Source organism: Marinomonas sp. BSi20584, from assembly GCF_002792415.1.
In the GTDB taxonomy this organism is placed as follows: Bacteria; Pseudomonadota; Gammaproteobacteria; order Pseudomonadales; family Marinomonadaceae; genus Marinomonas; species Marinomonas polaris.
Map to the genome: position 1 here is coordinate 1 of NZ_KZ454875.1, position 57,671 is coordinate 57,671.

Annotated in this window: 50 protein-coding genes and 1 pseudogene (1 of these 51 running past the window's edge); 40 read left to right on the forward strand and 11 right to left on the reverse strand. The window is 42.5% G+C overall.

What is annotated here, in order from left to right; genetic code table 11:
- Positions 1–233: 233 nt before the first annotated feature.
- The gene (locus TY87_RS07945) at positions 234–1,193 is read right to left on the reverse strand and encodes a class 1 fructose-bisphosphatase (RefSeq protein WP_100186657.1); all 960 of its coding nucleotides are present in this window, start codon (positions 1,191–1,193) and stop codon (positions 234–236) included.
- A gap of 147 nt (positions 1,194–1,340) precedes the next feature.
- Here TY87_RS07945 and TY87_RS07950 point away from each other — a divergent pair, with 147 nt between their 5' ends.
- Positions 1,341–2,309, forward strand: coding sequence for a zinc transporter ZntB (locus TY87_RS07950; protein ID WP_157789877.1), 969 nt, complete (start codon positions 1,341–1,343; stop codon positions 2,307–2,309).
- Positions 2,310–2,351: 42 nt separating this feature from the next.
- Here TY87_RS07950 and rpiA read toward each other — a convergent pair whose 3' ends face one another.
- Positions 2,352–3,023 carry a ribose-5-phosphate isomerase RpiA gene (rpiA, locus tag TY87_RS07955; RefSeq protein ID WP_100186659.1) on the reverse strand — a complete coding sequence of 224 codons (672 nt, stop codon included), beginning with the start codon at positions 3,021–3,023 and terminating at the stop codon, positions 2,352–2,354.
- 298 nt (positions 3,024–3,321) lie between these two features.
- Here rpiA and ilvA point away from each other — a divergent pair, with 298 nt between their 5' ends.
- The 9 genes from ilvA (at position 3,322) to TY87_RS08000 (ending at position 13,637) form a co-directional block, all read left to right on the forward strand.
- A complete protein-coding gene (ilvA, locus tag TY87_RS07960) occupies positions 3,322–4,827 on the forward strand; it encodes a threonine ammonia-lyase, biosynthetic (protein ID WP_072842449.1) in 1,506 nt (501 codons plus the stop codon).
- A 134-nt stretch (positions 4,828–4,961) separates the two neighbouring features.
- Positions 4,962–6,695 (forward strand): arginine--tRNA ligase, encoded by a 1,734-nt coding sequence (gene argS, locus TY87_RS07965; RefSeq protein ID WP_100186660.1) that lies wholly within the window; start codon positions 4,962–4,964, stop codon positions 6,693–6,695.
- 113 nt (positions 6,696–6,808) lie between these two features.
- A complete protein-coding gene (locus tag TY87_RS07970; protein ID WP_100186661.1) occupies positions 6,809–7,804 on the forward strand; it encodes an asparaginase in 996 nt (331 codons plus the stop codon).
- A 57-nt stretch (positions 7,805–7,861) separates the two neighbouring features.
- Positions 7,862–8,725: a DMT family transporter gene (locus TY87_RS07975; RefSeq protein WP_100186662.1), complete on the forward strand. Its 864-nt coding sequence runs from the start codon at positions 7,862–7,864 to the stop codon at positions 8,723–8,725.
- A 351-nt stretch (positions 8,726–9,076) separates the two neighbouring features.
- Positions 9,077–9,838 carry an ETEC_3214 domain-containing protein gene (locus TY87_RS07980; RefSeq protein ID WP_100186663.1) on the forward strand — a complete coding sequence of 254 codons (762 nt, stop codon included), beginning with the start codon at positions 9,077–9,079 and terminating at the stop codon, positions 9,836–9,838.
- Positions 9,838–10,785 (forward strand): LPP20 family lipoprotein, encoded by a 948-nt coding sequence (locus tag TY87_RS07985; protein ID WP_100186664.1) that lies wholly within the window; start codon positions 9,838–9,840, stop codon positions 10,783–10,785. The genes TY87_RS07980 and TY87_RS07985 overlap by 1 nt, the downstream gene beginning before the upstream one ends.
- 14 nt (positions 10,786–10,799) lie before the next feature.
- Positions 10,800–11,846 carry a hypothetical protein gene (locus TY87_RS07990; RefSeq protein ID WP_100186665.1) on the forward strand — a complete coding sequence of 349 codons (1,047 nt, stop codon included), beginning with the start codon at positions 10,800–10,802 and terminating at the stop codon, positions 11,844–11,846.
- A 15-nt stretch (positions 11,847–11,861) separates the two neighbouring features.
- On the forward strand, positions 11,862–12,452 hold the full coding sequence (locus TY87_RS07995; RefSeq protein ID WP_072842457.1) for an LPP20 family lipoprotein: 591 nt from the start codon (positions 11,862–11,864) through the stop codon (positions 12,450–12,452).
- Positions 12,453–12,494: 42 nt separating this feature from the next.
- Positions 12,495–13,637, forward strand: a complete 1,143-nt coding sequence (locus TY87_RS08000; RefSeq protein WP_100186666.1) for a murein transglycosylase domain-containing protein — start codon at positions 12,495–12,497, stop codon at positions 13,635–13,637.
- A gap of 71 nt (positions 13,638–13,708) precedes the next feature.
- Here TY87_RS08000 and TY87_RS22600 read toward each other — a convergent pair whose 3' ends face one another.
- Complete coding sequence (locus TY87_RS22600; protein ID WP_198432057.1) at positions 13,709–13,900, reverse strand: hypothetical protein; 192 nt, start codon at positions 13,898–13,900, stop codon at positions 13,709–13,711.
- A gap of 216 nt (positions 13,901–14,116) precedes the next feature.
- On the opposite strand from TY87_RS22600, the gene TY87_RS08010 reads away from it, so the two are divergent.
- The 12 genes and pseudogenes from TY87_RS08010 (at position 14,117) to TY87_RS08055 (ending at position 25,400) form a co-directional block, all read left to right on the forward strand.
- A complete protein-coding gene (locus TY87_RS08010; protein ID WP_100186667.1) occupies positions 14,117–15,415 on the forward strand; it encodes an HlyD family secretion protein in 1,299 nt (432 codons plus the stop codon).
- Positions 15,416–15,434: 19 nt separating this feature from the next.
- Positions 15,435–15,626, forward strand: a complete 192-nt coding sequence (locus TY87_RS22990) for a response regulator transcription factor (protein WP_100186668.1) — start codon at positions 15,435–15,437, stop codon at positions 15,624–15,626.
- Positions 15,627–15,757: 131 nt separating this feature from the next.
- A complete protein-coding gene (locus TY87_RS08020) occupies positions 15,758–16,165 on the forward strand; it encodes a hypothetical protein (RefSeq protein WP_100186669.1) in 408 nt (135 codons plus the stop codon).
- Positions 16,162–16,257 (forward strand): annotated as a pseudogene (locus TY87_RS22995) (bacteriocin); the annotation flags it as partial. The gene TY87_RS08020 and the pseudogene TY87_RS22995, both read left to right, overlap by 4 nt.
- A gap of 58 nt (positions 16,258–16,315) precedes the next feature.
- The gene (locus tag TY87_RS22740) at positions 16,316–16,468 is read left to right on the forward strand and encodes a hypothetical protein (protein WP_232617094.1); all 153 of its coding nucleotides are present in this window, start codon (positions 16,316–16,318) and stop codon (positions 16,466–16,468) included.
- 438 nt (positions 16,469–16,906) lie between these two features.
- Entirely contained in the window at positions 16,907–17,035 is a 129-nt protein-coding gene (locus tag TY87_RS22905; RefSeq protein ID WP_269777504.1) for a hypothetical protein, read from the forward strand.
- 429 nt (positions 17,036–17,464) lie between these two features.
- On the forward strand, positions 17,465–17,701 hold the full coding sequence (locus TY87_RS08030) for a hypothetical protein (RefSeq protein WP_072840843.1): 237 nt from the start codon (positions 17,465–17,467) through the stop codon (positions 17,699–17,701).
- 600 nt (positions 17,702–18,301) lie between these two features.
- A complete protein-coding gene (locus tag TY87_RS08035; RefSeq protein ID WP_072840842.1) occupies positions 18,302–18,502 on the forward strand; it encodes a hypothetical protein in 201 nt (66 codons plus the stop codon).
- Between the two features lie 23 nt (positions 18,503–18,525).
- Positions 18,526–18,777: a hypothetical protein gene (locus TY87_RS08040; RefSeq protein WP_100186671.1), complete on the forward strand. Its 252-nt coding sequence runs from the start codon at positions 18,526–18,528 to the stop codon at positions 18,775–18,777.
- A gap of 581 nt (positions 18,778–19,358) precedes the next feature.
- Positions 19,359–20,552: a JmjC domain-containing protein gene (locus tag TY87_RS08045; RefSeq protein ID WP_232617095.1), complete on the forward strand. Its 1,194-nt coding sequence runs from the start codon at positions 19,359–19,361 to the stop codon at positions 20,550–20,552.
- Between the two features lie 4 nt (positions 20,553–20,556).
- A complete protein-coding gene (locus TY87_RS08050) occupies positions 20,557–22,641 on the forward strand; it encodes a peptidase domain-containing ABC transporter (protein WP_100186673.1) in 2,085 nt (694 codons plus the stop codon).
- A 20-nt stretch (positions 22,642–22,661) separates the two neighbouring features.
- Positions 22,662–25,400: a M16 family metallopeptidase gene (locus TY87_RS08055; protein WP_198432058.1), complete on the forward strand. Its 2,739-nt coding sequence runs from the start codon at positions 22,662–22,664 to the stop codon at positions 25,398–25,400.
- A 79-nt stretch (positions 25,401–25,479) separates the two neighbouring features.
- On the opposite strand, the gene TY87_RS08060 is transcribed toward TY87_RS08055, so the two are convergent.
- The 6 genes from TY87_RS08060 to TY87_RS08085 form a co-directional block, all read right to left on the reverse strand.
- Positions 25,480–26,103, reverse strand: a complete 624-nt coding sequence (locus TY87_RS08060) for a ubiquinone biosynthesis accessory factor UbiJ (protein WP_100186675.1) — start codon at positions 26,101–26,103, stop codon at positions 25,480–25,482.
- A 37-nt stretch (positions 26,104–26,140) separates the two neighbouring features.
- A complete protein-coding gene (locus TY87_RS08065; protein WP_100186676.1) occupies positions 26,141–26,524 on the reverse strand; it encodes a gamma-butyrobetaine hydroxylase family protein in 384 nt (127 codons plus the stop codon).
- Between the two features lie 77 nt (positions 26,525–26,601).
- Positions 26,602–27,924 carry an ATP-dependent protease ATPase subunit HslU gene (gene hslU / locus TY87_RS08070; RefSeq protein ID WP_072840835.1) on the reverse strand — a complete coding sequence of 441 codons (1,323 nt, stop codon included), beginning with the start codon at positions 27,922–27,924 and terminating at the stop codon, positions 26,602–26,604.
- Between the two features lie 88 nt (positions 27,925–28,012).
- Complete coding sequence (hslV, locus tag TY87_RS08075; RefSeq protein WP_072840834.1) at positions 28,013–28,564, reverse strand: ATP-dependent protease subunit HslV; 552 nt, start codon at positions 28,562–28,564, stop codon at positions 28,013–28,015.
- 122 nt (positions 28,565–28,686) lie between these two features.
- Positions 28,687–29,307, reverse strand: coding sequence for an SPOR domain-containing protein (locus tag TY87_RS08080; protein ID WP_100186677.1), 621 nt, complete (start codon positions 29,305–29,307; stop codon positions 28,687–28,689).
- Between the two features lie 76 nt (positions 29,308–29,383).
- A complete protein-coding gene (locus tag TY87_RS08085) occupies positions 29,384–31,615 on the reverse strand; it encodes a primosomal protein N' (RefSeq protein ID WP_100186678.1) in 2,232 nt (743 codons plus the stop codon).
- A 266-nt stretch (positions 31,616–31,881) separates the two neighbouring features.
- Here TY87_RS08085 and rpmE point away from each other — a divergent pair, with 266 nt between their 5' ends.
- The 4 genes from rpmE (at position 31,882) to TY87_RS08105 (ending at position 35,014) form a co-directional block, all read left to right on the forward strand.
- Positions 31,882–32,097: a 50S ribosomal protein L31 gene (gene rpmE, locus TY87_RS08090; protein ID WP_072840831.1), complete on the forward strand. Its 216-nt coding sequence runs from the start codon at positions 31,882–31,884 to the stop codon at positions 32,095–32,097.
- Between the two features lie 8 nt (positions 32,098–32,105).
- A complete protein-coding gene (locus tag TY87_RS08095) occupies positions 32,106–32,888 on the forward strand; it encodes a thermonuclease family protein (RefSeq protein WP_100186679.1) in 783 nt (260 codons plus the stop codon).
- Between the two features lie 170 nt (positions 32,889–33,058).
- Complete coding sequence (locus tag TY87_RS08100; protein WP_072840829.1) at positions 33,059–34,327, forward strand: malic enzyme-like NAD(P)-binding protein; 1,269 nt, start codon at positions 33,059–33,061, stop codon at positions 34,325–34,327.
- Positions 34,328–34,453: 126 nt separating this feature from the next.
- Positions 34,454–35,014 (forward strand): LOG family protein, encoded by a 561-nt coding sequence (locus tag TY87_RS08105; protein ID WP_100186680.1) that lies wholly within the window; start codon positions 34,454–34,456, stop codon positions 35,012–35,014.
- A 91-nt stretch (positions 35,015–35,105) separates the two neighbouring features.
- Here the strand turns inward: TY87_RS08105 and TY87_RS08110 are convergent, their stop codons facing one another.
- On the reverse strand, positions 35,106–37,550 hold the full coding sequence (locus TY87_RS08110) for a penicillin-binding protein 1A (protein WP_100186681.1): 2,445 nt from the start codon (positions 37,548–37,550) through the stop codon (positions 35,106–35,108).
- Between the two features lie 160 nt (positions 37,551–37,710).
- Between TY87_RS08110 and TY87_RS08115 the strand changes: the two genes are divergently transcribed.
- The 9 genes from TY87_RS08115 to TY87_RS22455 all read left to right on the forward strand — a co-directional run bounded on the left by TY87_RS08115 (position 37,711) and on the right by TY87_RS22455 (position 50,665).
- Positions 37,711–38,682, forward strand: coding sequence for a hypothetical protein (locus TY87_RS08115; RefSeq protein ID WP_100186682.1), 972 nt, complete (start codon positions 37,711–37,713; stop codon positions 38,680–38,682).
- The gene (locus tag TY87_RS08120) at positions 38,654–39,364 is read left to right on the forward strand and encodes a hypothetical protein (protein WP_100637035.1); all 711 of its coding nucleotides are present in this window, start codon (positions 38,654–38,656) and stop codon (positions 39,362–39,364) included. The genes TY87_RS08115 and TY87_RS08120 overlap by 29 nt, the downstream gene beginning before the upstream one ends.
- Positions 39,357–40,538: a type IV pilus secretin PilQ gene (locus TY87_RS08125; RefSeq protein WP_100186684.1), complete on the forward strand. Its 1,182-nt coding sequence runs from the start codon at positions 39,357–39,359 to the stop codon at positions 40,536–40,538. The genes TY87_RS08120 and TY87_RS08125 overlap by 8 nt, the downstream gene beginning before the upstream one ends.
- A 42-nt stretch (positions 40,539–40,580) precedes the next feature.
- Positions 40,581–41,129: a shikimate kinase gene (locus TY87_RS08130; protein ID WP_072840823.1), complete on the forward strand. Its 549-nt coding sequence runs from the start codon at positions 40,581–40,583 to the stop codon at positions 41,127–41,129.
- Complete coding sequence (gene aroB / locus TY87_RS08135) at positions 41,129–42,235, forward strand: 3-dehydroquinate synthase (RefSeq protein WP_100186685.1); 1,107 nt, start codon at positions 41,129–41,131, stop codon at positions 42,233–42,235. Before TY87_RS08130 ends, aroB begins: the two co-directional genes overlap by 1 nt.
- A gap of 32 nt (positions 42,236–42,267) precedes the next feature.
- Positions 42,268–43,827, forward strand: coding sequence for an SPOR domain-containing protein (locus TY87_RS08140; protein WP_100186686.1), 1,560 nt, complete (start codon positions 42,268–42,270; stop codon positions 43,825–43,827).
- A gap of 517 nt (positions 43,828–44,344) precedes the next feature.
- Positions 44,345–48,796: a glutamate synthase large subunit gene (gene gltB, locus TY87_RS08145; protein ID WP_100186687.1), complete on the forward strand. Its 4,452-nt coding sequence runs from the start codon at positions 44,345–44,347 to the stop codon at positions 48,794–48,796.
- Positions 48,797–48,914: 118 nt separating this feature from the next.
- Positions 48,915–50,336 carry an FAD-dependent oxidoreductase gene (locus TY87_RS08150; protein WP_072840819.1) on the forward strand — a complete coding sequence of 474 codons (1,422 nt, stop codon included), beginning with the start codon at positions 48,915–48,917 and terminating at the stop codon, positions 50,334–50,336.
- Positions 50,337–50,494: 158 nt separating this feature from the next.
- Positions 50,495–50,665: a DUF6435 family protein gene (locus tag TY87_RS22455; protein ID WP_139248905.1), complete on the forward strand. Its 171-nt coding sequence runs from the start codon at positions 50,495–50,497 to the stop codon at positions 50,663–50,665.
- A 92-nt stretch (positions 50,666–50,757) separates the two neighbouring features.
- Here the strand turns inward: TY87_RS22455 and TY87_RS08155 are convergent, their stop codons facing one another.
- Positions 50,758–52,344: a cation:proton antiporter family protein gene (locus TY87_RS08155; RefSeq protein WP_072840818.1), complete on the reverse strand. Its 1,587-nt coding sequence runs from the start codon at positions 52,342–52,344 to the stop codon at positions 50,758–50,760.
- Positions 52,345–52,634: 290 nt separating this feature from the next.
- Between TY87_RS08155 and chvE the strand changes: the two genes are divergently transcribed.
- From chvE to TY87_RS08180, 5 genes are all read left to right on the forward strand, one after another.
- Positions 52,635–53,696 carry a multiple monosaccharide ABC transporter substrate-binding protein gene (chvE, locus tag TY87_RS08160; RefSeq protein ID WP_072840817.1) on the forward strand — a complete coding sequence of 354 codons (1,062 nt, stop codon included), beginning with the start codon at positions 52,635–52,637 and terminating at the stop codon, positions 53,694–53,696.
- Between the two features lie 134 nt (positions 53,697–53,830).
- On the forward strand, positions 53,831–55,369 hold the full coding sequence (gene mmsA / locus TY87_RS08165) for a multiple monosaccharide ABC transporter ATP-binding protein (RefSeq protein ID WP_100186688.1): 1,539 nt from the start codon (positions 53,831–53,833) through the stop codon (positions 55,367–55,369).
- Between the two features lie 47 nt (positions 55,370–55,416).
- Positions 55,417–56,619 carry a multiple monosaccharide ABC transporter permease gene (mmsB, locus tag TY87_RS08170; RefSeq protein WP_100186689.1) on the forward strand — a complete coding sequence of 401 codons (1,203 nt, stop codon included), beginning with the start codon at positions 55,417–55,419 and terminating at the stop codon, positions 56,617–56,619.
- A gap of 23 nt (positions 56,620–56,642) precedes the next feature.
- Positions 56,643–57,611 (forward strand): AraD1 family protein, encoded by a 969-nt coding sequence (gene araD1, locus TY87_RS08175; protein WP_100186690.1) that lies wholly within the window; start codon positions 56,643–56,645, stop codon positions 57,609–57,611.
- Positions 57,608–57,671 carry the 5' portion of an SDR family NAD(P)-dependent oxidoreductase gene (locus tag TY87_RS08180; protein WP_100186691.1) on the forward strand. It continues 707 nt past the right edge of the window, so 64 of the gene's 771 nt are visible here — the first part of the coding sequence; it begins with the start codon at positions 57,608–57,610; its stop codon lies off the right edge, out of view. The genes araD1 and TY87_RS08180 overlap by 4 nt, the downstream gene beginning before the upstream one ends.

Consider the following 57,671-nt stretch of genomic DNA (forward strand, 5'->3'; position numbering starts at 1 on the left):
TCGCCTTACTATTAAATGAGCTTGCGCCTGTTTCGTACCTTAACGCGTCGACTCGAATAACAATGTGAATAGAATCTTGCATGAGGCTTCGGTCTTATAAGGACGCGCTACTTGGATTATTTCCGTAAAGTGTTAATCGAAGCATCGGACAATAAAAAAGGTCGCTAGGCGACCTTCTTGTTATTAACTTGTGATGTTATGCACTCAAAGCAAAATGAATTTTAACTTGAGTGTTAATAACTTAGGCACTTATCCACTTCGTTCGCAGCACCCAGTATGACGGCAACGCGTTGGTGAATAGCTTCTGGTTGAATGTCCAGAATGCGTTGAGTGTGCGTATGAGCTTTGCCACCGGCTTGTTCTAACAACATTGCCATCGGGTTGGCTTCATACATTAGACGTAGTTTGCCAGCTTTAGATGGGTCTTTGTTATCCCAAGGATAGATGAAGATACCACCGCGACAAAGTATACGGTGTACGTCACCCACCATAGCTGCTACCCAGCGCATGTTAAAGTTCTTTTCACGTGTCCCTTCTTTTCCTTTTACTAAATCATTCACATAATTTTGCATGTTAGCAGACCAGAAACGCTGATTAGACATGTTAATAGCGAACTCTTGAGTGTCCTTTGCCACTTGAACGTTTTCGTGCGTTAGTGTGAATACGTGCTTAGTAGGATCGTAGGTAAACATATTAACGCCATCGCCAGTGGTAAGAACCAACATGGTTGATGGGCCATAAAGAACATAACCTGCAGCAACTTGTTCTTTACCAGGAATCAAAAAGTCAGCTTCAGTTGCTGGTTTGTCACCTGTTTGACGATAGATTGAAAATATAGTACCAACCATAGCGTTGATATCGATGTTAGAAGAGCCGTCTAATGGATCAAAGGCAATGAGGTATTCGCCATCAGTGTTGGCTGGCACTATGTAATCTTCTTCTTCCGAAGCAATCGCTCTAACTGATGGGCAAGCAGATAGTGCTTCTTTTAGCATATCGTTAGAAATGACATCCAGTTTTTTCTGTTCTTCGCCTTGAACATTTTCATTGCCAGCCATGCCTAGAATACCTGCAAGCGAGCCTTGTTTTAGCGCATCAGAAATTGCGATGCAGGTATCAGTAGTGACCGCTAACACATCTTGTAATGTTTTCGGTGTCGCGCTGGATGCTAAAACATCAGGTAGATTTTGCATGATCTGGCATTTCCTTGTTATTTGAAGTTGCTTAAATTATGCCACTCTAGGCATTGAGTGTCAGCCAAGGTGGGAATATGAAGGCAAAATAAATAGGGAAAGCCAACGTTTTCAGATAATCTACGCAAAATGTTAAGAGGAATGAATATGTCTGTGTTTGTTGTACACAATTTAGAGCTTGATGGTCAAGGCGGCGCTACGTCGTTACCTGTTTCGGAGTTACCAAAAATCTTGCCCGATCAAGGTTGTCGCTGGGTGCATTTGGATGCTCTCCAAGAAGATGGCTATGATTGGTTATCTAGTTTAGAAGGTATACCTGAGACGGCTGTAGAAGCTTTATTTGCGGAAGAAACTCGCCCTCGTACGGTAAAAATGGGTAAGGGTTTATTACTAACTCTGCGTGGGGTGAATTTAAACCCAGAGTCTAATCCTTCTGACATGGTGTCTTTACGTCTTTGGGTAACGCCTCATTTTATTGTTTCTAGTCGTCGTCGTAAGTTGTTGTCTGTACAAGATGTCGTAAAGGATCTGGCTAATAACGAGGGTCCAACAAATACAGGGGATATTGTTGCAACGCTGACAGAAACCCTGACTGGTCGCATGGCGAAAATCATTACTGGCTTAGAAGATGAGCTAGCGGATTTAGAAGAAAGTATTGGTGAAGGCATAGAAGCTGGCCAGCGAGATTCACTTGTTCAGCGCCGTCTTGAAACCATTCGCCTAAGACGCTTCTTGGTTCCACAAAAAGAAGCCATTAATAAATTGTCGCAAGAATCTGTTACGTGGATGACACCGGAGCAAACAGCACAAGTACAAGAAGCTGCCAACGATATCACTCGTTATGTCGAAGGCTTGGAGTCGTTGCGCGAGCGTTGCTTGTTGATGCAAGAAGAGTTTGCAAATTTACAAGCTGAAAAAATGAATGCTCGAATGTATGTACTTTCGATTCTGTCAGGTATTTTTATGCCGTTGGGCTTCTTAACTGGCTTGTTTGGTATCAACATTGGCGGTATGCCTGGCACTGATAGCAGTGCTGCTTTTTGGTTGTTTTGCGTAGTTTTGGTGGTGTTAGGCGGTGGGCAATTTGTGTTAATGAGAAAAAGCCGCTGGTTTTAATTTAGCGGCTTTTTTATATCTTATGACTTAAAACACTGAAGATTATTTTTTCAGTGTTTTAACGCCATCTTTCGTGGCTAATAGCAAAATGTCCGCAGAGCGTTTTGCGAACAATCCATTCGTCACTACACCAACAATACCGTCGATGCTTTTTTCTAGCGCGATTGGATCAAGAATTTCTAAATTGTAGACATCAAGGATATGGTTGCCGTTGTCAGTAACAACGCCTTCACGATAAACCGGATCTCCGCCTAATTTTACCAATTCACGCGCTACATGGCCGCGTGCCATTGGAATGATTTCAACTGGTAGTGGGAAATCACCTAAAACTTTAACAAGTTTAGACTCATCCGCGATGCAGACGAATTCATCACTGCATGCTGCAACGATTTTCTCGCGAGTTAGTGCCGCGCCACCGCCTTTAATCAAATGCAGATTGTCATTCGATTCATCAGCACCATCGACATACACGCGAATGCTGTCAACGCTGTTCAAATCATAGACAGGAATACCATGTTTTTTTAGACGTTCTGCAGAAGCTTCAGAGCTTGCTACTGTACCGTCAAATAAGCCTTTGTGCTTGGCTAATTCATCAATGAATAGATTTGCTGTCGAGCCTGTGCCAACACCGACAATAGTATCGGCTTCTAACATAGGAAGAATGTAAGCCACCGCGGCTTCTGCAACGGCTTGTTTTAATTCGTCTTGAGTCATGGTGATGTTCACCTTCTATTATAATTTTACTAGGGGGCGGTATTATTCGGCTTATTTTTTATGATAAGCCACCTCTGATGGTGGCGATATTATAGGCGCTTCAAGATGTGATTGTTACCCCGTCTGATCAAGCTATTTATCGATTTTATGCCTTTTTGATGTGGATTTAGACGTGATCTGTCTTTGCGCCAAGAGAGGTGAAAGAGTATATTTCCTACTCGGTTTTTTTTGACTAGCAGTCAGCGTAGATGTCGTTAAGAACATCGTGTTGTCGATTTATATTCGTTTAGGAAACACTATGCCTCATACCATGATTAAAAAGATTCTACAGGCGCGCGTTTATGACGTTGCCGTAGAAACACCACTGTCTCGTGCCAATCAATTGTCGAATCGATTGGGCAACGAGATTATTTTGAAGCGAGAAGATTTGCAGCCAGTTTTCTCTTTCAAAATTCGTGGGGCATACAACAAGATTTGTCAGTTAACACCAGAAGAACGCGCTCGTGGCGTTATTGCAGCATCGGCAGGTAATCATGCGCAAGGCTTGGCTTTGGCTGCGAAAAAGCTTGGCATTCAAGCGACTATTGTGATGCCAGCGACCACGCCAGAAGTGAAAGTTAGCGCTGTACGTAATCACGGTGCAGAAGTGATCTTGTTTGGTGATGCTTTTGATGAAGCTTCCGCAAAATCTCGTGAAATCATGGAGAAAACGGGTCAAGTTTACGTTCATCCATTCGATGATTTGGATACTATTGCGGGTCAAGGTACGATCGGCATGGAAATCCTGCATCAGCACGAAGGTAACATCGACGCGATTTTCATTCCTGTTGGTGGTGGCGGTCTAATCGCTGGTGTATCGGCTTATATCAAGTACCTTCGTCCAGATATTAAAATCATCGGTGTAGAACCAGAAGATGCCGCTTGTCTAAAAATTGCCTTAGAGAAAGGCAAACCAACTCGCTTAGCGACAGTGGGTATTTTTGCCGAAGGCGTTGCCGTGGCTGAAATCGGACAAAACACCTTTGCGATTGCCAAAGACACGGTCGACGAAGTGATCACTGTTACCACCGATGAAATGTGTGCGGCGATCAAAGACATTTACGATGATACACGTGCGATTACTGAACCTGCTGGTGCGTGCGCCTTGGCTGGCTTGAAAAAATACATCGAGCGTGAAGATGCAAAAGGTCAAACACTTATCGCCATCAACAGTGGTGCGAACGTGAATTTTGATCGCTTGCGTCATGTATCTGAGCGCGCTGAATTGGGTGAAAAGCGTGAAGCTATCATTGCGGTAAAAATTCCTGAGCATCCAGGCAGCTTTAAGGATTTTTGCCAAGCTTTGGTTGGCCGTAATATCACTGAGTTTAACTACCGTTATGGTGATGATCAACAAGCGGTTATCTTTGTTGGTGTTGCACTAGGTGGTAGCCCGCATAGCCGTAAAGAGCTACTGGAAGATTTAAAAGAATATGAAATCGTTGATTTAACCGATGATGAAACCGCTAAGGTTCATGTTCGTCATATGATTGGTGGGCATTTGCGCAGCGACAAGGGTGAATTGTTGTACAGCTTTGAATTTCCTGAGCGTCCGGGTGCCTTATTGAAATTTTTGAACACTCTTGGCGGACAGTGGAATATTTCTATGTTCCATTATCGCAATCACGGTGATGCTTACGGTCGAGTCTTGGTGGGTTTACAAGCTGTTGGAGAAGAAACAGACGTAACTCAATTCTTAGATGAGCTAGGTTATCCATATCAAGACGAAAATAACAACGAAGCTTGCAAGCTGTTCTTTCGCTAAAAGCGCGAAAATCGTTTATCATTAGTGCAACTATTTTTTGAATTCAGCCCTCTGATTGGTCACAGTCAGAGGGCTGTGTGATTCTAATGTGTCGCCATTATTAGCGGCATATTTACTGTTTAAAGGTCTCCCTTGTGAATATTCAAACTCTTCTAAATCAACGCATTCAAGCGGCTATGGTTGCGGCTGGCGCGTCTGATACTGCGCAAGCGTTAGTTCGTCAATCAGCAAAAGTTCAATTTGGTGATTACCAAGCCAACGGTATTATGGGCGCGGCAAAAGCGCTAAAAATGAATCCTCGTGATTTTGCCCAAGCCACACTAGAGAAATTGGATCTGTCTGATCTTGCCGATAAGGTGGAGATCGCCGGACCAGGTTTTATTAATATTTTCTTGAAGAATGTTTGGTTGAGCAAAGAGTTGGTGCAATTGCGTACCAGCGAGCGTCTTGATGTAAACCATGTTGAGGCTCCAGAAACCGTTGTTGTCGATTACTCTGCGCCAAACCTTGCCAAAGAAATGCACGTTGGTCATTTGCGTTCTACCGTTATCGGTGACGCTGTTGTTCGCACACTTGAGTTCTTTGGTCATCACGTTGTTCGTCAAAACCACGTAGGCGATTGGGGTACGCAATTCGGTATGCTGTTGGCTTACATGGAACGCTTACGTGCGGATAACACCAAAATCAGCATGGCGCTTTCCGATCTTGAAACCTTCTATCGTGCAGCGAAAACCTGCTTTGACGAGGATGAAGCTTTCGCTGCTCGTGCTCGTGAATTGGTTGTGGCGCTGCAGTCTGGTGATGAAGAATGTTTGGCGCTTTGGGATGAGTTTATCAATATCTCTATGACTCACTGTGAAGAAACCTACAAGATGTTAGGTGTTTCTTTAGAGCGTCAGCACGTGATGCCAGAAAGTGCTTATAACGATGACTTACAGAACGTTATCAATGAGCTAAAAGATCAAGGTTTGCTGCAAGAGTCCAATGGCGCACAATGTGTTTTCATGGAAGAGTTCGCCAATAAAGAAGGCGAGATCACACCTATTATCGTCCAAAAAACCGGTGGTGGCTTCTTGTATGCTACAACGGATTTAGCGGCGGTGCGTTTCCGTCAACATACTTTGAATGCCAACCGTGTGTTGTATTTTGTGGATGCACGCCAGTCTTTGCATTTCCAACAAATTTTCACCTTGTCTCGCAAAGCGGGCTTTGTGAAACCAGAAACACAACTGGAACACATGCCGTTTGGTACAGTAATGGGCAGTGATGGTAAGCCATTCAAAACTCGTTCTGGTGGTGTTGCGAAATTGTCGTCTTTATTGGAAGAAGCCCAAGAGCGTGCTTATAAATTGGTGGCGTCGAAGAATCCAGAAATGGGCGAAGAAGAGTTGCGTAACATTGGTCGTGTGGTCGGTATTGCTTCGGTGAAATACGCTGATTTATCAAAAAATCGTACCAGTGATTACGTTTTCAACTGGGATACCATGTTGAGCTTCGAAGGCAACACAGCACCTTACTTGTTGTACGCATATTCTCGCGTAGCGAGCATCGTTAAACGCTCTGAAATTGATGTAGCTAGCTTGACCGGCGATATTTCTGTTGAAGAACCACAAGAGCGCGCTTTGGCAGTTAAGTTGTGTCAGTTTGAAGAAGCAATTCAACAGGTTGCTAACGATGGTATGCCGCATTTCTTGTGTGCTTACTTGTACGACTTAGCGGGAACCTTTATGACTTTCTACGAGGCTTGTCCTATTCTTAATGCTGAAGACGAAGTAAAACATAGTCGTTTACAATTGGCTTTGAATACTGCTTCAACCCTAAAACTTGGCTTGTCTTTGCTAGGGATTGAAACCTTAGAGCGTATGTAATTTCTCTAAGTTTCTAATGAATAAAATAAAAGGCGCTTTTCTAAAGAATAGCGCCTTTTATGTCTTAAGTGTCCCGTCCTGAAATAGGATTAACAAAGAGGAATAATCAGCAGATGAAGATTTATATTGCCTACACAGGTGGCACGATTGGGATGGTGCCTTCGGATCAAGGCTTGATACCCGATGCGGCCTTTGCTGATCATCTTACCCAACATTTAAACGAATCCGATGAACTTGCCCACGATTTTGTGATTGCAAGTTATCCAACCTTAATCGATTCCTCCAATGCGACGCCAAAAGACTGGCAAACCATCGCCCGTGATATTGAAAGCAAATGGCATGACTTCGATGCGTTTATTGTTTTGCATGGCACAGACACCATGGCTTATACCTCGGCGGCGTTGTCTTTTATGTTTGCTCACAGCGACAAACCTATTATCGTGACTGGCTCGCAAGTGCCCATGTATAAGGTGCGTACCGATGCGATGATAAATGTCATGGGCGCCATCTCCGCTTGCGAAGAACTTAACTGTGAGAAGAATAGCAGTGGCGTGTTTTTATTCTTCGCAGGGCGATTGATAGAAGGCGATCGAGCTCATAAAGCTCACACCAGTGATTGGCAAGCTTTCAGCTCGCCCAACTGCCCAGAGCGAGGCGTATTAGGTATTGATTGGCGCTGGCGCTCTACGGATGTTGTGAAGCAACCAATGACTATTCAAATCCCAGAGATGGATGAAGGCGCGGTTACTATTCTGCCTGTTTTCCCAGGTTTGCAGGTCGCTCACTGGCAAGGCTTGTTGAGTGAAAATGTAAAAGGTGCTGTGTTATTAAGCTATGGTGCTGGTAATGCTCCCGATAAAGATCCTGATCTTTTAGCGCTATTAAAAGCTGCGACAGATTGTGGAGTTGTTATTGTTAATGTCAGCCAATGTGGTGCTGGAAGCGTCGCCGCGGGCGCTTATGCTGCAGGTTCTGCATTGGTAAAATCGGGCGTGATTTCTGGTAAAGATATGACGTACGAAGCCGCGTTTGTGAAATTGAGCTTCTTGATCGGTTTAGGCCTTTCGAGCGAAGAAATTAGAGCCGGCTTCTTAGAGAACGAGTTTTGAAATTATTTGGGTAACGCTTAGCGAATGCCTATTGCTAAAAAAAGAAAGGGAATTTGAATGGCATTTTTATATGTACTTTTAGTGGTTATTTGGTCGACAGGCTTTATCACAGGAAAATTCATTGTCGGTCTGATTGATCCTAACGTATTCCTGAGTATCCGCTTTGTTTTAGCTGGATTACTATTTCTTGCCATTGCCTTGTGGCAGCGTCGACGCTTTCCCTCATTGAAAGAGTTACCTAAACACATTGTTGCCGGCATGCTGATGAATGGTTTCTACCTTGGCTTTGCCTATGTGGCCATCGCCAAAGGCTTGCCTGCTGGCATGATGGCGTTGATTGGCGCGTTACAACCAGCTTTAGTTACCTTGCTAGCCTTCTTGTTGATCAAAGAAAAAACGTCCCTTAAAGGAATCATCGGGATGCTGGTTGGTATGGTGGGTTTGCTGCTGGTAGTGAGTCCTGCATTGGAATTAGATATGAGCCATGGCGGCGTATCCTTGCTGACGTTTACCTTGGCTTGCGCAGCGATATTTGCTTTGTCTCTTGGTGTCACGTACCAGAAAATGTCGATTTCATCGTCTGATATTTTTAGTTCTATGGCAGTGCAAAACCTAGCTGCGAGTGTCGTATCTATTGGCTTTATGCTACTGCTGGGTGAAACCTTGTTCGAAGTACAGCTGGAATCTTTCTTGCTCATTATCTGGGGCGTACTTATTTTATCTGGTGGCGGTGTTTTCTTAATGGTGTGGTTATTAAGAAAAGTCAGAGCGTCACAGGTTTCGACTATGTTGCTATTAGCGCCACCTTTGGCGGCAGTAGAAAGTTATTTCTTATTCAGTGAATCCATGACAACCATTCAAATCATCGGTTTTGTGATTACGATTGTCGGTGTGTATTTTAGCCGAACTAAGGCCGGATAATTAACTCAAATAAAAGGTTTTTTAATTTAATTTTTAGTTTTGTTATATGCATATTATAAAAATAATAGTGGATATTAACTGTTAGACCTATAAATATAATCATTAAAAATGATTATATTGCTGGTTTTTTTTTGATCATTTTGCTTTGAGCGATGATCCTATAAGGGATTTTTATAAAATTATTGTCAGACATATATGTTAAAAATTAAAGGGCTGTATTTTTATTATTAATAAATAGACTTTAAAAATGCATAATATGTCAAGAAAACAGTCTTTTTCTCTTGCTTTGTAAATATTTATTGGTGTTTAATACGCTTTCTTTACAAAAGCCTTTGGAATTAAGTTAATCACATGGATAATGTGTCCTCAGAAAAACCACGTTTCATTAAGCGTGTTCAAAGTTCAATCTTCACAATCGCTGCTGTTATGCTTTCTATTGGTCAGTGGTCTGATACTAAGCAAATGTCTATTGAAGCTTATGAAGGTTTTATTGCTCAATTTACAGATAAAATTGAATTAGAACGCCTTAGTAAGGTGAAAGTCGGTGGAAATCTTAATTTTATCGAGCAGACATTCGGTATTGCTACTGTAATAAAATCATCACAGACAATAAAGAATTTAGAGTATCGATATTACCCTGATTCAAAATATATTTTAGCAATTGCTGCTCAAAATAATTCTATTAAAGGTTATCAAGTTATTAGCTTGGATAACTCTTTTTATCCTGTACTACCCTTTTCGGAAAAGAAATTAGGCGGTTTTGTCTATTCAGAATACTCCCCTTACTTTGATGAAATTCGTTCTGATGACGTCAATTTAACTTATTACCTCGAAAGTCATTCATTAGGACGCGCTGGGTTGTTTTTTAACCAATTTATCACCTATGTGGGCTACGGTGCGTCGTATAGTGAATCTGTGGCGAGCGGAAACGAAATCTCATTATTGAATGAAAGTATGCTTCAAAAAGGACAGGATCAATCTTCTGAAATAATCAATAAGTTGCGAGCAATGATTAAGCCAAATGTCTTTTCGATAGGTGATATTGATGCATCTACTGCAGCAGATATGCTAGTCACTCGATACGAATACGCTGCTTATTTCAAGGGCGAGTAATGAAAAATAGACTGATTCTTGTTTTTTTAACTTTGCTTTTATCCGCTTGTCAAAGTATACCGGGGCTTGAGCCTAGCATGCCTGATTGGTGGGTATCACCGCCAGAAGATAGCGCTAAGTGGCTGTATGGCTTGGGAGAAGGACCAAATCTTAATGCCGCAAATCAGCAAGCATTATCTAATATAGCCGGAAAGCTTCAGACTAAAATTAGCTCCTCTCTTTCTCGGCGTACTCAAGAAACGACAGTTTCATCATCTGATTATATTGATCGCCAGTTATCCTCTGAAATTGAAAAGGTTTCTTTAAGCCATTTTGAAACTCTTAAAACAGAGACCTTATCTCATCGGGTAATGACTTTGGTAAGAGTGGATAAAGAAGCTTTGGCCAATGATTGGTCTCGTCAGTTACAAGTTATAGAAAATGACTTAGAGAAAATATTATCTGATAAACAAAGCGGTCGTTTTACATGGTGGATGGGAGCTCGCTCTTTTACCTTTCGTGCTGCAGAAGGCGATAGGTTAGCGTCTTTAATATCTGGTTTAACTGGTGTAGACCAAGGTGCGCAATTTTCTCAGCAACTTAGTAATGCGATCTCTAAAAATAAGCCATCTGTGATTATAAAAGGTGACCAGACAGTTATTAATCGAGCCATAACAGCAGAGCTTTTATCCCAAGAATTAAGAGTCGGTGGCTGCAAAAAATGTGATCTTGTCATTAATTATGACACCAAGTTTAGTTCAAAAGTATTATTCGGCGAGAGCATAGTCAAAATGGACTTCTCTGGCACTTTAACAGATAACTCCGGTGATATTTCTTCTGATCACTGGAGCATAAGTGCATCTTCTGTGTCCGGCTTGGATGTCGGAAAAAAAGCCACTCTTTCAATGGCAGTACAGAAAATAAAGGGTGAAGGTCTTTGGAAGATCTTCGGTATGGAAACTAAATAAATAGAGTCTTAGTCATGTTCAAAAAAAATATCTTATTAGCCGCTGCACTTGTTAGCACAACTCTGCTTACTGGCTGTATTGGAGGTAATTTAAAGCCAAAAGATACTACGCCAGTTCCTGCAGAGCACGCAATAATGGCTCCCACACCGGAAGAGCTAAAAGCTCAAATGAGCGGCCATGGCTATAAAATCATTCTCTCTCCTGTGGAGTATGCTAGCAGCTACGATAAAGTATTCGCTAACGAAGTTTATGATGATATATCTCAGCGCCTTTTAAAGTCGGGTAATACCGTAGTAGATCGCACATTAGCCGCTAAATTGAAAGATGAGTTGCTAGCTGCTGAAACATCTGGGAAATTCCGTACTTCTGGTCCAGCAGTTGCTGATATTGTGATCATGACAAAGATTGCGAGTGTTAAATACGGTTCGAAGTTCAGTGAAGCGAGCTATTGGACTGATAAAAAAGGCAAAAATCATAAAACTGATGCATCGTGCTCTTTCTCTAGCAAAGCGCAACTGTATGTCCGCGCGTATAAAATTCCATCAATGGAGCTAATTAATACGTACGAATATGAAGGTTCATCTAGTTTTTCTACTGATACCAATCGATCTAATTGTCCAATTACTGAAGCTTCAGCAAATGGATTAATGGCTAACGCATTGAGTGATGCTGTTAAATCTGGTTCTGGTGAGACATTGAATGACTTAGCTCCAGAAGCTTATGTTGTTGAACGTAGAGACAATACAGATGCTTCAAAATCTCTTTTCCGTGTCACGATTGCTAAAAAGTCTGGAGCAATGAAAGGCGCTGCAGTTAAATTTTACCGTAAGAAAAGCCACATAACCCCAATTACCAATGAAGTGCGTATTGAAAAATCTTTGTTAGGTGAAGGTGAAATCATTGCTGAAGGTATCGATGCTCAAGGTGCTTATGTATACGTCGATGATAAAGAGTTGATTAATGAGTTGAAAATCGGAGACATCGCGAAACTTGATCATGGTAAATGTGACGTTGGCGAATATGAAGTTTTTGGCTCATGCGTAAAAGTGCCGAGCTTTTAAGATAGGGATACAATGATGAATTTACTAACAGTAAGTGTTTTGACTTTTTCTATTGTTGCTCTAGTTGGGTGTTCTTCTATCCAATCTACAAAGCTTAGTTATGAGGAATGTAAATATCCTGATAGCCCTAGTAATACAGCACCGAGTTGGGTTTGTAATCAACCAGTAGATGAACTTGAAGTTCAAGCTGTTGGCTACTCTAGAAAGTTATCTTCTGGACCTGGAATGATGACTGATGTTGCGACGACAGAAGCTCGCTCTCGTTTAGCGGGATATTTTTCTTCAGAAGTAAACACTCGTTTATCTAGGCTTACAACTGATAGTCAGACAGAAGAAGGTAATACAAACGCTGATATTTCTGAACGAATTCAGAAAACATTAGCAACAATGACGTTAACTAAGTCTCGTATTTATCGCACTCAAACAAGTCCAGAAGGCAATATGTATGTATTGGTTGGGCTGAATAAAGCAGCCTATGGTGAAAACATAGATGCCCTAGTTAATACCGCGTTAAATGACGATTCTCCTGAGTTATATCGCCAGTTTTTAAAGGATGAGAGTGATAAAACACTTGAACAAATCCGTAAAGAATTGAGCGGTAAGTAAAATATAAGGGGCTATTCGTAGCCCCTTTTTTTGGTGCCTAACATGAAAAAATTTTCTAAATTAGTATTATTTTGTCTGTGCTTTAGTTCCTTTGCTGCTGGAGCTAGTAGCTATGAAGAGTGGAAAGCAAGCCGTCAGGCAAGTTATAAAGACTTTAAAGAGCAATACCAAGCCCGTTACATGGCGTTTAAAAATAAGGTAACAGGTAAGTGGGGAGATAAAACAGAACTCTCCGGACAGCACCAGTATGTTGTTTACAGTGATGATCTTGAGCAGCGAACTGTCTTGGATTACGAAAACAATGAAATCATTGTTGAGTCACTTGGTGATGAGTCTCCAAATGTTGAGAAAGCATTACTAGCGCTACAAAATACCTCGGTTAATCAAGCGTTAGCAAATGACCCAGTTTTGTCTCAAGTAAAAATTACTCAAGCATCCAGCTCTTTGCTAGACAGCATAAGTGATAATAGTTCACTTGATAGTCTTACGAAAAATGAAACCAAAGAAACAGATGTCGCTATTATTTCTCCTATATCCAATCCAATAGAAAAGAGCAAGACTAAGTCAGAATTTCAAGAAAGTGCCACAAGCAAACGTATAAATCGAGTGCGCATTGGTTTGCCTGAGAATGTTTTTTTTAAACGGGCATCACCATATATTCCCTCTGCAGTTACGATGAGTGAAAAATACGATGTAGATAAAAACCTTATTCTGGCTATTGCACAGACAGAATCTAGTTTTAATCCACTTGCTCAGTCTCCTATCCCTGCATTTGGTTTAATGCAAATAGTACCGAGTTCTGCGGGGCTTGATGTGAACCAAGCGCTTAATAATAAAGACCTTAGTCCAGAAGCTTCCTTGCTATTTCAACCTAAGGACAATATAGGCTTTGGGGCGGGTTATCTTCATTTACTTGATACTCGATATCTTAAAGATATTAAAGATGAGAAAAGTCGATTGTATTGTATTATCGCGGCTTACAATACAGGAGCAGGAAACGTTGCGAGTGTGTTTCATCCACAGCGTCGTAAGGTAATGAATCCTGCCATCGATGTAATTAATACTTTGTCATCAGATGAGGTTTACCAACGTCTAGTAATCGATTTACCTTACAACGAAACTAGGGTATATCTGAAAAAGGTAACAAAAGCATTAGCGCAGTATCAGGTTGCGGATCAAAGCTAACGTTTAATGATTTGCTCGTTAACGTTATGAAGTTGACGAGCAAATCATGTTTTATTTGATAATTATTTTAACTAATCTTCAGCACGATCAATCAAGGTGCCGAAGCGTTCCATTTCATCGACGAAGTTGTCTAGTTCTTTGCCCCAAGACCATTGAGCGCGAAGTCGGCGAGCCAAGGCGGCTGCAGATAAGTCGCCAATGTGATCTGCGAGCAATCCTTCCCAATCAAACTCAAAGTTTCTTATGACTTTATTCTTTGTCATTAAGGTTTGAGCATTGCCCTGAAAGAGCAAGCTGCAACTAAAGAAATTATCGCCTTTTAACCATTTTCAATACGCGTTGCTTGATTCTTGTACAAGCGTGCCTAACGTCAGCTCTATCAGATCTATACGGCCACCTTAAATGGTAATGGGTTCTATTATCATTTTATTTATGTAAGACTATCGCAATTGATAGGATGTCATTAGTAAATAGTATTTATGGATAAAACAAATAATCAATCAACCCCTTCTCTATTCAGGCAAGAAGTACTGAATGAAAAGCATCGCTCTCATATGGGGCAAGTGCTTATTCATCAGCCTGCCAACTACATCTGGATCGCATTCGTCGCTCTATTGCTAGTGATTCTAGTCATAGCGTTTACGTTATTTGGTACTCACACTCAGAAAGCGAGTGCTCCCGGTATTTTAGTCCCGAATTATGGAGTGCTTAGAGTCCTTGCACCAATACAGGGGCAGGTATTAGCTGTGAAGGTTCAAGAAAATCAGCAGGTTAAGGTTGGCGACCCCTTATTTACAGTATCTGATGAACGCTTTTCTAGTGTTGGTGAATTACAAAACCTTTTAGCGGAAACGTTGGCACTACGAGAGTCTTTAATACAACAAGACAAAGAGCAGGCCAAAGCCAGGTTTGCTCGCCAGAAAAAAATACTCGCTCTTCGGCTTTCTTCGATGAGATTGGAAAAATCGCAGTTTGAAGCTGAGATTGATTTACTAGAGCGAAGGGTGATGTTAGCTGAAAAGAGTTTCAGCCGTTTACGAGTATTACATGATCAAGGGCATGTTGCGGATTTCGAACTACAAAATGCAGAGGCGGAGCTGCTGGTATTAGCTAGCCAGAAACAAACCCTTATACGAAATCAAGGCAAGCTAGAAAATGATCGCTTGGTTCTAATGGCTGAACTGCAAGATCAAGAAGAGCAATATCAACGTCAGATTACCGATGCTGATCAAAGGCTAGCTTTATTGCAGCAGGACATTGCTGAAAACGATGTGCGATCAAAGCAAATTATACCAGCACCTTTTAGTGGAAGCATTACCGGCTTAAATATCCAAGTTGGTCAGCAAGTCGCGATTAATACGTTAATGACAAGTTTGGTACCTCAAAACAGCCAGCTGCAAGCCCATTTATATATCACTCCTAGCCAAGTCGGATTTATTGAACTTAATCAAAATGTTTCGCTGCGTTATGCGGCGTACCCATATCAGAAATTTGGAATAGCACAAGGCCGTATTATGAATATTGCCAGTAGTCCATATTCACTCCAAGAGCTGCCCACTCACATTGCTAGCATTCTACAGAATAATGGAATTTCTCAGGATCAAGGGCAGAACTTTTATAAAGTAACTGTGGCGATAAACTCCCAATACATAAAAATTCATGGCAACTCTCAGTCATTACTCCCTGGGATGCAACTTGAAGCCGATATTAAACAGGACACACGAAGAATCTATGAATGGATACTCGATCCTATTTATTCAGTAGTAAGAAAAATTTGAATGTATCAGTGAGAAAGTAATGAATCTAACAAATAGGGAACAGGAAGTTCTACAGATTTTAGCTGAGGGAAAGAGTAATAAACAAATTGCCTCTGAGTTAAGTATCAGTCATTTCACAGTGAGAGATCATGTTTCCTCACTACTTCGAAAGAAGCAAGTTTCATCTAGACAGCAGCTGGTATCAGTTTATTACTGTGAATCTTTAAAATAATGATACTTTAGATCCCCTACATTTGTAGGATTATATGAATATGATTTTAGTGGTATTTTTTAAATATAGAATTAATGCTGTGTTTTATTTTGGTTTTGGTTTTGGTTTTGGTTTTGGTTTTGGTTTTATTTATGATTATGTTTAACTCTTTAATTGTTAAAATCTCGGGTTGGCTCACTGGGGTGGCTTTGGTTTTTTCTTTTTTGGATTATTATTCTATTTTTAGATCCTTCCATCTCATTTTTATTTTTGAGGTGGTTCTTTCAGTATCGTTTTCTTTATTTTTGATTTCCTTCTCTTTTATTATAGGAAGGGTGGCGTCTAATTTTGATGAAGGGATAAGCCGTTCTGGTAAAAAAATTCCTGCGTTTATTTTTATATTATTTTTATTGTTTTTGGGTATATGGGTTCTATGGGAGCACTTTTTATATGATGGGAGGAGGCTCTTAAGTTTTTTTGTAGGAGTTGAGCTTGTTGTTGTTAGTATTTTTATTTTTTATTTTTGGTTGTGTTCTTTTTTTAAAATAGGCGAAAAATGAGAACTTTAAGTATTAATGAACTTTCGTTAGTAAGCGGTGGAGATAGTGCGGCTAGCGCTAGTGTTGTTGGAGTTGCTGGAGCAGTGGGAGGAACTGTAGGTTCAGCGACAGGCAGTGTTGTCGGTGGGTATGTTGGTGGTGTGGTAGGAAGTGTTTTTTGGACCACCAGGCGCCATTGCGGGAGTTGTTGCAGGTCGTTACGCAGGGAAATATTTAGGAGGTGCCATTGGAGCTGGTTTGGGTGGATTTTATTCCACTGAGGCAATAAGTGGTACGAATTATGCGGATGGAACAGGTTATTGATTTTAAATAATTTTCCCTAGTATTTATGAGGGTTAATGATGTTTATAAGACTTGTAATATATCTTTTTGGTTTTTTCATAGTCTTTTCAGCGGCTTCTTCATTGTATTTTTTATATTTAGGAGAGTCAAATGATTCAATTATATCAACTCAAAGCATGTTGATTTCTATAATTATTTATAGGGAGTTTTATAAGTATGAAAGTGAGCTGAAGTGAGGTTTTTTGTTTTTATATTCTGTTGAACCCATTATGAAAGATGTTGTTTTAAAATAATTTTTTAATTTATTTTTTAGGTTTTTATATGCGTCCTACTTTAATGATTGAAAAATTTATATATTTTTAAAGAATAGATTCATAGTTTTAATGCACACTTTTTAAGTGGGCTAATAATATTTATTAACGAGCTGATGAATATTATTATAGTTTAAAGGTTATGGATTTGAAAAATAAAATTTATGAGTTTTTTAAGTTCTTTTTTAAGGCAATCATCGGTGGTGTTATAGGTGGAATTATTTTAAGTGTTATTTTATATGCTGGTAGTTTTTTTGATTTTTTAGGAAGGTTTTAAACGAGAGGAATTAGTATTGAGGTGTTATAATTTGTAAGTGAAGGTTTGTTCCTATTTTTGCTGCAATAGGTGTTGTTGTAGAGGGATAATAATTAACCGCCCTACATCTATATGGTTCTCATTTTTATATTAGTAATAATATATAGTTTATAATTTGGATTCATGATTTTTCGTAAAATATATAGGTTTTATCTTTGAAAGGTATCCTTGAAAATAAAAAAATAGTTTTTTTAAAATCGATGTTAAAGGTTCTTTTAAGAATTGTTTTGGTGGGTGTGATTAGTGGATTTTTAGGGAGTTTTATTATTGATTTTTTAGACTTTTTATAAATGTTTTTCTTGATAGGTGGGGGGGAATGAGAGAGCTTAATATAGCTGAGTTGGGGTGTATTTTCGGAGGTGTTGGTCCATTATTACGATTCCTGTAAAAATGGCTGTAGATGGTGTGTCTAGTGCTTTGGATTATATCAGAACTAATGCAATTCAAGGTCAAGAGATAAAAAAGAATGGCTTTATTACATCTTTTTCCGTTAGAGCTTTGTCAGGAGGTGGGGCTAGTTCTCTTAGAACTTCCGTGCTTTCTTCTACTGGTGGTACGGTAGCGGGAAATGTTTTGGACTCTATGTATTGCTCTGATTATTGCTCTGATAATACAAACTATAATTAGCATGATTTTGTATTTATTTAAAAAATAGATTTATTTTATTAGTCAGAAATTAGTATTATTGAAAGGTATCGATGAAAAATGTAAGGAACTAAGAAAATAGTATAGGTGGTTTTTAATGGTAAGGTGGCGAGTTTTGATTTTAAATCAGATCAACAGGTAGCAATTAATTCGCTAATAGCGAGTTTTATTCCTTAAGATAGAAAGTTACAAGCAGGTTTATATTTAGCATCTTATCAAGTTGACTTTATAGAGTATGACCAAGAAATATTATCTTTGTACTCTGCGTGCTCTTACTATAAATATTGTATGCAGAAAAATTTTGTAATTATTTTTGCCAGTAGTCCATATACCATAAAATATATACTATCCCGTTTATAGTAATGCTTATGTATAAGGTGAAGAGGATAGTTTCTATGAAATTTTAGTGAAAATAGAAGGTCAATAGATGGTTTTTATGGTGAATATCGTTCGCCTCTTCCAGGTATGAAAATAGAACTGGTTATACAGGAAGATACTCTAAGGAAATATGAATTCTTAATTTGTCCACTGTATTTGGTTGCAATGAAATAACCTATAAAGGTTGATTTCTTGGAGGTTTTTTTGAGAGAAAAAGAGAAAATAATTGATTTTTTAGTGGTTGGTTTTTTGGTTTTTTGGTTGATTTTTAATGGTGTTTTTTTTTCATATTATCAACATGTAGGAGAGAGAGAGTTACAATTAGAAGCTAGAATTAATATATATGAGCTTGCATTTATAATGCTATTTTATAAATGCTATAGGTCTAAATATAAAGAGATATAGTTTTGAGGTATAGGAGGTATTATATGAGAGAAATTAGTATATTTGAACTTGAATGTGTTTCTGGCGGAACTGCTACTGAAACCAACAAAGAGATAAGAGAGTCAGCTACAGCATGGGGGGCTGTTGGTGCTACTGTATGGGGTGGTTTGAAAGGAGGTGTCAAAAATGCCGGTAAAGGAGGTGCTTGGGGAGCCATAGGTGGTGCAGCATATGGAGCCGGCGCTGCTTTATATGATTACTATAGTGATGGCTCCAACTATTGCTCGGATAAATAAAAATATTAAAAATCAAATATGATTTTATAAAAATGGCTGATTAATCATTTATATATAAAAACTTATCAATAAGTTTTTATGAGGCGTTTTATAGTTATTATTTTATCATAATAAATATAAAGTTTGATTTTAAGATGTATTTTAGTGATTTTTAAGTGATATTTTTACGAACTTTATATATTTATTTTTTGAGATGGTGATATGGTGTATATATAGTAGAGGTTTCTATCGAGAAATTAGATTTTACTATCGGGTGAGTGTTTTTTTAATATAGGATTAAGGTCCTTGTCACAGTTTAGTAAAAATATATCTAAATCGGCTATAGTATAGTTGATGTAAAAAGATATGATATTACTACTTTAATACAAGGTGGTGATCCAACCTAAGAAGGTGTTTTTACGTCTGAAACTACTTTTGGTGGAGGTTTTTTGTTTTCATCAAGTGCTCTTTGAATTGCTTTGGCTGTAGCTATTAGAGCAGATGCATTAGGAAACGCAGTGGATGGTTTTGATTATTGTTTGATAGGATAAACTATAATCAGCATGATTTTCTTATTAATTTCAAAAGGAGTTTGATTTTGTTTGACACATATAAGGATGAGTTTTTTTCTAATCATATTTATAAAAAAACCTTTTCTTTTTAAAAATATCGTATCTGATATTGAGTTGTCTTGGAAAGATATTAGTGAAATATATGAGCGGGCAGACGTATCTGATCCTAGCTTTAAACTAATGAATAGTCATGAGGTACCAAAGTCTGAATATTTGGAATCATATTTAAATTTAGGGCGAGTTGAATATCGTTATATAAAACCTGTTATTTATGATTATATGAGAAATGGGGCAACTCTGGTTTATAATCGTATTCGAAATGAGCCCTTTATAAGCAATATTTCTCGGGAAATAGCTAATTTCGCTCAAGCACAGGTCATTACCAGTGGTTATGCTGCATTCAGTGCTAAGCCTTCCTATCGTTGTCATTGGGATACGCGTGACGTTTTTGCGGTTCAGTTAAAAGGCCGTAAACGTTGGATTTTAAAAGAGCCAACCTTCGAACTTCCTTTGTATATGCAGCAAACGAAAGATATGCCCGATGCTGAGGAGCCGGAAAAGGTTTATTTAGATGTCGTGCTTGAAGAGGGCGATATTCTATATGTACCGCGTGGTTGGTGGCATAATCCGATTCCCATGGGAGAAGAAACGTTTCATTTGGCTGTTGGAACCTTCGCGCCAACTGGCTTTGATTATATTAATTGGCTTGTGCAGAAGGCTCCTAATATAGTGGATGGCCGCCATAATTTACATGGATTCCAAGAAAGTAAAAAATCATTAGACCGATTCGGAAAAGAGTTTGCTTCACTAATGTCTGATGAATCGACTTATGAGCAGTTTATGGCAGATTATATAGGGCAACATAGAGTTGATTCACCGATATCACTTGGTACCCTTTCTGATGAAAAAATAGTTCAATTAGAATTGACTCAAAAAATTAGGCTTAATGTTAATTTTCTCTATCAATTTTCTAATGACTTTGTCGTAGTGAATGGTAACAAAATAAATTTAGATGAGATGAGTCAGAAGCTTATTAACTATATAAATAGGAATCAGGCTTGTACCGTCAGCGATGTTCTATCTATTTTCTCAAAATATCCTAAAAATAAACTTCACGAGTTATTATTTCAACTTGCATTGAATGATGTACTAGAGTTGATTTCAGTTTCTGACGGTGTGGTTATTGGTTCGGAAAAGAATAATGCTACCCTAAACATGGTTTGATAAAATGAAAGCTATTCTTCAATCAGAAAGCCATGAATGCGGACTTGCTTGTCTTGTTATGATTGCCAGTGCTTATGGCTCGCATTTAGATCTTCCAACCCTACGGCGACGCTTTTCTATCTCAGTTAAAGGTACCAGTCTTCCACAAATCCTTCATTATGCGCAGTCATTAGATTTTTCTAGTCGCCCAGTTCGGTTGGAATTAGATGAGTTGAAGCAACTTCGTCTGCCTTGCATCCTCCATTGGAGCTTGAATCATTTTGTTGTGCTAGAAAAGGTAGGGGCGCAGAAGGTGACGATTCTGGACCCTGCTGCGGGACGAAGAACATTAACAATGGACGAGGTCTCTCGTTGCTTTACTGGGGTTGCTTTAGAACTGACGCCAAATTCAAGATTCCAGTCTGCAGAAAAGAAGCCTCGTTTACGACTTCGCGAATTAACTGGACATGTTCTTGGTTTAAAACGGGCTCTGGTAAATATCCTTATGCTTGCTTTGGCTTTAGAAGTTGTTGCTCTGTTATCGCCACAAGTTATGCAATGGGTTGTTGATCATGCCTTGGTTTCGGCTGATTATGATTTATTGTTGTTAGTTGTCATCGGTGGTTGCCTTTTGTTGGTGATTGACTTTGTCTTGCGTATGGCAAGGGGATGGATGGGGCTCAGGCTAAACCAACAACTGACGCTGCAATGGACCAGCAATTTTTTTCACCACTTATTGAGACTACCTTGGTCTTTTTTTGAAAAACGGCATTTGGGTGATATTACGGCCCGCTTTCAATCCTTAGATGCTATTCGTGCCGTTATTACAAATGGTGCTGTGACTATCTTGCTTGATGCACTGGTTGCTTTGATCACGCTCACACTGATGACACTCTATAGTAAAATGTTGACTGTGATCGTTCTGACTGCGGTTGCGTTATATGTACTTCTTCGTTGGGCTTTTTATGTGCCCTTACGAAATGCTATGGAAGAGCGTATCGTTTTAGCGACAAGAGAAAATGCGTATTTTTTAGAAACTATTCGTGCTGTCCAGCCTCTGAAACTCTTCAATTCAACACCCTTACGATTGGCTACTTGGCAAAACTTACTGACCGATGTGCAGAATCGAGATCTTAGAACCCAAAAAATGTTGTTGGTATTTGGTGGCTGCAATACGTTAATTTTTGGTTTAGAGGGAATGTTGCTTCTGTACGTCGGTGGAGTTGCGGTTTTAGGTAACACCCTAACATTAGGGATGTTGTTGGCGTTCCTTGCTTACAAAAGTCAATTTACTACTCGCGCAAGCAAGCTGATCGATCTTGGAATTGAAATCAAAATGCTATCTTTGCATGGGGAGCGCTTGGCCGATATTGCTCTTGAAACACCAGAGTCAGATATTGCAATCGAAACGGATCTTAGCAGGATAGAGCCACGTATCGAGTTTAAAAATGTGTCTTTTCGATATGCTGATGGCGAGCGTTGGGTCATTAAAGATCTATCCTTCACAATTGAGGCTGGTGATGCGGTTGCCCTAGTCGGTCGTTCTGGCTGCGGCAAGTCTACTTTATTTAAGCTCATGTTAGGGCTGTTAGAACCAACCGAGGGTGATATTCGTATCGGTGGTATTTCGATTCGTCAGCTGGGACCAACGGCTTTAAGGAATATAGTTGGTGTGGTGATGCAGGATGATCAGCTCATGGCTGGTTCTCTTGCTGAAAATATAGCGTGTTTCGAGGCTGGCTCAACCCAAGAGCGTATCGAAACCGCTGCACAGCAAGCCAATATTCATAAAGCTATTATAAATATGCCAATGGGCTACCAAACGTTAGTCGCTGAAATGGGGAGTGGTTTATCCGGTGGACAAAAGCAGCGGCTGTTATTAGCAAGAGCGTTGTATAAGCAACCTAGTATTTTGGCATTGGATGAGGCGACCAGCCATTTAGATTTACATGGCGAACAGCATGTTGTGAGTAACTTACAGTCATTGTCCATGACACGAGTCGTTATTGCCCACCGTAGAGAAACGGTTGCCATGGTTTCTCGGATTATTCATCTCGAGCAAGGAAAGATAACAGAAGACATTCGTCTAGATGCAGACGAAGTTGCATAATGGCTAATAAGGATAAGCTAATGTTGCGGTATATAGTGTTTGTTTTATTCGTTTTTGTTTTTTCTCAAACAAAAGCCTCACCCGAACTGATCAGAAGTTGGGATGGAATTTACGAGTACCGGTTAAAAAATGGCATGAGCATTTTGTTAGCCCCCGATTCTGATCAGAAAGTTATTCATGCCGACCTTGTGTATTTGACAGGCAGTTTAGCTGACCCTGAAGGCGCTTCTGGTACGGCGCATTTTCTTGAGCACATGATGTTTAAGGGTACAACGCAGCGCACAGGGCCGCAGCTTCTGGCAGGTTTGCAAGAGCAAGGTATTCAGTTCAATGCAACGACCAGTTTTGATCGAACTCGTTATTCAGCTATGTTCAGTGCAGACCAGAGGAAGTTAGATTTTTTGTTAGAACTGGAGGCGGAGCGCATGGTTGCGCCTGTATTTTCGGAATCGGACATGAGTGCTGAATTAGAGGTAGTTCGTCAAGAGATTACCCGAGCACAAAATGACTCATTAGCGATGTTTAGTCAGCAGCTGCTGGCAGAGGCGTGGGATGGAAAGTTCTATGGTCGCTCTGTTATGGGTAGTTATGATGAATTGAGTAACGTAACACTTAAAGATTTACGTCAATTTCATGACCATTATTACCAACCTAATAATGCCGTACTTGTGTTGACTGGTGGCTTTGAAGTGGACCAAGCACTTTCATCCGTGAATGATCTATTCGCGAAGATTAAGCCTTCTTTCCATGTCATTAATCGCATCGAATATATGTCCCCGAAAAATACTGGAAGTACCATTCAGGTTCAGCAAGGAGAGATTAACATATTGGCTTTAGGGTATGAGTTACCGCCTAGTCAGGATAATCGTAATGATGCGGTAATTATACTCGCTGAAATGTTAGCGGGTGAGCCTCATGGACGGCTTTATCATTCGCTTGTGACATCAGGAAAGGCCCAATCTGTTTTTGTCATCCCCCAACTTTTTCGACAAGGCGGGCAAGTTATAATTGGGGCAGTATTAGGGCAAGGCCAGTCAATGCAGGTTATTCAGCAAGAACTGATGGTCCAGATAAAACGGCTGCAAGAGGAGCCAATATTAGCGGAAGAGTTAGCCCGTATTCAGACAAGCAGGCGCCCACTTAAAGATTTAATTTTGAATGATACTGCCAGTTTATCTGACGTACTCTCTGAAGCGGTCGCACATGATAATTGGTTGCTCCATTTTCAGCGCCATGATCAGGTGGAAAAGTTAGTACCATCGCAAGTTCAGACTGATATTGAAAAACTATTTGCGGATAAAGTACCTGTTGTAGGCATGTTGCTAACAACGTTGGAAGAAGAGCTAGATAGTTTTTCGGATAAAACTCAAGAATTATCGAGAAATGACAGAGATGTAGCACTAGTAAAAGCAGACTTAACAGCTTCTGCTAGCGAGAAAATAATGGCGGAGGTAGAGATACCGGATGTCGCAGAGTTTAATGCTTACATTCGAACCATAGAAACAAGTATTCAGCGTGGTGAACTGAGTAATGGAATGAAAGTAGCTTTGCGTTCATTGCCTGAAAGTGAAGATCTGGTTCGAGGACATTTAAACCTACGCTTTGGTAATATAGAAAACTTAAAGGGTACCCAAGCATTATCAGATCTAGCAGGTACTTTAATTATAAGAGGCACGCAAAAGCGTAGCTATCAAGAGTTAGTGGATAAAGTGAACCAGTTAGGTGCAGGCTTTCAAATCATGCCTAAGCAAGGAATGCTCAGTGTGAACTTTGCGAGTCCAAAAGAAAATGTAACTGAAGTATTACACTTAATCTCTGAGGTATTAAGAGAGCCAGCCTTTCCTAAGAGCGAGTTTGATTTGGTTAAAAGGCAGCAAATGCAAGCTTTAATGACCCCAGTATACCAACCTTCTAATGTTGCAAATAGAGCTTTGCAACGCTACACAGAACAGGATTATCCGCAGTACGATATTCGACGTAATATTGAGTCCAATGACATGCAGCAGCTTCTAAAAAAAGTGACTATGGAAGATGTTCAACAATTTCATCAAGACTACTATGGTGCTCAGTACGGAGAGGTCGCTCTAAGTGGAAACTTTGATTCTGAGCAAACTAAAGAAACGTTGGAAACTTTATTTGGCAGCTGGATGAGTCCTTCTCCTTATCAGTTGGTCATAGCTAAACATCGTCATCAATCCCCCGTTAGGCAAGAGGTTCGAGCCGGGAAAACTGGCGGCTATTACCAAGGGCGGATCTACTTTTCTGCTAATACTGATACAGAGGAGAATGTGGAGCTATTTATCGTTGAACACATACTCGGTCGAAACCCGTTAGCCTCACGCTTGGGCAAACGCCTGCGTGAGCAAGAGCAGCTTACCTATGACATTCGTTCGTCTATACGAGTGCCAACTCAAGGTGACCATGCTTTCGTTAGTATTCGAGGAGACTTTTCCGCAGGTCAAGGTGTGCGGTTAGCGGATATCGTTAAAGAAGAGGTGAATCGTATAGCAGAGTTTGGTATTTCCCAATACGAGTTGGATCTCGCTAAGTCGACCATTCTGGGCAAGCGACGTCGTGCTTTAAACGACGATAAAAAGATTCTTGGATTACTACCGAAACAACTGGCTGAAGGAACGAAAATGGAGACATGGGCTGTTCGTAACAAGGCGTATGCTGAGGCAAGTCTAGAGAAAGTTAATGCGGCTGCTAGGCGTTATTTTAAAGCGAATGAGATGGTTGAAATTGTCGCTACACCTTAGTAATAAAAAGGCTCATTTTTAAACTAACGTATCATCAAAGTCAGAATCGTTAGACATTCTGACTTTGATTTATATTTTTCTAAATACGGCTACGCTCAGCCAGTTTTAACTTGGCTTCAGCACGATCAAGCAAGGTGCCGAAGCGTTCCATTTCATCGACGAAGTTGTCGAATTCAATTTTGCTTGGCAGTAACTGGCTGTCGGTTTGTAGGTGATGAACCATCTGCATTCTGGCATTAGTAGCGAATTCTTTGCTCCAAGACCATTGAGCGCGAAGTAGGCGCGCCAAGGCGGCCGCGGATAAGTCGCCAATGTGATCAGCAAGTAACCCTTCCCAATCAAATTCAAAATTTTCCATCACTTTATGCAGAGTCATTAAGGCTTGAGCATTGCCTTGAATGCGTAAATCGCCATCAAAGAAACCATCGCCTTCAAGTAATTTTCGGTACGCTGCGCTTGGACCTTGCACAAGAGTGTCTAATCGTGGATCTAGTTCAATCTCGTCTAGGTTTTCTGGGCGATTCAGCATCACGCCTTGTTCGAGAATATGAATCTGTAAAATAAAGGAGAAGTCTTCCACATAAAGAAAAACTTGTTGCCCTGCTAATTTGCTTAGGCGATCTTGGGAAGGTGTGTCTTGTTTAAGGGCGAGATTGATTGCATTTTCAATAGCGCTGAGCGCCGATAAACTGAGTGAGCCCATAAAAATCTTCCCGATGATTGCTTGAATGCGGTTAAAACTAAAGCTGGTGAATTTGAATCACAGAAGTGTCACGCGTCTGGCCTTCTTTTTCAAGGCGATCTAGGTACATTTGCCATAGTTCGTCGTGATTTTTGCCAATATTGTAGAGATATTCCCAAGTATAGAGGCCGGTATCGTGACCATCATCGAAGGAAATCTTCAGCGCATAATTGCCCGCGCCTTCGATATTATTGATGGCAACTTGTTTTTTGCCGTATTGCAAAATTGGCATTTGCATACCGTGACCGCGCACTTCGGCAGAAGGCGAATGAATTCGTAAGAACTCTGCGCTGAGACGAAATGCTTGGCCATCGGCGAAAGTGAGCGCCAATTCACGGGATTGCTTGTGGTAATTAATAGTCGTAGGCGCTGGCGTTGCCATGGTTTTTTCCTATAAAAGCCCCTTCAATAAAGGGGCTATTTTTTAGAAGAGCTTTTTTTGTAAGAAGGATGAGTCAATTACAAAATGTATTGGCTCAAGTCTTCGTTTTCAGCGATTTCTCCAAGCTGTTCATCAACGTATGCAGCGGTAATGTCGACAGTTTGATCATTCGGCATGTCGCTGGCGGAATAAGACACCTCCTCAAGCAGGCGCTCAAGTACCGTATGTAATCGACGCGCACCGATGTTTTCTGTGCGCTCGTTCACTTGAAAAGCGATCTCTGCAATGCGTTGAATGCCTTCTTCGGTGAAGTTCAAGTTGATGTGCTCTGTTTTAGCGAGCGCCACATATTGCTTGGTTAAAGACATGCTTGGCTCTACCAAGATACGTTTAAAATCGTCTACGGTTAGCGCATCTAGCTCAACACGAATTGGTAAGCGACCTTGTAGCTCAGGAATCAAATCCGATGGCTTAGACAAGTGGAATGCACCAGACGCAATAAATAGGATGTGATCGGTTTTGATCATGCCGTATTTTGTGCTGACGGTACAACCTTCGACCAAAGGCAATAAATCGCGCTGCACGCCTTCGCGGGATACTTCGCCGCCAGAGCGTTCAGAGCTTTTCGCTACTTTATCGATTTCATCTAAGAACACGATGCCGTTTTGCTCAACTGCTTCAACAGCTCGGGCTTTTAGCTCTTCTTCATTGACTAGTTTTGCGGCTTCTTCGTCACGAACTTGTCGTAATGCTTCTTTGACTTTCATTTTACGCTTTTTGGTTTTTTGTGAACCAAAGCTAGAAAACATGTTTTGCAGTTGGCTGGTCATTTCTTCCATGCCTGGCGGTGTCATGATTTCTACACCCATTGGCGAATCGGCAACGTCAATATCGATTTCTTTGTCATCCAACTGACCTTCGCGTAATTTCTTACGAAAAGTTTGGCGCGTGCTGTTGTCTTCTAGTTCCGGATCGCCGCCACGAGCTGGTGGTAATAGCACATCTAGAATGCGGTCTTCCGCAGCGTCTTCGGCTTTGTGACGCAGTTTTGCGGTTTCTTGTTCACGAAACATCTTGATAGCCATTTCTACCAAATCACGGATGATCGACTCAACATCGCGACCAACATAGCCAACTTCGGTGAATTTAGTCGCTTCGATCTTGATGAAAGGCGCGTTGGATAGCTTGGCCAAACGACGCGCTATTTCGGTTTTACCAACACCGGTTGGCCCTATCATCAAAATATTTTTAGGGGTGACTTCCGCACGCATTTCTTCAGGAAGTTGCATGCGACGCCAGCGATTACGCAGTGCGATAGCGACCGCACGCTTTGCTTTTTGCTGACCAATAATGTGGTTGTCTAAGGCGTTAACCGTCTCTCTTGGGGTCATGCTGCTCATTATCAATTCTCTTCTATGTTCTTGAATGATGTGTTCTTGAATGATGGTTGTGTCGCTTGAAAGTCTGCTTTTCTATATTGATAGAATGTTACTTAGACTTATCTTCAAGCTGTGCATCTATAGTGATTTCTTCGATAGTTAAGCTGTGATTAGTGAACACACAAATATCAGCAGCGATGTTGAGGCTTTTCTCAACGATTTCTTTGGCGGATAAGTCAGTGTTGTCAATCAAGGCGCGAGCCGCCGCTTCTGCGAAGTTGCCACCTGAGCCAATGGCTAATGCGCCGTGTTGTGGCTCGACCACATCGCCAGTGCCGGTAATTATGAGGGTACTATCTTTGTTGGCGACAATGAGCATAGCTTCTAGCTTGCGTAATGCTCGGTCTGAACGCCAGTCTTTGGCAAGATCCACCGCGGCACGCACTAGATGGCCTTGGTGTTTTTCTAGCTGACCTTCGAAGCGTTCGAATAGGGTAAAAGCATCCGCTGTACCGCCAGCGAAGCCAGCAATCACTTCACCACGATATAGACGACGTACTTTACGAGCGTTGCCTTTCATCACAGTGTTGCCTAAAGATACTTGTCCATCGCCGCCTACGACGACTTGGTTGCCTTTGCGTACAGTAAGAATCGTTGTCATGGTCTACTCCAGTTTCGATTCTAACGAAATGGGGGCAAGCGATAGGATTTCAAGCGATGATTGCATACAGTGGAAGCTTTCACTTTCTGTATGCAATCTATACGAGACGGTAGAAAAGGCTATTACTCTTTTTTGACTTTATAAGAGTAGGGCGATATTTCCATTGAAACGAGTTTGTCTTCTGCTCGGTTCATTTTTGAGCGTGATTCATAAGGACCAAGTACAACACGATACCAAGGTTGTTCGCCTTGGCCGATAGTTTTGCGAACACTGGCTTCTACCATGCCTGATATAATCAGTTTTGCGCGCATGCGGTCGGCATCTTCTGGGCTACGGAATGAGGCCGCTTGCAGCATGTAATAAAAATCTTGCTCGCCACGAGGTGTCGACTGATAAGCGTCTACATGACTGGTATCTACTTCGCTATTCTGCAATATTTGGTAAAACTCAAAGGTGTCTTTTTTCGGTGCTACTGGCACTGGTATAGGCGCTTTCTCTTTTACCTGTGCAGCTGTTGGCTTGGGTTTAGGTGCTGCGGCTTTGGGTTTTTCTATTACTATCGGTTTTGGTTTGGGAGCGACTTGATTTAGTTGCGTTAACCCGTAAATAAAAGCCACGAGGATAGCGGGGACCAGAAGCCATAACCACCACGCAGTTTTGCGTTTCGGCGGTGGCGGTGTTCGACGTGTTGCCCCTTTCTTTGGGCGACTTCCTTTTGCTGCAATTTGAACGGGATTAAACATAATTTGGGCTTTTTGCTTTTAGCTTTAGCGTAAATAAATAAACAGAGTGTGAGTTGCGCACATTATGCGTGCAAGATCAGTAAGTTTCCAGTGGATCGACGTCAATTGCAAAACGAATTCTATGTTGTTTTGTGGATTGTTCTAACCATTCGGTCATCATTTGCGTCGCTTGATGCAAAGGCCCACGCTGAGCGGCTTTGATCGAAATCAGAGCGCGATGCTGTCCTGCTTTGCGAACAATGATGGCAGCATACGGACCAACCAGATAAACGTCTTTGGCAAAGTAGGGCTCAAGATCATTTCTCATGGCGGATAAGAGCTGCATGGCTTCTTGTTCATTACCCGATTCGGCGCGAATGATGACTTGATGATAAAAGGGCGGAAGCGAAAGAGATTTACGTTCGGCCAAACCATCAATAGCAAAGTGTTCGTAACCGAGATTGCATAAACATTCGATAGCCGCATGGTCGGGATGATAGGTTTGTAGTAATACGTGCCCCGGTTTCTTGGCACGACCAGCACGACCTGCGACTTGAGTGATGAGCTGAGCGGTGCGCTCCATGCCGCGAAAATCGGAAGAGAACAGACCCGCGTCAGCGTCCATGATAATGACGAGTGTAACGTTAGGAAAATGATGGCCTTTCGCCAGCATTTGTGTACCGATTAGAATCGCCTGATCATGCTCATGGATTTTTTGAGTCAGCTTTGCCATAGCAGATTTTCGCTGAGTGCTATCACGGTCTATGCGTAAAATAGGTACTTCTTTAAAAAGTGTACTCAGTTGGGTTTCAATTTGCTCTGTACCTTCACCGACGGTAAATAGCTCTTCAGACTGACATTCAGGGCAAGTATGAATCAATGCTTTTTGTGTGTCGCAATGGTGGCAGTGTAGTTTGTTAGCACGTTTGTGTACGGTGAGGTTAACGTCGCAATGATCACAAGCGGCAATCCAGCCACATTGGTGGCACATTAAGGTTGGCGCGTAGCCGCGGCGGTTTAGGAACACCAAGACTTGTTCTTTGCGTTCTAAACACAGTTTCATACTGGCAAGAGCATGTTCGCTAAAACCATGAATGAGAGTCTTGCCTCTTAGGTCCACTCTTTCCATTTCTGGGATATGGGCATTGCCTGCTCGTTGACGAAGTTTGAGCCAAGCAAAGCGCTTTTGCAGGGCGTTGGTTAGGCTCTCATAAGACGGTGTAGCCGAGGCAAGTAGCACCGGAATATTTAGTGCTTGAGCGCGTTTAACGGCAAGATCACGAGCGTGGTAACGGAAACCTTCATGTTGTTTGTAAGATGTATCGTGTTCTTCGTCAATCACTATCATGCCAAGGTTTGGTGCGGGGATAAAAGCCGCAGATCTTGTACCGATAATGATTTTGGCATGGCCGCTTGCAGCCAATAGCCAAGCATCCAGGCGTTCTCGGTCGCTCATGCTGGAATGCATTAAGACGATGTCTGTATTGAAGCGAATTTCAAAACGTTTCAGCGTTTGAGGTGTCAGGCCAATTTCCGGCACCATCACTAGAATTTGTTTACCTTCTTCGATCAGGCGTTCCATGGCGCGCAAAAATACTTCGGTTTTGCCACTGCCTGTCACACCGTCTAACAAAGTGACGTTAAATTGATGTCGATAATCCAATAAATGTTCGGTGGCGCGCATTTGTTCAGGATTGAGTGTCGGAGGTACTTGAGTTTGGTGTGCGTGCTTTTCACCTCCTTTGTTGAAGGAGCGTGGCTCTCGGCGTAATAAACCTTTTTCTTCCAAACTTTTTCCTGCCGCTGGAGCAAGATCTAACACAGATGCAGCATGTTGGCTTAAACCATTGGGGTGCTGTTGTACGGCTTTTAAAAAATCTTGTTGGCGTGGTGCCCGGCTAAGTTGTTCTAGAGGCAGTGATTGCCCTTCAGGTGTGGTTAGCCACCAGTTTTCCGTACGGAATTCAGCACTTTCACCTTTGCGCAGCAGAACAGGCAAAGCATGAAAGATGACATCGCCAATCGGATGATGATAGTAACGTGCGGCCCATTCACATAATGCCATCAGCTCTTCGGTAATCACTGGGCTTTGATCGTGCATTGATGTCAGTGGTTTGACTTGCTCTGGATCCCAGTCACTGGTTTCGCTTAGTGCGACAATCACTCCAAGACGACTACTTTTACCAAAAGGAACTTTGACACGCATTCCAGGTTTCAGCTCGTGTCTTAGGGCAATCGCTTTGGGGACTTTATAGTCAAACAGTGTGCGCATTGGCACAGGCAAAGCGACTTTGATGAAAGAATAAGGAGTAAGAAGCGCCTCGGACATGCGTTAGGTTAGACCTTGTTTAGTAAAGCAAAAATAGGATGTCTTGATCATTTCTTAAGTGTACGTCAGAGTAGTGGGTCGGTGCGAGTCACAATTTTATGAGAAAAGCATGAAAAAAGGTTGCTGATTTGGCAATAGATCCCTAAAATACGCGACTCTTGGCTCCACTGTACAATGTCTGTACAACGAAACGTGCGGTGCTTGACGCGGCAATAGCCCATTAATATCGATCAAGTGGCGGCACACCAAACCTAAAGGTAAATACGATGAAAAAAGATATCCACCCAAATTACTCTGCGGTTACTGCAACTTGTACTTGTGGTAATACTCTAAACCTAAATTCTACTTTAGGTAGCGACCTTCACGTCGACGTATGCAGCAACTGTCACCCATTCTACACAGGTCAACAGAAAATGGTTGATACTGGTGGTCGTGTTGATCGCTTCAACAAACGTTTCGGAGCACGTCGTACTACTAAGTAATTGGTGGCATGATAGTGATCGCTTTAAAAAGGCGCCAAGTTCTCTTGGCGCCTTTTTTGTTTTTGTCCCTTGCTGTTCAAGCCAATGAAGCCTGTACGGCAACAGGCGAACTTGAAAAAGCTCAGATCAAACGAGTGGTTGATGGTGACACCATACATCTTACCGATGGCCGAAAAGTTCGGCTGATGGGTATAGATACACCAGAACTTGACCACAAAAAAGGCAATCATGAGCCTTATGCTGTAGCTGCGACAGATTTCGTTCGCTCCCGCCTCGATCAATTTGTCTACCTACAAAGAGCTAAAAATGATCAAGACAGATACGGTCGTTATTTGTACTACCTTTTCGATAAAGATCGTATTTCACTGACGAGTCAGTTACTATCCGAAGGACTTGGTTATCGTATTGCTGTCCCTCCAAACTTAGCCTATCAAGACTGTTTTGAGGCGGCTGAAAACGCAGCTCGCAATGCGCATAAGGGATTATGGCAGCAAAATTTGCAATGGCAGCCAAAAGCTGGATTTGCAATCTCTCGTGTCAACATCACTTCAATTACTCAGAACCGAGGAGGTTGGTGGCTAGAAACCGATCAGGATCTAGTAATCAATTTGCCATCTTACGTCACAGATTATTGGCCTTCTCAAAAAGTATTTTATCTTGAGGGTAAGGAAATTGAAGTGCGTGGTTGGCAACATCAAAGGAAAAGTCGCCATTCAGACTTTAAGTCTTGGGTACTTTCTGTAAGACATCCCAATGACTTGCTTGAAATCAAAGCTTCTCTCGATCAGTGATTGATAGAATATTCCTATGGTTTTACGCTTTAAAGTATTGAGTAGATCGATTATTCTGACGACACAAAATTATAAGGTGCCACTTTCGAAGCTTTTGTAGGCTTGGGAACAAGGCCCAGTTTGGCTATGATAAAACTAATTAATTACACCAAATAGACGGAAACATCATAATGGCAGAAGATATAAAGCAAGCTGCACTGGACTACCATGAGTATCCAGTTCCAGGAAAACTGAGCGTAACTATTACTAAACCAACAGCGACCGCTCGTGACCTTTCTCTAGCTTACAGCCCAGGTGTGGCTGAGCCTTGTCGTGAAATCGCAAAAGACCCAGAAGCTGCATACCGTTACACTGGTAAAGGCAACTTAGTAGCTGTTATTTCTGATGGTACGGCGATTCTTGGATTGGGTAATCTAGGTCCATTGGCAAGTAAGCCAGTAATGGAAGGTAAAGGTTTATTGTTTAAGCGTTTTGCTGGCATTAACTCTGTTGATGTGGAAGTTGAATCTGAAAGCCCACAAGCATTCATTGATACCGTTGCTCGTATTGCAAACACTTACGGCGGCATCAACTTAGAAGACATCAAAGCACCAGAGTGTTTTGAAATCGAACGTCAGTTGATTGAACGTTGTTCTATCCCTGTTTTCCATGACGACCAACACGGTACTGCGATTGTGACAGCAGCTGGTCTTTTGAATGCGCTTGAGCTTCAAGGTAAAGACATTGCTGATGCTAAAATCGTTTGTCTAGGTGCTGGTGCAGCAGCGACAGCTTGTATGAAGCTGATCATTGCTTGTGGTGCACAGCGCGAAAACATTTTCGTTCTTGACCGTAACGGTGTTATTCACTCTGGCCGTACTGATTTGAATCAGTTCAAAGCAATGTTTGCGATTGATACTGACAAGCGCACTCTTGATGATGCAATGGAAGGCGCAGATGTGTTTATCGGCGTATCTGGTCCAGATCTATTATCTGCTGATCAACTTGCTAAAATGGCGGCTAATCCAATTGTTTTTGCTTGTTCGAACCCTGATCCAGAGATCAATCCAGAGCTTGCACGTGCAACTCGTGATGATTTGATCATGGCGACTGGCCGTTCTGATTACCCTAACCAAGTAAACAACGTACTTGGCTTCCCTTTCATCTTCCGAGGTGCTTTAGACGTTCGTGCGACTAAGATCAACGAAGAAATGAAGTTGGCTGCAGTTCATGCACTTAAAGATCTTGCAAAAGAAGAAGCGCCTGCAGATGTTGTTGCAGCTTATGGCGGTATACCTTTGAGCTTTGGTAAAGAGTACATTTTGCCAAAACCAATGGATACTCGTTTGCTTAACGTTGTTTCTGCAGCCGTTGCTCGTGCAGCGGTTGATTCTGGTGTGGCTATGCTTCCATACCCAGATTTTTACCCACTTGAGAATCTTGATCACTTCGGTGCTTAATCGAATAGTATCTTGCTAAAAAGGCGACTCCTGAATAAGGAGTCGCCTTTTTTATGTGGATCATTTGATGGCTTATTTTTTGAAGACTAAATTGACGTTAGTTAAATAGAAGCAAGGAGCGTTAGTATGAAAGTAGCAATATATTGTGGTTCTGCTGAGGGAAATTCTCCTGAATACGCCAATGGAGTTAAAGCCTTGGGCGTGTATCTTGCCAAGCAAGGGATCGACATTGTCTACGGTGGGGGTAATGTAGGTTTAATGGGCATTATTGCGAACGCTGCTTTGCAGGCCGGCGGAAAGGTGATTGGTGTCATTCCTCAGCATTTAAAGCTAAAGGAAATTGCTCACACAGGTTTAACCGAGCTGTATGTGGTTGCCGATATGCATGAACGTAAGGCTAAGATGAGTGAATTGGCCGATGCCTTTGTGGCGCTTCCTGGTGGTGTAGGGACGCTAGAGGAAATGTTTGAAGTGTGGACTTGGGGACAACTCGGCCTACATGGTAAACCTTGTGCTTTTTATAATATAAATGGTTTTTACGATTCATTATTTAATATGGTAGAAAGTATGCAGCAGGCAGGTTTTGTGAAGCAGTCTTATATAGATATGATCATCAAAGTTAACACGCCGGAAACACTTGTGTCGGCTTTTCAAGCTTATCAAGCGCCTAAACCTAAGTGGAGTTAGCTACTTTTTGGTAGGGCTTTGGATTTGACTGCTGTAATAAAAACGCCAGCGTTTAAGCTGGCGTTTTTGGTTAGAATAATAGAAGCCCAGATCAGAATAAGTTTTCTAACACGTTATTTTCTTGTTTCTCTTCTTGCGCTTCGTTACCAATATTGTTGTTAAATGTAGGTAAGCTCAAATCGCGCTGTGGTGGCACATGGTCTTTTCTGAATATCTCAAAAATCGCATTAGATTGTCCCGGTAACGCACGTTCACCTGTATTCGGATCGATTCTAACTGTTACCAAAGAAGACGGTTTAGCCACGAAATCAGGAGGTGTATCTTTTAGCGCTTCACGCATGTAATCAATCCAAGGCGGCAATGAAACCGAGCCACCCCATTCGCCACGTCCTAGAGGTGATGAATTATCAAAGCCGCTCCAAACAGACGTTACTAGATTACCGTTGAAGCCCGAGAACCAAGCATCACGGCCATCGTTTGTTGTACCTGTTTTCCCCGCGAGATCATCTCGCTGAAGTACTCGTGCTCGTCGACCGGTACCGTATTTAATAACATCTCGCATCATATCGTAAGTTATGTAATTCACTTCTGGATCGAGCACTTGCGGTGCAATTGGCAAGCTACGAATGCCTTCAGTTGTATTAAATAGTCCCATTTGTTGTTCGCCATCCGTCGTTTTTTCTAACGGAGTGCACGTTACGCAGACTGTCACAGGGTTGGCTTGGAATAGAGTTTTGTTATTTCTGTCTATGACTTTGTCTATTAAATAAGGTTGTACTTGGTATCCGCCATTCGAAAAAACGGCGTAGCCAGTTGCGATTTGCAGTGGCGATAAGTTTGCACTACCTAAAGATAAAGATAGGTTATGTGGTAACTCGTTTGGATCAAACCCAAAGCGGCGCAAGAAATCTAATGTTGGTCGAACTCCCATTTCATCCAGCAAACGAACAGAGACGATATTCTGTGATCGGTAAAGTGCCTGACGTAAACGGGTTGGGCCATAGAACTTGCCACCGTCATTGGTTGGCCGCCATGCAGATGCTAGGTTGGTGTCGTTAAAGACAACGGGAGCATCATTGATAATACTGGCAGCTGTATAACCTCGATCTAGTGCACTAGCGTAAATGAAGGGTTTAAAGTTGGAACCTGGCTGACGTTTAGACTGAGTAACACGATTGAATTTGTTTTCGTAGAAGTTAAAACCACCCACCAAAGCTTGGATTGCACCGTCTTTACTGTTCAAAGAAATGAGTGCGCTTTGTACTTCAGGTTTTTGCGCGAGTAGCCATTTTTGCTGGTTGTCTGGGCGCAAACGAACAATATCGCCAGGTACCAAAACATCCGAAACGGTGGAAGGTGAAGCGCCTTGGGAGTCCTCATTAATATAAGGTCTTGCCCATTTGACTGCGTCCCATGGCAATGTGGCGCGTTGGCCATTAGCCAAACGAACGTCAGCGGTAGTTTCTGTGGTTGAAAGAACTAAGGCGGTTTGCCAATTTTTGAAGCGTTCTACGTCTTGTAGAGCTTTTTCTTGCTCTTCTAATGGCGCATCAATCAAGTCAACACGGGTTTCAATAGAACCACGGTAACCGTGGCGCATATCGTAATCTAAAACGCCATTGAAAACGGCTTCGTTCGCGGCTTTTTGGCGTTCTGAATCAATGGTCGTATAGACTGTCATGCCAGTGCTATAAAGATCGTCTCCAAATGTGCTGTATAGCTCAGAGCGAACCATTTCGGCGATGTAGCCTGCTTCGATATCAGGCATGACGCCATGGTTCTTGGCGGTGATCGGTGCTTCAACAGCATTTTGGTATGCGTTTTTATCAATCATGCCGAGTGATAACATACGTTGTAGAATCCAGTTACGACGAATTAGCGCACGAGAAGGGTTTACGACTGGGTTAAAGCGAGAGGGTGCTTTTGGTAGGCCGGCGATCATAGCTAGTTGCGCAAGATTAAGCTCCGCGAGATTTTTTCCATAATAGACTTGAGCAGCTGCCTCGAAACCATAGGCACGATTACCCAAGTAGATTTTGTTGACGTACAACTCAAGTATTTCGTGTTTAGATAACTCTCGTTCCATCTTTAGGGCAATAAAGATTTCTGTAAATTTACGGGTGTAGGTTTGTTCAAATGAGAGGAAGTAGTTACGTGCTACTTGCATGGTGATAGTGCTACCACCACCTTGTTTTTGCCCAGTCGTAATTAGTTGTACGACGGCTCGACCCAAGCCCAGAATATCGACGCCAGGATGGTGATAAAAATTGGTGTCTTCTGCGGCTAAAATTGCATGCTCTAGATCTTGAGGAATTTCTGCATAATCGATAGGGGAACGGCGCTGCTCTCCAAACTCACCAATTAATTTATTGTCGGCGGTGTAGATACGCAGTGGGATTCTTAACTCGATGTCTTTTAGTTCAGCGACAGTTGGAATACGGTCTTTTACGTTGTAATAAACCGCATAGGTAACGCCAACCGCGCAAAGTGTTCCAAACAGACCGAGAAAAAAAAGTATTTTGAGTGTCTTAGCCATATAAATTCAATTAATACAGAGTGAGAAAATGGCATTATACCTAAGATGGCCACAGAATAGGCGGTTAACTTTGCATCAAATCGTGTTATCTTGGTAAATATTTGGCATGGAAGCCAAACCGAAAACAATACTCTGTTGCTTACTATTTCAAGGATGAATGATGAAGCTCATGCATGCCTATTCTATAGCCGTTTACTCCGCTCAAGAATGTACATTTTATGACTCTAGTAAAACCGCCAACTTGGTGGATTTCTCTTTATTAAATAACGAACCTCTACCCAATTCCTCACAGTTAGAACTGATTCAGCGGAGCTTAACGCTAGACCGCTCGATTGATGCCTGTCGAATCATTATATTAGTACCTGATGCTTGGTTATCTGTGTCACAGCATAGGATTGATCACCTTATACCTTCATTGTTACTACCTTTGGCTGCATTGAGTTATGCCGTAGAAACGACATTTTCACCACCCGATAGTTTGCTGTTTAGTTATCAATACGAGTTACTGCCAGAGCAGCAGTCTCAACTTACGACTTTTGCTTGCTCAAGTGAGTGGGCGCAACAACTGTGTTTGCCATTTCAGTCGATTGCACAATCTTGTTTACTTATGCCGATAGGGCAATGGGAAGTAATTCATTCGCGTAATAGGTCTTGGTCATCTTGTTCACAGCGTGCTTTGTCAGTGTATCAGCCAGAAAAAAGCAAACGTTTAAAAGCTCGACGGCTTTGTTGGTCTTTAGTCGTTTTTAGCCTTCTGGTTCACAGTGTGGCTTCTGTTTATTTTTTCTTCTTACATCAAGAATCGGCACAAGCGTTGATTGCACGTCAAAAAATACAAGCAACTCAATCGGCATGGTCGTTGATTAATGACTCCAATGAATTTTCTGCGTCAGTATTGAACTTGGTTCAGGCTTTGCCCATGTCTGCTCGACTCGGATATTTTGAAAGTGAAGCGCAACGAGCTTCTCTCCAAATGACATTGCCTGCACAAGATTTGGAACTTTTACTGGAGGGGTGGCATCAACAAAACCCAGACTGGCGCTGGGAAGTCGAGCAACAGCCGCATCGCTTTGCTTCTCCAACGAATCAGAAGGAGGTGGTGGATGTTTCTATCGAAGTATTTAAAAACTAACGGTGTGTTATTAAAAAATATCAACGGTTCCGTGGTGCTGCTTTTGCTTCTCTTGCAAGTTGCCGTTTGGTATCCATTTTTATCACAGGCTCAAGATGATTTAAATCGACAATCTAAGTTGAAAGCCCTAGCTGAGAATGATTGGAAAAAAACGCAGCAACAAGCGAATCAATTACACGACATGCGCTTGCTTGACGAGTCTTGGCTACAACATAGAGTGGAAGACACTAAAAATGGAGTGCCAACGCAATGGTCTATCAATGGCTCAGCTTCTCTTATCGAGTGGCAAATAGTGCTGGAAAAAATTGAAACACAGTTTGCTTTAGGTTTGCTTGCCGCATCTTGGCAAAGAGAAAGCAATGGATATTGGCAAGGACACTTGTTGTTTGCGATTAAGATTCCTAAGGCGAATCGGGAGTACCATGATTGGTTACCCACTAAGTTATATATGAATCGTTTTGAGCAAAAAGATTGGCAGCTATTGTCGACTATGCGAATAGGCGATAACACATCAGCGTTAGTTGTATACAAAAATGCTCGTCATTGGGTTAGTGAGGGCAGTTGGCTGCCAGATGCAGGTTTAACCGTGAATGATGTATCTTTTGATCGAGTAACCTTGATGGCAAAAGATGGTTCTGAGCAGGCATTAGTTGTGCGTAAAAAGGGAGCTCAGGATGAATAAGCTGCGGCTTCAATGGCTATTGGTATTTTTTCTGATGATGCCACGTACCTTATTGGCAATGGATGTCTATTTTGAATCTCGTTCGCTACAAGAGGTATTGCCTTGGCTAGCGTCGCAAATGAATGAAAGCGTGGTGATTAGTCCTGAAATTGATGATGTATTAACACTTTCGATCAAAGGTGCAAGCTGGAAAGATGTGATGGAGGCAATTGCACAGCCGCCACATATTCAGCTTGAGTGGCAAGGGCGTGTGGCGGTGCTGATGCCCGTAAAAACACCTTTAGCAGAAAGCATCGAACGTACATCCGTTGTGTGTCAGAGATCTTATTGGGTGTTGAAACATGCTAAAGCAAAAGATGTTGGTGTACATTTACGAACCTTGCACCCATCTATTTCTTTAGTTGTGGATGATCGAACTAATTCGATCATTGCCCATTCTTGTGCTTCTTTAGAAGGGGTTCAGGAAACACTTGATTGGTTAGATACACCATTAAAACAAATTGAAATCAGTGCGCAAATTGCTCAAGTAAGTCGAACAGCTCAATCGCAGTTTGGGGTGAACTGGCAAGCTAAGTTATCTGATGGTGTCCGATCCTCTATCGGAGGTGCAGTTGATTTAGGCGCGTTGACGCCAACGACGAATTTGGATTTTTCCAGTATAGGTGGTTCTAGCTTATTGGCACTTACTTTGGATATGATGGAAAGCGAGGGCTTAGCTAATGTAGTTTCAAAGCCCAAAATTGTCACTTCCGAAGGGCTGCCTGCTCGAATTGAATCGGGAACCGAGGTCCCATATCAAACGGTTAGCGATGATAAGGTGAGTATTGAGTTTCGCCAAGCGGCACTCATGTTGGAGGTGACTCCTTTTGTAAAAGACGGCGGGCACATTTTACTATCGTTAACGATTCATCAAGATTCTGTGGGGGACTTGGTTAATGGTGTACCTAGCTTAAAAACCAATCGTTTAAAAACACAGGTTGTAGTGAAAAACCAAGAAACGCTTGTTTTAGGTGGGGTTTTTCGAGAAGAGCGTTTCGAATCCGAGAGTCGGGTTCCTTTCTTTAGTGACATTCCTTGGTTAGGTGAGTTGTTTAAAAGACAATCAGAACAGCAAGAAAAGGTTGAATTACTTGTATTTATTACACCAAAGCTGCTACAAATGTCAGTCAACTAGGCCGCAGTCTAAATCTGCTTAATTCCGACGTAATTGAATACAATGATAAAAGCCCCCAATATTATTTTAGTAGGCCCGATGGGCGCAGGAAAAACGACGATAGGCCGTTTGATTTCTCAATCGATGGGCAAAGAATTTTATGATCTCGATAAAGTCATAGAAGACAATGCCGGCGCAGACATTCCTTGGATTTTTGAACGGGAAGGTGAAGACGGTTTTCGTAAGCGTGAAACTCAAGCGCTGGCCTCAATAGCAGAATCGGACACTGGTGATTGTGTGTTAGCAACCGGTGGCGGCATTGTGATGCGCGAAGAAAATAGAGATATTCTTCGAGAAAATGCGCTAGTGGTGTATTTGTACGCTTCTGTTGCTCAACAATTATATCGCACCTCAAAAAGTACTCATCGACCTCTTTTACAAACTGGTGATCCGCGAGCAACGTTAAAAAAATTATTTGAAGTACGTGATCCTCTATATAGAGAAGTAGCTACTTTAGTTATTGAAACAGATTCTCGTCACCCTCGTTCTGTCGCTAATAAGGTGCTAGATGCAATCAAGCGCCATCTTAAAATGGAGATAACTGTATCCTAATGCGCACGTTAACCGTTGACCTTGGCGATCGTAGCTACCCTATTTTTATTGGTAGCGGTATTCGTCAGCAGAAAGCCCTTTTTGATGATGCGATTCATGGCAAACAAGTCATGATAGTAACCAATGAGACCATTGCGCCTTTATATCTAGAACCCATTGTGTCAATGCTATCAGTAGATTATAAAGTTGATACCTGTATTTTGCCTGATGGTGAGGTATATAAAACGCTAGAAACTTACGGCATGATCATGTCTGCTTTATTGGAAGCAAAGCATAATCGAACTACTACCGTTATCGCTTTGGGCGGTGGTGTAGTTGGTGATATGGCTGGGTTTGCAGCCGCGACGTATCAGCGAGGTGTGCCTTTTATTCAAGTGCCAACGACTTTATTGTCTCAAGTTGATTCTTCTGTCGGCGGAAAAACAGGTGTGAATCATCCGCTTGGAAAAAACATGATAGGTGCGTTTTATCAGCCTCAAGCTGTGATTATCGATACTGAAACCTTGTTGAGCTTGCCGCAGCGTGAACTGTCAGCAGGCATGGCGGAAGTCATCAAATACGGTTTGATTTGCGATGTGCCATTTTTTGATTGGTTAGAGCAAGAGATGCCTCAGTTAATGACGTTGGATAGCGATAAAATTAGCGATGCTATTTATCGTTCTTGTTTGGCTAAAGCCAATGTGGTTGCACAAGACGAGAGAGAAGGTGGCATTCGTGCTATTTTAAACCTAGGCCATACGTTTGGTCATGCGATTGAAACAGAAATGGGCTACGGCAATTGGTTGCACGGTGAAGCTGTTGCTGCTGGTAGTATGTTAGCGATTGATCTTTCTTGGCGTATGGGGAATTTAACGGAACAAGATATCTGTCGTTCCGTAGCGCTATTTCAAGCGGCAAATTTACCAGTCTTACCGCCTGCCGAGATGACGGTCGAGTGCTTTGTTGAACGCATGGCGTTAGATAAAAAAGTATTGGATGGAAGCTTGCGTTTGGTTCTGCTTGGTGCATTGGGTGATGCGATCGTAACATCGGATTTTCCGATGGAAGACTTTAATTCCTGTCTTTTGGATGCACTTGAAGCGAGTAAACAAGCTAGCCTTGCTTAATCTTGTTAGTTATTTAATGTTGAAGGACGACTATGTCTAAGCCAGACTTTCAGTTTGATCTAGAGGATGCGCTTAATCAGCCCCCAAAAGCAACGCTGAGGGATCCTTTTGGCTCGAAGGATGCATCGCTTTATTTTGCGTCTGAAGAAGGTAATCAGCAACTGGCTTTGCTTGAGCATTTGAGTCGCTACAGTAGTTTACTGTCTGTGGTTCAAGGGCCACAAGGCAGTGGCAAAAGTCGTTTTTTGATGGAATTTGCTCGTCATCAAGATGACACCACTGTTGTTAGTCACGTTAAAGCGACTATGCTGATGACGGCAGGGCAATTGCTACAAGCTATATATGCTGGTTTTGCTAGTCATTTCACACAACCTCCGAATGAAACCACTTTCGGCCCTTTGCTTAAGTTTTCTCATGATTTAGATGAGAAAGGCCAAGCGGCATTGGTGTTAATTGATAATGCCCAAGAGCTAAACACAGATGCGGTGAGCATGCTGTTAGACATGATGTCATTGGCGACTGAAAATCAAACCGTTCCTCATATTGTGTTGTTCAGCGAATACTCTTTATCACGTAACCTTGATGCTTATCAGCGCTCTCGTTATGAACAACTAAGTCATTCATTTACCTTAGCGCCTTATTCATTAGAGCAAACACGTGCTTACTTATTGCATCGTGTACGCGCGGTTGGCGGTGGAATTAATTTGCCGTTTAATGACAAGCAAGTGAAACAAATTTATCAAGAGTCTGGTGGTTACCCCGGTCGAATTAACCAGCTTGCTCAGACCATGATGGGCAATGGTAATAAACCTGCAAAATCTGCCATGCGTTTTAATCTGGCTGTGGGATTCCCTTTGGCGCATATGGCGCTGCTTTCCGTGGTTATGCTTGGCATTTTAGTTGCGGTATTATTCTCTGATAAACAGTCTGATAAGCCTTCGACATCGACGGCCGATAGAACCAGTAATGTTATTCCTTTAAGTTCACGGCAGGGGCAATCCTCAGCGGAGACGATTGCGCGCATTGATGCCATGCAGCGTAAGATCGGCCAAGAAGGTGAAATTATACTTCCACCTATCCCAGCTGGTACTTCTTCATTGCCTGCGATAAGTATGTCTAATGCTCCATCTACTGAGCAGCCGAATGCTACATCTATGATGACCCCAGCTATTTCTACTGCACCTATTCGTGCAGAGGCGCCTTTAGCGCAAGCCGCTCCTACTGTTGATGCACCAACTGAAATGGTGCCAACTAAAAATGAACAAACCAACCTAAAAGTCTCACAAGACCGTTTTGATAAGACGGAATGGTGGCTATCCCAGAATCCAAACCGTTATACCTTACAGCTATTAGGAACACACAATAAAGGAACCGTGCAGGACTTTATTCGTGATCAAGGCGGTGTGGATGCCTTTGGTTATTTTAAGTCAAAACATAATGGCAAGGATTGGTTTGTCGTGGTTTATGGTTCTTATCGTAATCGTAGCGAAGCGATAGCTGCAGCGGAATCTCTTCCTAAAGATATTCGTGACCTTAATCCTTGGGCGCGAAGTGCTCGTGGTATTCAGGATGATATTAAGAAAGCCCAGTGATATCTGCTGAGACCTTTGTCTAGTCTTTAGCTTCGTTCGTGACTTTGTGCAAAGCATCTCATGCTATTTTACGTTTGCAGTTTATGTTTTATCTCGACAATACCGAGTTTTCTTCTGATTCAAAGCGTATAAAATGCCATCAAATCCTCTTTTTGTGAGGCTTTTGTATAGCAAACCTCTCAATTTAGTAAAAATCACTGTAATTCCCTGAAAAACATGAATGAACAGTGGAATTTTCTGTTTGGAAAAACTCCAGCCATAGATAATTCTCTAAGTCCTCGCTATTTGCCGCTAAAACTCCTATAAAAAGCGCCAAAATAACATAAGTCAGGCCTATGCTCGTTTGAGTAGTGCTCTTCGGCAGAGTAGTATGATCATCCATTTCGGTGGTATTTTGGGTAGATGATAGTCATTCTCGAAGCGAGTTCTTTCACGCTTTCGCTTTTTAGCCCAGCCACTTGATAATCGAATTTATATCTAATTTTATTTTTTACGTTTCAACTGTGGGAGTTGGTGTATGAATGCAGGCCTTTATCGTCCTGGCGAGTTCAAAGACAACTGTGGCTTTGGCTTAATTGCTCACATGGAAGGCAATACTAGCCATGAATTACTTAAGACAGCCATTGAGTCTTTGACATGTATGACACACCGTGGCGGCATCGCCGCTGATGGCAAAACAGGTGACGGCTGTGGTCTTCTTATCCAAAAGCCGGATCTATTTTTACGTGGTGAAGCACACGCTTTATTTAATCACACCTTGTCTGACCTTTATGGCATCGGCATGGTGTTTCTTGATCAAGATGACGCGCTTGCAAGTGAGCAACGTGAGACTTTGACGAAAAAATTGACTGATGAGGGTTTGAATGTAGTGGGTTGGCGTGAAGTGCCAATCGATGCGTCTTGCCTTGGTGTTATCGCGATGGATTGCTTGCCTCGTATCGAGCAAGTATTTGTTGATAGCAACCGTATGGATGCCCGTACTTTCGCAACACGTTTGTTTGTCGCTCGTCGCCAAACTGAAATCGCGTTAGCGCAATACGAAAACTTCTACATCTGTTCTTTGTCTGACAAAGTATTGGCATACAAAGGTTTGATGATGCCAGTGGACTTGCCTTTCTTTTATAAAGATTTGGGCAACGAAAAAATGCAAACAGCGATTTGTGTTTTCCACCAACGTTTCTCTACTAATACGCTTCCTAAGTGGCCTTTGGCACAACCGTTCCGCATGCTTGCTCACAACGGTGAGATCAATACCATCGAAGGTAACCGTAACTGGGCATTGGCTCGTAGCAGCAAGCTACGCACGCCTTTGATTCCTGAACTACAAGACCTTCAGCCTATTGTTAACTTAACGGGTTCTGACTCTTCTTCCATGGATAACATGTTGGAAGTTTTGGTAACTGGTGGCGTGGATATTTTCCGCGCTGCGCGTTTGATCATTCCACCAGCGTGGCAAAACGTTGAAAACATGGATCCAGAGTTGCGTGCTTTCTACCAGTACAACTCTATGCACATGGATCCTTGGGACGGCCCAGCTGGTTTGGTAATGACCGACGGACGTCATGCTATTTGTATGCTTGATCGTAACGGTTTGCGTCCTGCTCGTTGGGTCATTACTAAAAACGGCTTTATTACGCTTGCTTCTGAAGTCGGTACTTACGGCTACAAGTCAGAAGATGTTGTGTCAAAAGGCCGTGTAGGTCCTGGCCAAATGTTGGTAATTGATACGCAAAACGGCAAAGTGCTGCACACGGATGACATCGATAATCGCCTTAAATCCATGCACCCATACAAAAAATGGTTGAAGCAGGAAGCGATTCGCATCGAATCTTTGTTGGAAGAATCTTCTCTAGAGTTTGAACCTTTCACCAAAGAAGAAATGCTGACCTATCAGAAGATGTTCCAAGTGTCTTTTGAAGAACGCGAGCAAATTTTCCGTCCATTGGCAGAAAGCGGTCATGAGGCAGTAGGTTCTATGGGTGATGACACGCCGATGGCGGTTATGTCTAGCCAGACTCGCCCAGTGACAGATTATTTCCGTCAGAAGTTTGCACAGGTAACTAATCCACCAATAGATCCATTACGTGAATCTGTTGTCATGTCGTTGGAAACTTGTATTGGTGTGGAACGTAACTTATTTGAAGAAACGCCAAAACACGCAAACCGTATTATCTTGTCATCGCCTGTATTGTCACCACGTAAATACAGCCGTTTGTTAGCGTTAGATGATCATCGTTTCCGTTTGGTTCGTCTAAATACCAATTACAACCCAGAAGAAGTTTCTCTTGAGCAAGCGATTAAAAACTTGCGATTGAAAGCAGAAGAAGTGGTACGTAATGGTGCCGTTATTGTTGTATTGACTGACCGTGATATAGCAAAAGGCCATTTGCCAATTCCTTCGCCAATGGCGGTAGGTGCGGTGCATCATTACTTGTCTAAGCAAGGTTTGCGTTGTGATTCCAACATCATCGCTGACACCGGCTTTGCCCGTGATCCTCATCAATTTGCTGTACTATTAGGCTTTGGTGCAACAGCGGTTTATCCGTATCTTTCTTATCGTTTAATCAACGACATGATTGATAAAGGCGAAGTCTTGGGTGACCCAATTGCTTGCCACGTTAAATACCGTAAAGGTATTAACAAAGGCCTGATGAAAATTATCTCTAAGATGGGTATTTCGACGATTGCCTCATACCGTGGTGCGCAGTTATTTGAAGCAGTTGGTTTGGACACGAAAGTAGTCGATCTATGTTTCAAAGGTGTTCCAAGCCGTATTAAAGGCGCACGCTTTGAAGATTTCCAAAAGGATCAAGAATCCATCGCAAGCAATGCGTGGAAATTGCGTAAACCTATTCAACAGGGCGGTTACCTAAAATACGTCCATGAAGCGGAATACCATGCGTTTAACCCAGACGTAGTTCGCAATTTGCAAACTGCAGTGGGCAGTGGTCGCTTTGAAGATTTCACCAAATACACAGAGCTAGTGAACAACCGCCCTGCGTCTATGTTGCGTGATTTGTTTACTTTGTCAGATAAAGCGAAAGCCATTCCGCTAGACACAGTGGAATCTATCGAAGAGATTTTACCTCGCTTCGATTCAGCGGGTATGTCTTTGGGTGCTTTGTCTCCAGAGGCTCACGAAGCGCTAGCGCAAGCGATGAACGAATTAGGCTGTCGCTCTAACTCTGGTGAGGGTGGTGAAGATCCAGCTCGTCACGGTACTGAGCGTCGCTCTAAGATCAAGCAAATCGCGTCTGGCCGTTTTGGTGTGACACCAGAATATTTGGTCAACGCTGAAGTGCTACAGATTAAAGTCGCACAAGGTGCAAAACCAGGTGAAGGTGGTCAGCTTCCTGGCGGTAAAGTAAACGGCTTAATTGCTCGTCTACGTTACGCGGTTCCAGGTGTTACCTTGATTTCACCTCCACCGCATCACGATATTTATTCTATCGAGGATTTGGCGCAGCTGATTTTCGATTTGAAACAAGTTAACCCAGATGCCTTGGTATCGGTGAAACTGGTTTCTGAACCGGGTGTTGGTACGATTGCCGCGGGTGTAGCGAAAGCTTACGCGGACTTGATTACCATTTCTGGTTACGACGGTGGTACAGCGGCATCGCCAATTACATCTATTCGCCATGCGGGTTCGCCTTGGGAGTTAGGTTTAGCGGAAGCGCAACAAGCACTTCGTTCTAACGATCTTCGCGGCAAAATTCGCCTTCAAACAGACGGTGGTTTAAAAACTGGTTTGGATGTGGTGAAAGCGGCGATTCTTGGTGCTGAAAGCTTTGGTTTTGGTACCACGCCAATGGTTGCCATGGGGTGTAAGTTCTTGCGTATTTGTCACTTGAATAACTGTGCGACTGGTGTGGCAACTCAGGATCAAATGCTACGTGATGAGCACTTCATCGGTACGGTAGAAATGATCAAAAACTTCTTCCGCTTTATGGCAGAAGATACGCGTCTATGGTTAGCGAAACTGGGTGTTGCCAGCCTGCAAGATTTGATTGGTCGTACAGACCTATTAGCTATCTTGCCGGGTGAAACGGATAAACAACGTAATTTAGATCTTTCACCGATCTTGAAAAACGATGCGATTCCAGCGAACAAAGCACAATACTGCAATTCACCATTTAACCCACCACATGATAAAGGCCTATTGGCTTTGAAAATGTGGGACACAGTTAAAGACGTGATTGAAGAAAAAGAAGGTGGAGAGTTTACTTTTGAAGTGACCAACTGCGACCGTTCTATCGGTGCTCGTTTGTCTGGTGAGATTGCCAAACGTTACGGTAACCAAGGCATGTCTGATGTCCCATTAACATTGAAGTTGACTGGTACGGCAGGTCAAAGTTTCGGTGTATGGAACGCGGGTGGTTTGAACATGTACCTAGAAGGCGATGCTAACGATTATGTTGGTAAAGGCATGACAGGCGGCAAATTGGTTATTCGTTCTCCAAAAGGATCTGTTTTCAAATCACAAGATTCTGCCATTATCGGTAACACTTGTTTGTATGGCGCGACGGGCGGTAAGTTGTTTGCTGCAGGTACGGCAGGTGAGCGTTTTGCTGTACGTAACTCAGGTGCTCATACGGTTATCGAAGGTGCAGGCGATCACTGCTGTGAATACATGACTGGCGGCATGGTAACTGTGCTTGGTAATACGGGTTACAACTTTGGTGCGGGTATGACTGGCGGTTTCGCTTACGTACTCGATTTAGACCGTACCTTCGTAGATAAGTACAACCACGAATTGGTGGAAATTCACCGTATTGGTACGGAATTGACGGAAGAGTATCGTTCACACCTTCGTTCTGTGATCGAAGAATACGTCCGAGAAACTGACAGCGAATGGGGCCATGAGATCTTAGAAAACTTCTATGACTACATTGGTAAGTTCTGGCTAGTCAAACCAAAAGCCGCGAGTTTAGGCGCGCTATTGGCAAACACTCGTCAACGTCCGGAATAAAACACGCTGTTATGGCGCTTGGTTTGTAATGAAACAAACTAAGCGCTGTGAACGAATCAGTCTGACCCATTTGAGAGAAGCGCTGTCTGTTTACAGGCGGCCGAGGAGATAGCAGCTTATGTCTGAGCGCTTGAACAACGTATTTCAATTCGTCGAAGTGGACCGTAAGGATCCTAAGAAAAAGCCTTTAATTACTCGTAAGGCGCAATTCGTCGAAATTTATAAACCATTCGAAGAAGTGGGTGCGAAAGATCAAGCACACCGCTGTCTAGAGTGCGGAAACCCTTATTGTGAGTGGAAATGCCCAGTACATAACTACATTCCAAACTGGCTGAGGCTGGTGAGTGAAGGTAGCATTTTAGAAGCGGCTGAGTTGAGTCATCAAACCAACTCTTTGCCAGAAGTCTGTGGTCGCGTTTGTCCACAAGATCGTCTTTGTGAAGGCGCTTGTACGCTTGGCGAAGGTGGCTTTGGTGCGGTGACGATCGGTTCTGTTGAAAAATACATCACAGATACGGCTTTTGCTTTGGGCTGGCGTCCTGATATGTCTAACGTAGTACCGGTTAACAAAACGGTTGCTATCGTTGGTGCGGGTCCTGCAGGTCTTGCTTGTGCAGATGTTTTGGTGCGTAACGGTATCAAGCCTGTGGTATTTGATAAGTACCCAGAAATCGGTGGCTTGCTGACGTTTGGTATTCCAGAATTCAAACTGGAAAAAAGCGTCATGACACGTCGTCGTGAAATTTTTGAAGAGATGGGCGTTGAGTTTGTTCTCGGAACTTCTGTTGGTGATGACGTGCCATTCGAACACGTATTGGCAGAGTACGATGCAGTGTTTTTAGGCATGGGTACTTATAAATACATGAAAGGCGGCTTCCCAGGTGAAGATCTTCCGGGTGTTCACGATGCCTTGGATTACCTGATTTCTAACGTTAACCATTGCCTAGACTTCGAAGAAGATGCTGCTGATTACGTGAACCTAAAAGGCAAGCAAGTGGTTGTCTTGGGTGGTGGTGATACAGCGATGGACTGTAACCGTACTGCGATTCGTCAAGGTGCGAAAAGTGTTACTTGTGCTTACCGTCGAGACCAAGAAAACATGCCGGGTTCTCGTAAAGAAGTGCAAAACGCGAAAGAAGAGGGCGTACAGTTCCTTTTCAACCGTCAGCCAGTGGAAATCATTGGTAACGGCAAAGTGGAAGGCATCAAGGTTGTTGAGACTCAAATGGGCGCGCCTGACGAAAACGGCCGTCGTACCGCTGAGATTGTTGAAGGTAGCGAGCAGATCATTCCTGCAGACACCGTATTGATTGCCTTTGGATTCCAAGCTAGCCCTGCGCCTTGGTTCGAAAAATTCGGTATCGAAACCGACGCTCGTGGTCGTGTCGTTGCACCGAAGAAAGGCAAATTCATGTTCCAAACTACCAACGAAAAAATCTTTGCTGGTGGCGACATGGTGCGTGGTTCTGACCTAGTAGTAACGGCTATTGATGAAGGTCGTAAGGCTGCTGAAGGGATTATGGATTTCCTAGACGTCTAAGCGCGACTGCTTCGCTCGAAACCTTGTAGTTTTTAGTCAAAGCGCCAATCAGATTTCGTCTGGTTGGCGTTTTTGTTTTGATGATTTGTAACGTTAAAACGATCTAAATCTCAGTCTGCGTCGTATTAACTCCATAAACTCATAACCATAGGCTAATTATGTTTTCTTTTCTAAAGTCCGACCCGATTAAAAAGCTCGACAAAGAATATGGCGAGTTACTAGAAAAAGCCATGCAAGCCCAACGCGGTGGCGACATCAGACTCTATTCAGAACTGACGGAAAAAGCCGAAGCGGTGAAAGCCAAGATAGACGAAGCTAGGTCTGTATAAATAGAGTCAATAAAAAACGCGGAGCCATGTTAACGGCACCGCGTTTTTAGTCTTATCTTCTAGAGCTTTATAATAGCCCAGCTTTGAAATAGCTAGGCAGCTACGGCGCTTTCTAGTGGTCGAATAAGTGCCAAACTCTCTTCAGCGAAACCTGTACCGGCTTCTGTGTAGAAGTTGAAGACGTTGTCTATGCCGCTGTTGATGAGGATTTCTCTTTCATCTTGATAGCGAGCAATAGCAGCGATTTGTCCAGTGTAGTTGGCTTTACGCAGCTGTATGGCGACATTGGTCGTGTCTTCTGTTGCAGGCAATGCCAACAAAACGAGCTCAATTCGAGACGTGTCCAAACGTTCCCACAAATCCGCATCTTCACCGTCGCCGTAGAATACATTTTCTTTAGCCGCTTGCATTTGGTTAATACGATTACGATCCGCATCCATTCCAGCGACGGTGTCACCCACCAAACCTTTTAAAGAGTCAAATGCCCCGCGTCCAACTCGACCTAAGCCCACCACGAGAATGTCACTGTTTACAGGTTGTACGAAGATATCTTCGGATAAACAATCTGCGCTTTCAAAACGGCGAATGATGTCTTTGTTTTTCCGGTACATACGGTGAACGTTGCGATAAAGCACGCTTGTGATCACGAAGGAGAAAGACACTGCCAATGCTAATACGACAAGCCATTCTTTTTCTAACCAGCCGTTTGCCACACTCAGTGCAACGACAATTAAGCCAAATTCACTGTAGTTAGAAAGAATGATCGATGATAAAAATGAAGTTCGGCCGCGCAGTTTCATTTTTGTCATTAATACGAAGAAGAGTGCGAACTTCACCAGAATCACTAAAGTAATGATTAGGCTCATGCCGACCATGCTTAATGTGGGTAATGCGGTGAAGCCGATGGACAAGAAAAAACCAATTAAAAACAAGTCCTTGAAATTCATTAGCGACTTATTCATTTCTGCGGCTTTGGGGTGTGACGCTAATAAAATACCGAAGATTAGTGCGCCTAAGTCGCCCTTTACACCAACAAGGTAAAACAGTTCATAGCCACCTAGCGCAAGAAAAAGACCTGTTAATGGCAGCATTTCCCCGTGACCAGCTTTGTCGACGATTTTATTGATAATCGGACGAATCAGTAGCAAGCCAAATAACCCCAGCGCCCAGATAGAAGGCACTTTACCGGTAGCAGCCACAAGAAAAACTACGGCTACAATATCTTGCATAACTAAAATGCCAAGAGATAACTGTCCATGGCGAGTTTTTAGTTCGCTACTTTCTTCTAGCAGTTTCATTATACAAACAGTACTGGAAAAACTGAGTGCGAAACCGATAAGCGCGGCGGTTTTAAAATCAAGCACACCAAAATATGGAAGGCTTAATGTACCAAGCAGCAAAGCAATCCCGGCAAATAGGATGGTGCTTATTCCTATATGACTTAGCGTTGATGCCCAAACTTCACGTTTTAGAAGGTCTTTAACATGTAATTTCAAGCCGATACTAAACAGCATTAGTGTGATGCCAATATTGGCGAGGGAGTCCAATGTATTGCTTGGTTCCAAACCAGCATAGTTAAGTAAAAAACCAGCTAATAAGAAACCAATTAATGGCGGTAAATTGATCACCTTGACGGCCAGTCCGCATACAAATGCGAATAAGATCCAAATGAATTCCATAGATTCCTTCTAAATTAAAGAATGTGTAAAGGGGAGTTTTATCATACGGAATTTGTCTAAGCCGCGCAGCACGTAATGCTGCAAAATATTCGTTCTCGCATAATAAATTAACATATCAAAAATGATATGAAGAGCAACATTTATTCTATTTGATTGGTATGTTCATTTTGCCTACTCTGCATAACAGGTTTTTCAAGACCTGATTGGCTCGAAAAAATAATCATAAAAAATCTATGGCCACCTGAAGCTTGTTCCTTACGGTGCTCGCTTGGCCGTAACAGGAGAAGCTAATGAACTATCTAAAGAATACCATTGCTGGTTTAGTACTAGGTGCCACTGCGCTGAGTTCCGTTAGTGCTTTGGCTGCGAATGGTTATGTTGGTATTGCCATGCCAACTAAGTCTTCCGCTCGCTGGATCACCGATGGTGACTCCATGGTAAAACTCTTCAAAGATGCTGGTTACAAAGTTGACCTACAGTACGCAGAAGATGAAATTCCAAATCAGCTTTCCCAGATTGAAAACATGATCGTAAAAGGTGTCGATGTATTAGTCATCGCCGCGATTGATGGTACGACTCTATCTAACGCATTGGAAAACGCCGATGCTGCGGGTATTAAAGTTATCTCCTATGACCGTTTGATTAAAAACAGCCCTTATGTGAGCTACTACGCGACATTTGATAACTTCAAAGTCGGCGTGTTGCAAGCCAAGTCTTTGGTAAGTGGCATGGAAAAACGTGGTAAAGGTCCTTACAACGTCGAGTTGTTCGGTGGTTCTCCAGACGATAACAACGCTTATTTCTTCTATAACGGTGCAATGTCTGTGCTTCAGCCGATGATCGATTCTGGCAAGGTGAGTGTCGTTTCTGGCCAAATGGGCATGGACAAAGTTGGTACCTTGCGTTGGGACGGTGCGACCGCTCAAGCACGTATGGATAACTTGTTGTCTGCTCATTACACCAAGAAACACATAGACGGTGTGTTGTCGCCTTATGATGGTATTTCTATTGGTATTTTGTCGTCACTTAAAGGTGTAGGTTACGGTTCTGGCAATATGAAAATGCCGATTGTAACGGGTCAAGATGCAGAAGTGCCATCAGTGAAATCCATCATCGCAGGTGAACAATATTCCACCATATTTAAAGACACGCGTGAATTAGCCAACGTAACGGTAGGCATGGTTCAAGCTGTATTAAATGGTGCGAAGCCTGAAATCAATGATACTAAAACCTATGACAACGGCATCAAGGTGATTCCTAGTTATTTGCTTGAGCCTGTAACAGTTGATAAATCCAACTGGCAAGATGTGTTGCTAGGTAGCGGCTACTATACGAAGTCTCAGGTCGAATAAGCGCACGACCACTGCGCTTGCCAATTCTTTGTTAAAAACTGTTTATTTATCCTAATTCAACAATAATAAACCAGCGGAGGCGTTGTTGACCGTGTGTCGATACGGCAAGAGCGCGTCTGCTAATGGGATGTTTTATGGAAAATATTATTTTGGAAATGCGCAGCATTACCAAGACGTTTCCTGGAGTAAAAGCCCTCGACTCGGTGAACCTTAAAGTTCGTGCTGGCGAGATTCACGCTTTAGTGGGTGAAAATGGCGCGGGTAAATCAACTCTCATGAAGGTGTTGAGTGGGGTTTATCCACATGGAAGTTATCAAGGCGATATTCTTTTTAATGATGAAACTGTCGCGTTTTCCGGCATCACGGACAGCGAAGAAAAAGGCATCATTATTATTCATCAAGAGTTAGCGTTAGTGCCGCTTCTATCCATCGCTGAGAATCTATTTTTAGGTAACGAGAATGTCGAAGGTGGCGTGATTAATTGGCCGAAAACCTATTCTCGTACTCAAACGTTATTAGCAAAAGTTGGCTTAAAAGAGTCGCCATCGACCTTAGTGGGTCAATTAGGTGTGGGCAAACAGCAACTCGTTGAGATAGCCAAGGCCCTTGCTAAAGATGTGAAATTATTAATTTTGGACGAACCAACGTCCGCACTGCAAGAGAACGACAGCGCCAAGTTGCTTGATTTGTTATTGGAGTTTAAAGCACAAGGTATCTCTTCCATCTTGATTACCCACAAGTTGAACGAAATCAGCCGTGTGGCAGACAGCATCACCGTTATTCGTGATGGTGCTTCTGTATCTACACTGGATTGTCATGCGCAAAATATCAGTGAAGAAGACATTATTCGCGACATGGTTGGCCGTGATATGGCGGACCGTTATCCACAAAGAAACAATCCAGCGCGGGAAGGCCATCTAGGAAAAACCATGATGGAAGTCAGTGGCTGGAATGTATGGCATCCCGATGCGATAGACCGTCAAATGATCCACGACATTAAGTTCAATGTACACGCCGGAGAAGTGGTTGGTATCGCAGGCTTAATGGGTTCAGGTCGCACCGAGTTAGCGATGAGTTTGTTTGGTAAAAGCTACGGTAAAAACATTCAAGGTGAAGTGCGTTTGCGCGGTGAAATCGCCGATTTGTCTACTGTGCCAAAAGCCATAAAAAGTGGCTTGGCGTACGTGACCGAAGACCGTAAAGAATTGGGTTTGATTCTAGAAGAAACCATTCAGACCAACACCACGTTGGCGAATCTTAACCGAGTGTCTTCCCATGGTGTAATCGATGAAAACATCGAACGCCAAGTGTCAGAAGACTATCGCAAAGCACTAAACATTCGAACACCAAGTGTGTTTCAAAAAGTGATGAACTTATCGGGCGGTAATCAACAAAAAGTGGTGTTGAGTAAGTGGCTATATTCGCAGCCAGACGTTTTGATTCTAGATGAGCCAACCCGCGGTATTGATGTGGGCGCTAAGTTTGAAATTTATAACATCATCAACCAGCTTGCTGATGATGGCAAAGGGGTGGTGATGATTTCTTCAGAGATGCCAGAGTTGCTTGGCATGTGTGATCGTATTTACGTGATGAATGAAGGGCGTTTTGTTGGCGAGTTAGACAAAGCCAATGCAAGCCAAGAAAAAATCATGTCAATGATAGTAAAAGCCTAGCGATAGCAATAATAACGGCGAGAATAATAATAGCGGGAGCAATAAAAATGGCTACAACAAAAGAAACCTCTACTGTGGTACAAGCGGCACCGTCTGTTACCAGCTACCTGAAATCACATATGCGTGATTATGGTATGTTGATCGCGCTTGTTGTCATCATGGGCATGTTTCAATTTTTGACCGACGGCACCTTAATGCGTCCGGTTAACTTAACCAACTTATTTTTACAGAACAGCTACATCATCATTATGGCTATTGGTATGTTGCTGGTGATTGTCGCCGGCCATATCGATTTATCGGTCGGCTCAGTGGCGGGTTTCATCGGTGCGTTGGCGGCGGTTATGTCAGTCAATTATGATTTACCGACCATTCTTGTCGTGCCTGTGTGTCTTGTCGTTGGTTTGATTATCGGTGGTTTGCAAGGCTACTGGATTGCCTACTGGAAAATACCAGCTTTTATCGTCACCTTGGCAGGCATGTTGGTGTTCCGTGGTTTGACCTTGGCATTGCTTGAAGGTCAGTCTGTAGGGCCTTTCCCAAAAAGCTTCCAATTGTTGAGTACCGGATTTATTCCTGACGTGTTTGGTATTGGTCGTCCGAATGTTACTGCGCTTGTGCTTGGTATCTTAGCGGCGAGTGCAATATTGTTCTTGGCTGCTCGTACTCGCTCTCGTGCACTGAAGTACGGTATTCAAGATGAACCATTTTCTTTCTTCATCGTTAAAAACGTATTAGTTGCTGCTGCAATCATCTATTTGTCTTACTTATTAAGTACTTATCGAGGCTTGCCGAATGTGCTGATGTCGATGGCGGTGCTGATTGCGATTTATACCTTTTTGACTAACAGCACCACCATCGGTCGTCGTATTTATGCTTTGGGTGGTAATGAAAAAGCTGCCAAATTGTCAGGTATCAATACCGAACGTTTGACCTTTTTGACCTTCGCCAATATGGGCATGTTGGCGGCCTTGGCTGGGTTGATCTTCGCGGCACGTTTGAATACTGCCACGCCGAAAGCGGGTTTTGGTTTTGAATTAGATGTTATTGCTGCCGTGTTTATCGGTGGAGCCTCCATGTCAGGCGGCGTTGGTAAAATCATCGGTGCGGTGATTGGTGCCTTCATCATGGGTGTCATGAATAACGGGATGTCGATATTAGGTATAGGGATTGATTGGCAGCAGGTTATCAAGGGCTTGGTATTGCTCGCTGCGGTTATCTTCGACGTCTACAACAAACAAAAAGCGCTTTAAGAACGCGGGTTAAGGAGCGATTTATGTTGTTTTTATCTCAAATTAAACAAGGTGGTGTGGTCTGTCGCGAAGGCAATGAAGCGCACCTTGTTCTTCACGCATCGAGTGTTTACGAACTCGCAAAAGAAGCCGTTAAAAATGGCGTGCCGCTGAAGTCTATTATTGAAAAACATGGTTTGGGCGAGTCGGTTAATTTGGCAGAGCTTGCTAAGAACAACCAGCTAGATTGCCCTGTTCGTCATCCAGATCCAGCACATATGTATTTGACTGGTACAGGTTTAACGCACCTAGGTTCTGCCGCGACTCGTAATGCCATGCATGCGAAAAGCGAAGAACTGACGGACTCGATGAAGATTTTCCAAATGGGCGTTGAAGGTGGCAAACCGAAAGACGGTCAAGAAGGCGTTCAGCCAGAATGGTTTTATAAAGGCAATGGCGCTGGCGTGATCGCACCAGGCGATGCCTTACCTTCACCATCCTTTGCTTTGGATGGTGGTGAAGAGCCGGAGATCGCTGGCTTTTACTTGGTGGGCGAAGACGGCAAAGTACATCGTCTTGGTTACACCTTGGCGAATGAATTTTCGGATCACATAACAGAGCGCCAAAACTATTTGTATCTAGCTCATTCGAAATTACGTCCAGCGGCGTTTGGTCCTGAGTTGCTGGTGGGTGAATTGCCAATGCACATCGATGGTCATTCGCGCATTGAACGCGGTGAGAAAACACTTTGGGAAAAAGGCTTTTTATCAGGTGAAGACAATATGTCGCACACCTTCAAAAACTTAGAACATCATCATTTCAAATATTCGATCTTCCGCCAGCCAGGCGATCTGCATGTGCATATGTTTGGCACAGCAACCTTGTCTTTTGCCGATGGTATTCAGGCACAAGAAGGCGATGTCTTTGAAATTTCCTCTCCTACGTTTGGTCTGCCATTACGCAATGCCTTGGCGAAAGCGGATGAACTCGATACCGAGGTAGCGCCGTTATGAATAAAACAAAGAGCGCCGTTTATCCAGATTTAAAAGATCGCTCGGTCTTTATCTCTGGCG

What these genes read in the sequence shown, in the direction of transcription:
- TY87_RS07945 (WP_100186657.1), bottom strand. Translation starts at nt 1,193, where the DNA reads ATGCAAAATCTACCTGATGTTTTAGCATCCAGCGCGACACCGAAAACA.
- TY87_RS07950 (WP_157789877.1), top strand. Translation starts at nt 1,341, where the DNA reads ATGTCTGTGTTTGTTGTACACAATTTAGAGCTTGATGGTCAAGGCGGC.
- rpiA (WP_100186659.1), bottom strand. Translation starts at nt 3,023, where the DNA reads ATGACTCAAGACGAATTAAAACAAGCCGTTGCAGAAGCCGCGGTGGCT.
- ilvA (WP_072842449.1), top strand. Translation starts at nt 3,322, where the DNA reads ATGCCTCATACCATGATTAAAAAGATTCTACAGGCGCGCGTTTATGAC.
- TY87_RS07970 (WP_100186661.1), top strand. Translation starts at nt 6,809, where the DNA reads ATGAAGATTTATATTGCCTACACAGGTGGCACGATTGGGATGGTGCCT.
- TY87_RS07975 (WP_100186662.1), top strand. Translation starts at nt 7,862, where the DNA reads ATGGCATTTTTATATGTACTTTTAGTGGTTATTTGGTCGACAGGCTTT.
- TY87_RS07980 (WP_100186663.1), top strand. Translation starts at nt 9,077, where the DNA reads ATGGATAATGTGTCCTCAGAAAAACCACGTTTCATTAAGCGTGTTCAA.
- TY87_RS07985 (WP_100186664.1), top strand. Translation starts at nt 9,838, where the DNA reads ATGAAAAATAGACTGATTCTTGTTTTTTTAACTTTGCTTTTATCCGCT.
- TY87_RS07990 (WP_100186665.1), top strand. Translation starts at nt 10,800, where the DNA reads ATGTTCAAAAAAAATATCTTATTAGCCGCTGCACTTGTTAGCACAACT.
- TY87_RS07995 (WP_072842457.1), top strand. Translation starts at nt 11,862, where the DNA reads ATGAATTTACTAACAGTAAGTGTTTTGACTTTTTCTATTGTTGCTCTA.
- TY87_RS08000 (WP_100186666.1), top strand. Translation starts at nt 12,495, where the DNA reads ATGAAAAAATTTTCTAAATTAGTATTATTTTGTCTGTGCTTTAGTTCC.
- TY87_RS22600 (WP_198432057.1), bottom strand. Translation starts at nt 13,900, where the DNA reads ATGACAAAGAATAAAGTCATAAGAAACTTTGAGTTTGATTGGGAAGGA.
- TY87_RS08010 (WP_100186667.1), top strand. Translation starts at nt 14,117, where the DNA reads ATGGATAAAACAAATAATCAATCAACCCCTTCTCTATTCAGGCAAGAA.
- TY87_RS22990 (WP_100186668.1), top strand. Translation starts at nt 15,435, where the DNA reads ATGAATCTAACAAATAGGGAACAGGAAGTTCTACAGATTTTAGCTGAG.
- TY87_RS08020 (WP_100186669.1), top strand. Translation starts at nt 15,758, where the DNA reads ATGATTATGTTTAACTCTTTAATTGTTAAAATCTCGGGTTGGCTCACT.
- TY87_RS08030 (WP_072840843.1), top strand. Translation starts at nt 17,465, where the DNA reads ATGGCTGTAGATGGTGTGTCTAGTGCTTTGGATTATATCAGAACTAAT.
- TY87_RS08040 (WP_100186671.1), top strand. Translation starts at nt 18,526, where the DNA reads ATGAGAGAAATTAGTATATTTGAACTTGAATGTGTTTCTGGCGGAACT.
- TY87_RS08050 (WP_100186673.1), top strand. Translation starts at nt 20,557, where the DNA reads ATGAAAGCTATTCTTCAATCAGAAAGCCATGAATGCGGACTTGCTTGT.
- TY87_RS08055 (WP_198432058.1), top strand. Translation starts at nt 22,662, where the DNA reads ATGTTGCGGTATATAGTGTTTGTTTTATTCGTTTTTGTTTTTTCTCAA.
- TY87_RS08060 (WP_100186675.1), bottom strand. Translation starts at nt 26,103, where the DNA reads ATGGGCTCACTCAGTTTATCGGCGCTCAGCGCTATTGAAAATGCAATC.
- TY87_RS08065 (WP_100186676.1), bottom strand. Translation starts at nt 26,524, where the DNA reads ATGGCAACGCCAGCGCCTACGACTATTAATTACCACAAGCAATCCCGT.
- hslU (WP_072840835.1), bottom strand. Translation starts at nt 27,924, where the DNA reads ATGAGCAGCATGACCCCAAGAGAGACGGTTAACGCCTTAGACAACCAC.
- hslV (WP_072840834.1), bottom strand. Translation starts at nt 28,564, where the DNA reads ATGACAACGATTCTTACTGTACGCAAAGGCAACCAAGTCGTCGTAGGC.
- TY87_RS08080 (WP_100186677.1), bottom strand. Translation starts at nt 29,307, where the DNA reads ATGTTTAATCCCGTTCAAATTGCAGCAAAAGGAAGTCGCCCAAAGAAA.
- TY87_RS08085 (WP_100186678.1), bottom strand. Translation starts at nt 31,615, where the DNA reads ATGTCCGAGGCGCTTCTTACTCCTTATTCTTTCATCAAAGTCGCTTTG.
- rpmE (WP_072840831.1), top strand. Translation starts at nt 31,882, where the DNA reads ATGAAAAAAGATATCCACCCAAATTACTCTGCGGTTACTGCAACTTGT.
- TY87_RS08095 (WP_100186679.1), top strand. Translation starts at nt 32,106, where the DNA reads ATGATAGTGATCGCTTTAAAAAGGCGCCAAGTTCTCTTGGCGCCTTTT.
- TY87_RS08100 (WP_072840829.1), top strand. Translation starts at nt 33,059, where the DNA reads ATGGCAGAAGATATAAAGCAAGCTGCACTGGACTACCATGAGTATCCA.
- TY87_RS08105 (WP_100186680.1), top strand. Translation starts at nt 34,454, where the DNA reads ATGAAAGTAGCAATATATTGTGGTTCTGCTGAGGGAAATTCTCCTGAA.
- TY87_RS08110 (WP_100186681.1), bottom strand. Translation starts at nt 37,550, where the DNA reads ATGGCTAAGACACTCAAAATACTTTTTTTTCTCGGTCTGTTTGGAACA.
- TY87_RS08115 (WP_100186682.1), top strand. Translation starts at nt 37,711, where the DNA reads ATGAAGCTCATGCATGCCTATTCTATAGCCGTTTACTCCGCTCAAGAA.
- TY87_RS08120 (WP_100637035.1), top strand. Translation starts at nt 38,654, where the DNA reads ATGTTTCTATCGAAGTATTTAAAAACTAACGGTGTGTTATTAAAAAAT.
- TY87_RS08125 (WP_100186684.1), top strand. Translation starts at nt 39,357, where the DNA reads ATGAATAAGCTGCGGCTTCAATGGCTATTGGTATTTTTTCTGATGATG.
- TY87_RS08130 (WP_072840823.1), top strand. Translation starts at nt 40,581, where the DNA reads ATGATAAAAGCCCCCAATATTATTTTAGTAGGCCCGATGGGCGCAGGA.
- aroB (WP_100186685.1), top strand. Translation starts at nt 41,129, where the DNA reads ATGCGCACGTTAACCGTTGACCTTGGCGATCGTAGCTACCCTATTTTT.
- TY87_RS08140 (WP_100186686.1), top strand. Translation starts at nt 42,268, where the DNA reads ATGTCTAAGCCAGACTTTCAGTTTGATCTAGAGGATGCGCTTAATCAG.
- gltB (WP_100186687.1), top strand. Translation starts at nt 44,345, where the DNA reads ATGAATGCAGGCCTTTATCGTCCTGGCGAGTTCAAAGACAACTGTGGC.
- TY87_RS08150 (WP_072840819.1), top strand. Translation starts at nt 48,915, where the DNA reads ATGTCTGAGCGCTTGAACAACGTATTTCAATTCGTCGAAGTGGACCGT.
- TY87_RS22455 (WP_139248905.1), top strand. Translation starts at nt 50,495, where the DNA reads ATGTTTTCTTTTCTAAAGTCCGACCCGATTAAAAAGCTCGACAAAGAA.
- TY87_RS08155 (WP_072840818.1), bottom strand. Translation starts at nt 52,344, where the DNA reads ATGGAATTCATTTGGATCTTATTCGCATTTGTATGCGGACTGGCCGTC.
- chvE (WP_072840817.1), top strand. Translation starts at nt 52,635, where the DNA reads ATGAACTATCTAAAGAATACCATTGCTGGTTTAGTACTAGGTGCCACT.
- mmsA (WP_100186688.1), top strand. Translation starts at nt 53,831, where the DNA reads ATGGAAAATATTATTTTGGAAATGCGCAGCATTACCAAGACGTTTCCT.
- mmsB (WP_100186689.1), top strand. Translation starts at nt 55,417, where the DNA reads ATGGCTACAACAAAAGAAACCTCTACTGTGGTACAAGCGGCACCGTCT.
- araD1 (WP_100186690.1), top strand. Translation starts at nt 56,643, where the DNA reads ATGTTGTTTTTATCTCAAATTAAACAAGGTGGTGTGGTCTGTCGCGAA.